The following is a 57,671-nucleotide window of genomic DNA, read 5'->3' on the forward strand; positions in this document are numbered from 1 at the left end:
CGATGCGCGCCGAGGCGAACACCACGGGCACCCCGCTGCGCTCGCGCAGGTTGCGGCAGAGGGCGTAGCCGTCGTCGCCCGGCAGGTTCACGTCCACCATCAGGCAATCGAAGACGGCGCTGGTCAGAAGGTCGTACGCCTCCTCGGCACTTCCAGCGATATCGGCCGCAATGCCGTCCGCTTCGAACGCACGACGCATCAGCTGCGCCAGCTCCCGCTCGTCCTCGACAATCAACACCTTTTTCATGATATCGCCCACGTGTCCTCCTGCGGCTCTTTGGGACAATGCGCAGCAGTGGCAGCCTTAATTGCGTTGACCATCGTGCGAAGAGATGCGAGCGTATCTTGCCAACTGACAGACTCAGCGAAGGAATTGGCCGCCTGATACCGGCTCCAGTGCCCCTCCATCATCTCGCTTCCCTCTAGCAGGACGATTATCTCATCGCTCCGATCAAGCGACGCCGTGCTCGCGCGCACTGCCATGGTCGCATCAAGGGCATCCCCCAGGAGCCTGAAATCGATATTGCGGCCCGATTCCATGAGGGCATAGATGTCGTAGAAGTCGCGCATCCGCGTGGTCTGGGTTGCGAGCGAGAGGATGGTCTCCAGCTTTTCAGCGAGCGCCGTCTCGGTGTTGTACGAGCGCAGCGCGACTGATCTGTCCTCGAACAGGAGCTTATACTCGTACTCAATCGCATCCGGAGTGATAGCGTCTCCTGTGGAGATGTCGATTTTGAAAGCCGTCTTCGTCTTCTCGATGGACGCACTCACGCCAATGCGCATGCCGCCGTACTCGGAGTCCTCCATAATCTTCTGTGGCTCCCCGAGCTCGAAGGTGAAGCCGTCTCCGATGTCGATGGAAGCGACCTCGGCAAGGATGCGAGAGACATTATCCAAGCTCATGTCGTGCCCGCGCATCGTGGCGTCGATGTCTCGCGTGGAACGCTCGTCCACGCCGACGAGGGATGCCACGAGCATACCTCCCTTGATGACGAAGTCATCGCGATAATCGGACACGGACAGCCTCTCAAGCAGGCGCTCCATGGCGTAATGCCGAAGCAGCATCTGCGACTTGGCGCCGTCTCCTTTGGCGTGGTTCCTGATGAGGTCTTTGATTCTCCGGGCTCCCGTGATCACAGTGCCACCTCCATTACCTCATAAACGCGGGATTCTATGTTCATCGCGCGCGCATAGTCAGACAGGCGCGCAAGATTCTTATCCCTTGAACGCGCGTAATCGCGGATTGCCTGTCGGAACACTGCCGGGTCGAAAGCGGCGCGCTTGCGGATGAGGTCGCAGATGGTGCGCTCCTTGTCGTAGGCCATCACTTTGGCACCGCTCGGCGTTTCGACCTCCGCGAGCCCCATCTCGTACCACTCCGGCTTCGTGTAGTAGATGCGCACGCCTTGGGCCTTCAGGGGGCCGGCGTTGTAGCCCGAGTCAACCGTGACCGAGACTGGAATCGGCTCGCGGTCGGTCAGGTCATGCAGGTAGAGCGCCGATTCATGGGAGAACGCGGCTTTAGGGAAGCGCTTCTGGAGGAGCGCCATTTCGTCTGGGAATACATCAGGATCAATGTAGACCCCACGCGATGTTCGCTCAAGGCCGTGTCTGCGGACGTAGTCGGAGAACGCCGGGCGCGTAGCCCCTGCCTCTTGCGCCTCGGCAGAGGTTATGATCCCCGCGTTGGCTTCGAGGATAGAATTCAGTGTCTTGTCGTATTTGGTAATCATTTTACAATCACGCTGATATTCTAACGCATATTCAGCGTGATTGTAAACTATAGCCTAGTGGCAAACTGGTAGGCAAGCCCGGTTCTTTTTCGTCCAGAAGATCTTACTGCGCTGATGCTTTCGGCCCGGCCGTCGCAAAATCGCGTTACAAGAGCGGCAGTCAACCGTCGGTTGATTTAACGGCGGGCAAAGTCAATCGGCTCTCGCTTGCTGCGATTTCTTAGTGCGGAGATAATTGAAGGTGTCGAAAGGACAACCGATGAACCGTTCCCTTTTATCCGAGCGCATCCTAGAAGAGCGCATCCGCAACCATCTTACGCAGGAGGAACTTGCCTGCCGACTCGGCGTGTCGAAAGCGGCCGTATCGAAATGGGAATGCGGCCAGAGCTTGCCCGACATCGCCCTTGTACCCCAGATAGCCTCCCTATTCTCTGTAACCTTGGACGACTTGTTCGGGTACGAACCCCTGGCAAGCGAGGAAAAGCGGGAAGAGGTCACGGAGTGGCTGCAAGCGCTGCTTGCGGAGGATCCTGCCCAGGCTGCCACGTATGCCGAGCGACAGTCTGCCCGATACTGGTCCGATCCTGAGCTCCTCAAGGCTGTCGGCCTCGCGCTCTATGTGAAAGCGATAGAGCCGAGCATCTCAGACGAGGCGAATTGCCCCGAACCCACATCGCGCGTGGCCGATCTCGCTGAGAGGATCTTGCGCCGCGTGCTGCAGCTCGATCCAGACGGCCCCTCCACAGACTTCGTCTTGCAAGCGCTCTGCATATTGCTCGCGTCCGAGGGGAGGGAGGGCCAGGCAGACGAACTCATCGAAAAGATGGTTCCCGCCAAGCCGAACATGGCCGCAATCATTCTCGCAGGCATTGCCATAAGAGCAGGGAACCCGAAGAGGGCCGAGATCGCGCTCAAGCGCCAGCTCCTCTTCTCGCTCCTCGAAGTTGCCAGCTGCGCGCAGGCTTTGGCCGGGGTCGAGGGTGTAAGCGCCGAGGAACTCGAAGATATCCTTGTTCTCGCGGCGGCCATTCAAGCGCCGGATGGGTTTGCGGCGCTCTCCCCAACGCTTGTCCCAATCATTCGGATCGCGTTGGCGACGCAGCTCGTGGAATCGGGGGATAGCGACCGCGCGCTGGCCGAGCTGGAACGGTTCGTCGAAGACCTGGAGCGCTGCTGCGAGACGTTTGAGAACCCGCAGAACCCGCCTTTCTTCAAGCCTGTCGACGAGTTTTTGTGGCGGAACGGAGACGAGAAGGCGGATGAGGCGCGAGGAGAGGCTGCGGCATCGCTACGCTCGTCCTTCGTGAGCAGCATCACATCGAACGAGAGCTGGGGCGCGCTTCGCGGCAACCCAAGGTTTGATGCAGTCATGCGCCGCCTGGGGGAGGAGGTCTCCGTATGAGCGCCATCGATTTGGTCTTGAGGTACGTGATCATCTCGGTTGCCTTCCAGCTCGCTTGCGCCTGGGCGCATACCTTCCAGTCGCCCTGGCCCCTGGTCGACGCCTTCGAGCTTGCGCCAACCGCAGAGGATCAGCTGTTCAAGTCGCTGGGCATTCGCTTCGATCCCTCAACGATTGGCGCGTATCAAGTTACGGCGCCTCATTCCGCAGCCTCTTTAATCGCGGCGGCGAACGCCTTTGGGTCGTCAACGCTCACGCCGATGGCGCGCACGTGCTTCGTGCCCAGAAGCGTCCGAACTTCAACGGAGCTCTGCATCACCAACCATGCATCCGGGCGATAGAACGTGCCGTAGTTGAGCCTGTCTGACTCTTCGATATGCCCAATTTCGTTATCCGAAAGTGCGACCATCTCGATATTGGAGGCGGGAATGACGGTCTCCATCTGAATGCCGCATTCCAGGCGAACGGAGCCTTCCCCGACCACGATGGGGCGCAGTATGCGTGCGCGCGCGTCGCCCACGAGCCAAATAGCCGCATAGACGGAAAGCGCCGTAACGACGATAGCGGCCGAAACGCTCCACTGTGACACCAGGAGGTGCACCGCGACGATCTCCACGGGGAATGCGAGCGCGAGTCCGAGCATCATGTTCATGTAGCCGCCGGCGTTATGGTAGCTGAACGCCCGCTCGCCTGACAGTATGTAGGGCTTCTTTCGCCACGAAAGCAGCGCGTAGTACCAAACGCTCAGCTCGGCTGCCGTCATGTGAGCGGCGATGTCTTTGCGGACGAGGTAGAACATCGTCTCCCTGAACCAGGCCATGGGATCAGGGCTCTTCGCCTTGGCGGTTTTGAAAGTGTGGGCGATCTTCAGGCATTCCCGCGCGGCGATGGCGAGCTCCACGGGAATCAACGCGGAGAGCAGGGCCGGCAGGATACCTGCATCTGGCGCCCCGAGTGCGAGCGCGCTCAGCGCATAGCCGATCCAAATAACGGGAATGACCGAGAGCAGCGTGAGCCTTCTTGGCCGAGCCACAAGAAGGTAGAAGCCAAGCGGTATCCCCACCATGAAATCAAGCGGCAGGGCGATGCCTTCGATGTGGCTTGGTATGCGCGGCGCGGAGGCGATGCCATAAACGTAGAGGGTCAGGCACAGCGCGCAGAAGGCAATCAGGCCTATTCGTCGACTTCTGGCTACGCTCATCTTCCTCCCCTTCCGAACAGATTAGACTCCCTTAAGTATAACCATCGCGCAAGGATATGTCCTTTGGAGCGCGATGCCCAGGGTTTCTTCTGCATGCTTTGCAATGTTAAACTATGCTGCCGGTTCGGGCGCGATGCGTGGTCGCGGCCAGCCAATACTCGCACGGGATATGAGAGGACGTGCCTTCTCCTGCCCGGTAACCTGGATGCGAAAGGAGGCGTGGATGAGCCAGCTTGAGAACTTGAACCGAGCCATGGGCTACGTTGAGGAGCACCTGGACGGGACGCTTGACCTGGAGGAGCTCTCCCGCATCGCCGGATGCTCCCAGTACCAGCTCCAGCGGATGTTCCCCTACCTGGCGGGTGTGACGCTTTCGGAGTACGTCAGGCGCCGGGCGATGACGAGCGCCGCATACGACCTTGCGTCAACCGATGCGAAGGTGATAGACGTGGCCCTGAGATACGGGTACGACTCTCCGACGTCGTTCAGCAGGGCGTTTCGAAGCGTGCACGGCGCGTCGCCGAGCGAGGCGCGCCTGCCCGGCACCAAGCTCAAACTCCACCCACGCCTCGCGTTCACACTATCCGTGAAGGGAGAAGAGGCAATGGACTACAAGATCATCGAGCAGCCGTCTTTCCGCGTGGTCGGGATACCGTCCGACAACGGGACATGGGACGTCGAGAGCGCCGGGGCGAAGGCCACCGAGTACTGGGCTAAGATCGGGGCGGACGTCCACAAGGTGCTGGACCTGATGGACGGCAGCGAGCCTGCGGGCCTGCTGGGCGTCCAGTTCTGCGACGACGGCGAGTTCGACTGCTACATGGCCTGCGTGGCCACAGGTCAGCCGTGCCCCGAGGGCATGGGGGAGCGCGTCGTCGAGGCGGCCACCTACGCGGTCTTCGAGTGCGTCGGGCCGATGCCCGATGCCATGAACGAGCTGTGGCATCGCATCCTCGCCGAGTGGCTGCCGGCCTCTGGGTACCAGTGGGCCTCGGGCACCGACGTCGAGAGATACTTCACGCCGGCCATGACCGCGCCGGACAGCAGGAGCGAGGTCTGGCTTCCCGTGGTCAAGGCCTAAGGCCCCTGGCCGCGTTCGCCGACGGCGAGCTGATAGCCAGCAGCAACCATCACGTAAGGAGCGAGGAACCCCATGCCGTTCGACTACAAGAAAGAGTACAAGGACATCTATCAGCCGTCGAAGAAGCCGGCTCTCATAGAGATGCCGCCGATCAACTATGTGGCGGTGCGCGGTAAAGGGGATCCGAACGAAGAAGACGGCGAATACCAGCGTGCCCTCCAGATGCTCTACGGCATCTCCTTCACCATCAAGATGTCACCCAAGTCGGGTTACGACATCGAGGGGTATACGCCCTACGTCGTTCCGCCGCTCGAGGGCTTCTGGACTTTTCCCGAGCCTATCGAGCGATTGGATCCGCAGCGCAAGGCCGAACTCGAGTGGATGAGCTGCATCCGGCTGCCCGAGTTCGTGACGCCCGGCGTGTTCGACTGGGCAGTGCAGGAGGCCACGCGCAAGAAGAAGGCCGACTTCTCGAAGACGGAGATGATCACGGTGGACGAGGGGCTCTGCGTGCAGTGCATGCACACCGGGTCCTACGACGACGAGCCCGCGACGATCGACGCGCTGAAAAGCTATGCCGAGTCGGAGGGCCTGCGGTTCGACCAAAGCGAGAAGCGCCTCCACCACGAGATCTACCTCTCGGATCCGCGACGGGTTGCCCCCGAACGCCTGAAAACGGTTCTCCGCATCCCCGTAAAGCCCGCCTAGGGCAAGCGTGCCGTAAGCCGCATATCTGACCAGAAGAAAAGGCCTGCCGAGCGTAAAACGGCAGGCCTTGCTATGGTTGTGCCGCCGCGGGCGACAGATGCGGTACTGGGTCATTGCTGCGACCCTATTGTGCTGTCGGGTGATCTGTGCCCGTAGCTCCGCATCGAAGCCCCATTCGCCCTCAATCGGCAGTATTGGCATGAACATACACATGAACCGAGTTCGTGTGTATGTTCGTGCTGTGGCCGCAGCAGGTGTCAAGATAGAAAGCGTTTCGAAGGGGCCGAATGGGTTTCCGACAGATTCTGGGTCTATGGCGGCGGCAAGACAACCAAAGGTCGAAGGGCTTGGTGGATGAAGCGGGCTACCATTCAAGAGTATCGCCACCAAATCTTCAAGCGCTTGTGCTAGTATAAGCAACAGCAAACCCGGCCGGCCTCTCAACGATGCACACTGCCGGGTCTTCTTGTATTCTCGCCTAGGAGGGTCCTTGGAGTACGAAAAGCCATGGTTGTCTTACGAGCAGCAAGCAGATCTGCTTATAGATGAGCGTGGCTTGAGCGCCAACCGAGAGAACCTGATTCGACATCTTCAGGAGGTCGGCTATTATCGTCTGAGTGGGTATTGGTATATTTTCAAACGCTCTAACATCTCAGATTCCAAAGGTACTCACGATGAGCGCTTCATCGAGGGAACAACGTTTGATGAAATCTGGAGCCTCTATACATTCGACCGGCAATTGCGTTTATTGACTCTCGACGCTATAGAGCGTATTGAGGTTTATTTTAGGTCTCAGCTTGCATATGAACTCGCGAAAGAAACTGGTCCATTTGGATATCTGGAACCAGAAAATCTGCCACGTTTAGATGAAGAAGAATATAGCGAATTTCTGGAGCGCTGCGAAACCCAGTATCTGCGTTCTAGTGAACCGTTTGTGCGACACTTCAAAGAGAAGTATGGCGATAGTAAAGAGCTGCCCCCGTATTGGATCATGGTTAATCTCATGGAATTCGGGACGATGCTGCGCCTCTATAAAGGTGCGTCGTCGGAAATTCGAAATGAACTCGCAGGCAAGCTCGGTGTAACCACGCGTGTGTTGAAATCCTGGCTTGTTGCATTAAATACCACGCGCAACATATGTGCTCATCATGCACGACTCTGGAATAAAGGTATTGGTACAAGACCGGTTATTCCAACCAAAGCAAAGAATCCCGAGTGGTATGAACCTTTTCAGATTCGCGCCGACAGAACCTGCGGAATTCTCACTATCCTCAGCTACCTGCTCGAAAGAGTGGCTCCTGACACGTCTTGGCGGTCAAAACTATTTAGCCTTCTGGAGACCAGGTCGGCAGACGAGCTCAATCGTATGGGGTTTACTGATGGTTGGAAAGAAAGTCCTCTGTGGAAATCCTGGGTTAAAACCGAAAGCGAATAATCTAGCGGTTAGCGGTCTTTTGTTTGCGCAATCGTCCGTGAGCACTGAATGAGTGCAAGTTCGACGTAACGCTCATGCTTTTAGAAGATGTGTGAGTACAAAACTGACTGGATCCGCATAATACAAGCTCAAGCGCATTATATCGAGACGCAAGGATTTCATGCTTCAGCTTCATAGGTTTGAAGGGGGCGGGCCAACTAAAAAATGCTCCTTCGGAATCAACCGAGGGAGCATTTCTAGAAACTATGGTCCAACTGGCTTGGAGATAACTATGGGCTTCGCTAGTTTGCCAAATTGCACCAAAATGTACCCGGTTCAAACCTCACGTGATGTGCGCGCCTATTCCCACTCGACCGTGCCTACGGGCTTGGGGGTGAGGTCGTAGGCCACGCGGCAGATGCCGGGTACTTCGTGGGTGATGCGGTCGGTCATGCGCTTCAAGAGCGCCCAATCCAGCTCCGGCACCTCGGCGGTCATCACGTCCACGGTGTTGATGGCGCGGATGATGGCCGGCCACTCGTAGGCGCGCACGCCGTCGCGCACGCCGGTGGCGCGTATGTCGGGTACCACGGCGAAGTACTGCCAAGCGCCCACGTTCGCCGCTTCCATCTCCTCGCGCACGATGGCGTCGGCCTCGCGCAGCGCCTCCAGGCGGTCGCGGGTGATGGCGCCCAGGCAGCGCACACCCAGGCCCGGGCCGGGGAAGGGCTGGCGCTCCACCATGTTCTCCGGCAGGCCCAGCTCGCGGCCGACCACGCGCACCTCGTCCTTGAACAGCAGCTTCACGGGCTCCACCAGGTCGAACTGCAAATCGTCGGGCAGGCCGCCCACGTTGTGATGGGCCTTCACGCCGTCCTGGGATTCCAGAATGTCGGGCCAGATGGTGCCCTGGGCGAGGAAATCAACCTCGTCGCCCACCTTGCGGGCCTCTTCCTCGAACACGCGGATGAACTCGCCGCCGATGATCTTGCGCTTGGTTTCCGGCTCGTCTACGCCGGCCAGCAAATCCAGGAAGCGGTCGGTGGCGTCCACGTACACCAGATTCGCGTCCATCTGGTTCTGGAACACGTCGATGACCTGCTCGGACTCGCCCTTGCGCATAAGGCCGTGGTTCACGTGCACGCACACGAGGTTCTTCCCGATGGCCTTGATCAGCAGCGCCGCCACCACGCTGGAGTCCACGCCGCCGGACAGGGCCAGCAGCACCTTCTTGTCGCCGACCTGCTCTCGAATGGCGGCCACCTGCTCGTCGATGAAAGCCTGGGCCAGCTCGGGCGTGCTGATGCGCTCCATGTCGTCGGGGCGAACGTTCTGATCCATAGGGACCTCCTCGCAAATTCGGGCCGTGATTCTCTCTGGGACGATTATAGCGAAGGCCAGGTCTGGGTGCGCTCTTCCTGGGGGAACTTCTCGAGGTTTCAGGCGAGCGCCCTCAGTAACTCAGCCCGAAGGCCCACAGGGGGATGACGTTGCCGTGGCCGTATTCGATGTCGTCCTTTACGATGAACCCCTGCGCCGCATCGCGAATCTGCTTCGCACCCTTGCTTTTGCCGCCTACCTCGAAGGTGGCGCCGTCGATTTGAAAGTCAGAGATCGGTGAGCTGAAGACCTTCTGGTTGACACGCATCTGATTGAAGAAGAACGTCTCGCGAACCGTGCCGACATCCGGGGCTCCGTCGCTTAAGTTGTGAAGGATGTTCGTGTTGTCCAGGTAGACTTTCTCGACCTTGCCCAGGGCATTAATGCTCGACGAGGGCTCACGCAGCTGGGCTGTCATGCCTGCTTTCTCGATGAACAAAAGGTAGTCCTCCAGGTTGTTGCGGCTGGCTCCAATCTGCGAGGCTAGTTTTGCCATGCTGGGTTTGAAGGGGGCAAGCGTGCTGGCAAGGGCCATGAGCTTGCGCAGCTTGCGACCTGTCGAGGCGTTCATGTTCGCGAACTGGGGAATGTCCACTTCGAGCGTGCGGTTGATGACCTGAGCGAGCTCGATGGAGAAGTCGGGGTCTTGCCCGAAGGGGTAATAGCCGCTGATGAGGTATTCCCGAAAGTAGGGGAGGGGGTGGGTTACCCCGGGAATGGAGGCCCGGTGCTCGATGATGTCCTCCAGGGAGAAGGCCGGCGTCTCTATTCCGTGGCGCATGGCGAGGAACTCGCGGAAGGAAAGGCCCTGCAGGTGGTACTTCGGTGCCCGACGACTCAGATCCGCCTCGCCGCGCTCGATGTCGAGGATCGACGAGCCCGTGAAGTACACGTGCATATCGGGGAACGAGTCGTAGATGGCCTTCAGCTCGCGGGACCATCCCTCATATTTATGAATCTCATCGAGATAGAGGAATGCGCCGCCGCTTTTGCTGAAAGCCTCTGCCGTATCAAAGAGCGTGTGGTCCGAGAAGTACAAGTTGTCGGCCGAGGCGAAGAGTGCCCGGTCGGTCTGGTTGGCATGCTTGATATGCTGCAAGAAGAGTGTGGTTTTGCCGACGCCTCGCGGTCCGACGAGGCCGAGCATGCGATTGTCCCAGTTGATGCGGTCGTAGATGTACCGGTGAAATTCGCTCGTCGTGTTCTCGAGCAGGCGGTACATGGTTTCGTAGAGGCGTTCCATGGCTGATCCTTCAATGAATGCACTTATTGAGTGCAGAAATTGTACCATAAGTGCACTCATTGAATGCTATATCTAGGAAAAACCTGCACTTATTGAGTGCATGTTTGGAACAGCTGGGCTGGGGCGTGGGGTGATGCCAGGTTGTGGATGGGCGGCCTAAAGGCCGCCCCTGCGGGTGAGCAGTGCATGGTGGTGACAGGCTGGGGAAGGGGGCGGGTTGCTGCAAGCGAGCCGTCGGCACGGGGGCAGTCGGTTGGCTGTTCGGCTCCCCTAGGCATCCAACGCGCGTACCGACTTCGGCAGGTACAGCACGAGCCCCAGCGCCAGGCAGGCGAGGCCGTCGACGAGGAAGAACGGCGCAATGCCGATCTGCTCGGCCAGCACGCCGCCGATGGCCACGCCTACCGGTGTGGCAAGACCCATGGCCGCCGTGAGCAGGCCCATGGCGCGGCCCATCTTCTCGTCGGGCACGTGGCGCTGAGTGAGCGTGAGCAACGGCCCGTTGAACCAGGCGCAAGCCACGGCCATGGTGCCCATCATCAGCACGAACACGGGGAAGCCGTCGGGCGGCAAAAGCCCGCAGACCGCGGTGCACACGCCCACGATGACTGCGGCCACAGCGATGAGCCCTGCCAGGCGCCGGCCGCCGCCCCAGGCCATGAGGATCCCTGACCCTACGAGCATACCCACGCCGAAGGCGGCTTCACCGATGGAGGCGTCGTAGCCGTTGCCGCCGAAGTGGTTGTAGGTCATCAAGGGACACATGGCCGACAGCGGGCCGAAGATCATCATGCCCACAGTCACGCCGCCGATGAGCAGCAGAAGCCCGCGGGTCTTCGCAACGGCGCGCCAGCCGTCGCGCAGGTTTGCCAGCACGTGCTGACGCTCGGCCGACGGGTCTATGACGGTGGGCACCTTCGCCAGCAGAAGCCCCGCCACGGCGATGCAGGCGCCGGCGAAATCGAGGAACATCACCGATGAGAAACCGAGGGTGGTGTACAGGAAGATGCCGAAGGCCGGCGCCCCGATGGAGGCGACGGCGGCCAGTAGCTGATCCAAGGTGTTGATGCGCAGCAGGTGCTTGTCGGGCACGAGCATGGGCATGGCGGCCATCATGGCCGGCGTGTGGAAGGCCTGGCCTACCGCGCGGGCCACGCACACGGCTAGAAGCAGCGGGATAGACACGTCTCCGGCCAGGATGAGCAGACCCGCTGTGAGCGAGATTACGCCCACGGCCCCGTCGGCGGCGATCATGATGAGCTTGCGGTTGTGCTTGTCGGCCACGATGCCGCCGAAGGGCGAGAGCAGGCCGATGGGCAGCATGGCAGCGATGTTCATGAAGGCTAGCACGAGCGCGCTGCCGGTGGATTCGGTCACGTACCACACCACCGCGTAGCCGGCGGCGAAGCTGGTGATCATGGAGGCGGCCTGCCCGGCCCAGATAAATGCGATAATGGCCAGCCAGTTCTTAGCCAAGGGGAGGCCGGCCGCACTCAGGGGCACGGTGGCGCTAGGGGCGGCGGCCTCGGCTGCGGCAACGTCGCGGGTGGTGTCGTGTCTGGGAGCGGCGGGAGCGCTGGAAGCGGTCGGGGTGCCGTCGCCGGCGTTCGCGGAGGGGTCGTCAGCGATCTCGGGGGAATGCGGGGAACGTTCGGTCATGGAAATCTCCTTGCGGGATAGGGCTGAGTGCGGCGAAATGATCCGAGTAGTACTCAGCATGGGGTTGCGGAAGGGGTTGCGCCACCTACTTCAGGTGGCGAAGGCATCGCAACGAGAAGTTGCGGAAGGCGAAGCGGCGGCTGGGCATCATGCTTAGAGACCCCGGCCACTGCGTCCCGTGGATGGGGTTGCGATGCTGCCGCTGTGTCACCACGGCTTCGCTGCCGAGCTATTAGATTACGAACCTTCCGGCCATCAAAACACCCACCTCGATAGATTCCAAAGTCCGCCCAGTGTACGGGAGTGTTTGCCGTCTGTCAAACCGTTTACGGCCATGGCTCACGCCGCAACGTGGGGGCGACGGTGGCCCGGTGAATGGCGCCACGTTCTCTTTTAAGGGAACTATGGCAGACGGTAGTGCTATCATACAAGGACATCCCGTGCCGCAATCGCTGCAATTTCGACGGAGGCACGAAGGCCGAGGACGAGGGAGTTCGCATGGTTTCTTTCCACCACATCTTCCATCATGGGAAAGAACGTGACGACGCTGAGAGGCGCTTGGAGATCGCCGAGGCCCATCAGGCCGCAGAGGCCGCCGAGGCCAAGGCCGATGTGGCCACGGCCGAAGCCCAGGTATCCCAGGAATTCCTCGATCGTTTTCCCGGCGGCATGTTCCGCTATCCCGCCGAGGGGAACGACACCCTCGACTGCGCCAATGCCGGCCTGCTGCACCTGTTCGGCTGCGAAGACGTTGCGGCCTTCGAGGCGCTGACGGGCAACACGTTCTCGGGGCTCGTTTATGAGGAGGATCGCGATCGCGTGCAGCGCGAGATTGTGGAGCAGACCTCGGCAAGCAACGAAGACCACGTGCGCTACCGCATCCGCCGCGCCGATGGGACCCTGCGCTGGGTTGAGGACTGGGGCCAGCTTGTGGAAGACGCTGAAGGACGGCGCTGGTTCTACGTGACGGTGATGGACATTACCGACCAGGTGAACGACGAGGAGCAGCTGTGCCGGGCCAACGAGCGGCTCGAGATCATCACGGCCCTTTCCAACGACGTGCTCTTCGACATCGAGTGCGCCACGGGGGAGGCCCATGTCTACGGCGATTTTGAGGGCCGCTTCGGCCGCACTCCCGAGCAGGGCGATTTCGTCGTGCATCGTCGGTGCCAGAAGCCCTGCCAGCTGGCCATCACGGCCCACGATCTCTCGCCGCTCATGGAGCAGATCGGCGAGAACTCCCTCGTAGATTTCGAGACCTCGACGCCCGGCCCCCATGATGAGCCGGTGTGGTACCGCTATCAATCCGTGGTGCTCTACAACGAGGACGGCAGTCCCCAGCGCCATGTGGGGCGGCTGCTTGACACCAACGAGGCAGCGCTGCGCGAGAGCCAGTTCCGCCGCAAGGCCGAGCGCGACGGACTCACGGGGCTCTACAATCGCGCGGCGGCCCTCGATCGCATCGAGACGGCCCTGGCCAACGAGAACCGCCCCTGCACCCTCATCGTGGTGGATGTGGACGATTTCAAGGAAGTGAACGACACCTACGGCCACCTCGAGGGCGATGCCGTGCTGAAGGAGCTGGCCCAGTTCCTGAGCCAGGTGATGCGCAAAGAGGACATCGTGGCCCGCATCGGAGGCGACGAGTTCCTCATCTTTGCGCCCGGCCTGGCCTCGGGCCCGGCTACCGATCGGGTGCTGGAGCACTTGGCCCGCGGTCCCTTTGCGGCCCAGCGGGCCACCGACGAGCCGGTGCGGGCTGCCCGGGCCTCCCAGTGCCACGCAGCGCCTACCATCAGCATCGGGGCCGCCTGCTGCCTCACGCCGCCCATGCCCTTCGAAGCGCTCTTTGCCGTGGCCGACAGCACGCTCTACCAGGCCAAGGAGGCGGGGAAGGCTCGCTACCGCCTCACGGTCGTCGGCTAGCTCCCCCTAGCCCGCCTTCTGCAGCAGCAGGGGGCCGTCGCAGCGCTCAAGGGGGCGCTCGTCAGAGGTGGCCAGAAGATGTGCCAACGCCTCCACCGATCGGGGGAAATGGCAGCGATCCAGATCGCACTGATCGAAGAAGCGGTGCTCGACCATCGACTGCAAAAATGCGTGGAGCGGGTCGTAGAACCCGTCGATGTTCAGCAGGAAGCACTCGTGGGGTCCCATATCCAGGCGCACGCGGGTGAAGATCTCTGCGATTTCCTCCAAGGTGCCCACGCCGCCGGGTAGCGCCACGAATGCGTCGCCCAGCTCGATCATCTTCGCTTTGCGCTCGCCCATGGTGTCGCACACGATAAGCTCGGTCAGGTCGTGCTGGGCCACGCCGGCCTCGATGAAGAATGCTGGCTCCACGCCGATAACGGGTGCACCGCCTTCGATGGCGGCCTGGGACACGGTGCCCATGAGGCCCACGGAGCTGCCCCCGTAGACCAGGGTGTGCCCGGCGCGGGCGATGAGGGCGCCCAGGTCGCGGGCGGCTTCTTCAAAATGCGGGTTGTCGCCGAAGTTGGAACCGCAGTATACGGTAATGTTCATGGAACTCTCCTCCTCGGTGTGTTTGGGCTGGTCGGAGAATCCAGAAGCATAGCACCGTTGGCCGATCGGGGCAAACGGGCTGTTGTAAGGCGCGGGTGCGAGGGGTTGTCCGGGGCGGACGGCCGCTGCATCGTTTCAGTGCCGGCGAGCGAATCTGGTTCGCTTCGTTTGGAGGTAAGCGGCGGTGCCCCTTACGGCTTCCGATCACTTCGCTTACTTTGCCGTCACCTTTGCTGCGCGTCCGCGGCGGTCGCGCTATGCTGGCATCCTCGCCAAGGGAGAGACGGGATGAGAAAGGGAGGACCATGGGCGCCGTCAAGCATTTTCTGGGAAACTACAGCGAGAACTTTGCCGCAGCTCTAATTCTGTGGCCTCTGGCTTCGCTTGCGCTTACCCTGCCCATTCTGGCCTACCTGTACCATCGGGATGGTCGGCTGCGTTTCGGTTCGGTTGCGGGCACCTATCTTACCGTGCTCTACGTTGTCGGCATCGGCTGCTTCACGCTGTACCCGTTGCCCTCGGGTGATGCGGGCCCGGGCATAACCTGGGGCGTGGCGCCTAACTTCAATCCGCTGAACTTTGCGAACGACATCGCCAAGGATGGCTTGCGGGCCGTGTTCCAGCTTGTCTTCAACGTCGTGTTCTTCATGCCCCTGGGGTTCATCGGCGGCCGTCTGCTGCGGTTGCGCTTCGCCACGACGGTGCTGCTCGGCCTGGCCGCATCGGTGCTCGTGGAAACGGCCCAGTTGACGGGGCTCTTTGGCCTGTACCCCTATGCTTACCGCTGCTGCGATGTGGATGACGTTCTCACGAACACCCTCGGCGCGGCCCTCGGCTGGCTGTGCGCGGCGCTGCTCGGACGGGTGGTGCCGCCGGGGAAGCTCGCCGAGGCCGAGCCGACCGATCGGCCGGGGTTTGTGCGCCGCTGTGTGGCGCTCTGGCTCGATCTGGTTATCGTGTGGCTTGCGGCCGTGGTGCCTTACGGCGTGGTGGCGCTGGGGCTGGAGGCGGCTGGCGCATCGGTCCTGCAGCTGCCTGGGCTCACAGCGGCTCAAACGGTAGACGCGGTCATGGGCGCCTGCACCGTAGTGGCCTTCGTGCTCGTAGAGCTCATCATCCCCTGGACCCACGACGGCTCCACCCCGGGCGGCGCCTTCGTGCGCATGACCTTCGAGACGCACCCGCGCACTATGGGCTACCGTGCGCTGTTCTACCTCGTGCGCACGGCCACCCTGGTCGCAACCCTTTTCGTGTGGCCGTGGCTCGTGCTCCCGCTGCTTCTGTTCTATCTGGTGAAGCGAGAGATGCCCTACGACCTCATCCCCTGAGGCGGCCGTTTGGGCAAAAGCGACCGTTTCCCGCAGTGCAGCCTGCGCGATGAGGGGAATCGCGAAGGGCGCACCTGGGAACAGAGCGCGCTGGAGCCGGGCGGGCTTCGGGCAATCTACGAGAAGCGGTTGTTTTTGGCCAATTCTCGCGAGGGAGGCTGTTTTGTGCAGTCGCTCAGCAGCTTGCGGGGCGTTTTGGCCCCTCGCGGAGGTGAAACGGGGTGGTAACGGAAGCCGTGCCATAATAGGCGAGGTCGGCTCGCGGAGCGGCCGCGCCGGCAGCCACGCAGCGCGCGTAGCGGGGCGCGCGACGCACGGGGCGGGCGGACCTGCCTGTTCGCCGCGATGATGCGAGGTTTGCCAATGAGCGATACCAAGACCGTGCCCACCATGGGCGCCGACGATGCCCCCGACGCCGTCTACGATGCCCGCACCTTGGGTGCGCCGAAGATGACCATCTTCGGCATCCAGCACATGTTCGCCATGTTCGGCGCCACTATTCTGGTGCCCACCCTCACAGGGCTTTCCGTGTCGGCGACCCTTCTGTTTGCCGGCTTGGGCACGCTGCTGTTCCATTTCCTGGCCAAGGGGAAGGTACCGGCGTTTCTCGGCTCCTCCTTCGCGTTCATCGCCGGCTACGCGGCCATCGCGCCGAACGGCGAGGCGGCGCTTTTGCCCTACGCGTGCCTCGGCGTGGCCTGCGCGGGCCTTCTGTACCTCATCGTCTCGGCGCTGTTCAAGGTGTTCGGGCCCCAGCGCATCATGCGGTTCTTCCCACCCGTGGTCACCGGTCCTATCGTCATCTGCATCGGGCTTATTCTGGCCCCCTCGGCCATCGCGAACTGCGAAACGAACTGGCCCGTGGCCCTCGTAGCCATTGCCATCATCGTCATCAGCAACATCTGGGGCCGCGGCATGATCCGCATCATCCCCATTCTGCTCGGCGTGATCGGCTCCTACGTGGCAGCCGCCTTCGCCGGCGTCGTGGACTTTGCGCCCGTGGCCGATGCCGCCTGGATCGGCCTGCCGGTGCTGTGGGACAACACGGTGTTCGCCCTGTTTGGCCCCAATTTCGATGCGGGCCTGGCCATTACCGCCATCATCACCATCATGCCCCTGGCCTTCGCCACCATCATCGAGCACATCGGCGACATGTCGGCCATCAGCTCCACCTGCAACCGCAACTTCATCGCCGAGCCGGGCCTGCACCGCACGCTGCTCGGCGACGGCCTGGCTACTATTGCGGCGTCGCTGTTCGGCGCTCCGGCCAATACCACCTACGGCGAGAACACCGGCGTGCTGGCCCTGACCCGCGTGTTCGACCCGCGGGTGGTGCGCATCGCCGCCTGCTTCGCCATCCTGTTCTCGTTCTGCCCGAAGTTCGCGGCGGTCATCTCCTGCATGCCGGCCTGCGTGATCGGCGGCGTGTCCCTCGTGCTCTACGGCATGATCTCGGCAGTGGGCATCCGCAACCTGGTGGAGAATCACGTGGACTTCATGATGAGCCGCAACGTGCTTATCACGGCGCTCATTTTAGTGCTGTCCCTCGGCATTGCCTCCAGTGCCGCCGGGGCCATCGTTTTCGAGGTGGGCGGCGTGACCGTGGCCCTGTCGGGCCTGGCCGTGGGCTCCGTGGTGGGCATTCTGCTGAACATCATCCTGCCGGGGAAGGAAGAGGGTTGGGACGGCGGTCTGGCTGCCGAGGCCGAGGCCGAGGCCGACGATGTGCCCCTGCCTCTGGAAGCCGAGGTCACGAACCTGCCTATTGCGGACTAACGCGGCGAATTCCAATCGACTGAGCGCGTGCGGGCCATTCTCGCGCGCGCTTACTTGTTTCGGGCGGCGCTTTATCTGGCGGATGATGGGGAGCGCCCCGCGATTTTATCGCAGTGCTCTGGGGGCTCCCGGGCTCGATCTGACTCTCGTCTTCGGAAAACAGGCATCGCAAGGATGCGCCCGCTTTTTCTGGGGTGGGGAATCTTCGCGCGGCGGTCTTTCCCAGGGCGCGCTGCGTTAGTCGCTGTGGGGCGCCCCTAGGCGTGCTTGGGAAGCCACTGGGCCAGGACGACGGCCTCGTTCTCCTGTTCGTTGCGGGCGGCGTACAGCAGGGTGACGCGCGGATATGCTGCCATTTCGGGACCGGAGAGCTTCTTCGCGAAGGCGAGCGCCTCGGGATTGGCATCTAGCTCTTCCACGTACTTTGCCTGGAACATGTCCCACTTCGCCGGGTCGTGGCCGAAGGCCTTCCGCAACTCGGTGGAAGGGGCCAGAAACTTCGCCCACTCGTTGTAGTGCACGCGGGCCCGGGTCAGGCCGCGAGGCCAGAGTCGATCGACGAGCACCCGGTAGCCGTCGCTTTCTTCGTAGGGCTCGTATACACGTTTGATCTGGATTTTCATCGAGGATGCCTCCTTGAGATGCTGGTGAGTCAACTCCGATTATCGCGCATGCCCCGGTTTCGCGGCGTCGCTCTGCGGGTCCTGTAAGCAAACCGCCCTTCTCTTGTTATGGAAGGGGCAGGCGAGCACTCCTGCATTTTCTGGACAAAAAGTCGTCGAATGAGCTCTTCGATGGGGGCTGGGCGTTGTTTGTCTTCAGAATGAGCTAGAAATTAACGAATTTCGTTTACTGAGGCCTGCGATATTACCTCTAAGGGTCTCAGAACAACTCACTCGAAGCCTTTTTGTCCAAAAAATCGGAAAGTGCTCTCGGCAAGTAGGGCTTCAAAACAAGAGGCGCGGCGGAATCGGCTCGAAAACCGATCCACCGCGCCTCGCTCGGCGACGTTGCGTGACGGTGCCCTACAGGGCCAGGCGGTAGATTTCCGCGGCGTCCTCTAGGGTGAGTTTCTTGAAGCTGCCGAAGGGAACGCCCTTGTTCTGGGCCAGGGTGGGCAGCATCTTCTCGATATCGTTCTCCTCCACGCCCAGCTCGGCCAAGGTGGTGGGCATTCCCAGGCTCGCGAAGAAGCTGCGGGTTTCGTCGATAGCCGACAGGGCGTCGGCGTTCGCGTCGCCGGTGGGGGTGAGCCCGAAGACCGCCTGGCCGTAGAAGGCGAAGCGGGCCGGGTTCTCGCCGTGCACGTACTCCATCCAAGCGGGGAACATGACCGCCAGGCCCGCGCCGTGGGTGATGGCCGGGTCCAAGGCCGACAACTCGTGCTCGAGCCCGTGAGTGGCCCAGTCCTCGTGGCGCCCCACGCCGGCGAGTCCCTGGTGGCAGAGCATGCCCGTCCACATGATGTTCGCGCGGGCATCGTAGTTCTCGGGATCGGCCAGCACCCGGGGCGCCTCGGCGCGGATGGTGTTCATGAGCGACAGGTTCAGGTTGTCGGTCACGGGCACCGCGCCGTAGTCGTCGAAAAATCGCTCCAGCAGGTGGCAGTACATGTCGGTAAGGCCCGCGGCCGTTTGGAAGGGCGGCAGAGTGAAGGTGAGCTCCGGGTTCATGAAGGCGAACTTCGGACGTTGGGCGTTGTTGGCGTAGCCGGTCTTGCGACCCAGCTCGTCATTGGAGATCACGGTGTTCTTGGAGGCCTCGCTGCCGGCGGCCGGAATGGTGAGCACCACGGCGATGGGCAGCACGTCGTGATCGAGGGCCTTCGTCTCGAAGAGCTCCCATACATCACTTTCGACGCAGGCGCCGTTGGCGATGGCCTTGGCCGAGTCGATGACCGAGCCGCCGCCCACGGCCAGAATCCAGTCGACGTCGCCCTCCTTGCACAGCCGCACGCCCTCGCGCACCAGGGTGATCTCGGGGTTCGGGCGCACGCCGCCCAGCTCCAAATGCTCGATGCCCGCCGCGTCCAGCGAAGCGCTCACACGGTCGATAAGGCCGCTGCGCCGGGCGCTCTCGCCGCCGAAATGCACCAGGACGCGCTTCGCGCCGACCGCTGCCAGCTTGGCGCCCACCTCGTTTTCCACGCCGCGACCGAACACAAAATGAGTGGGGGAAACGAATTCGAAGTTCTCCATGAGGATCCTTTCCGTCAAAGAGCGCCCCGCACCGGCCGCTAAGGTGCAGCCCCACGTGCGAGACGTCTAGGGCCCAGTATAGTGCTCAGGCCGCAGACGGGCACCTTGATCCAGGAAGAATTCGCGCACGGCTGCCCGATCCGCCGAACAGCGGGTCGGGCAGCGGGTCGGGACGGGCGGGCTGGTCCTGGGGACGGCCCGCCCGTCTTGCAGGGTGCGGCCCGCCGAACGAGCGGGCCGCACCAAGAGGGGAGGGGCGACTCAGAGGAGGGAGGGATGCTCCGAGCCGCCCCTCTCAGGGAGGCTTAGGCCTCGGTGGATTGGGCGTAGGCGCAGGCCACTTCGCCGGAGAGGCGGCCGAGCACCGAGTAGCCGCTCATGACGCACCAGTAGTCGCCGTTCATGATGCCGCCGGCGGCACCGGGCACCGCGTACAGACCGGCGATGGGCTGGGCGTTCGTGCCCATGACCTGGGTATCGGTGTTGATCTTCAGGCCGCCGAAGGTGGCCATGATGCCGCCGACCACGGGGATGGCGTAGAAGGGGGCCGTGGTCAGCGCCATGGCCGGCACCGTGCCGAGGTGGGGCACTTCCAGCTGGTCTGCCGTACCTGCAGCCGCGGCCTCGTTGTAGGCGTTCACCGTCTCCACCATGTTTCGGGCGTTGAAGCTCACGCCATCGGCGGTCTCGGCCACGATCTTCGCGCCCAGCTCATCCAGGCTGTCCGCCTGCACGACGGTCATGCCGCGCTCGATCATGGCATCAATGCGGTCCCCGCCGATGACGGCGGCATTGCAGAAGGGGGTCTCGCGAATGAGATTGCGCACGCCCTCGTCCAGGATGAGGTAGGCGCGGGCCATGGGCTGCTGCATGACCTCCTGGTTCACGAGGGACGAACCGAGCCCCTCGTTGACGAAGCGCTTGCCGCTCACGTTCACGTACACGCCCATGCCCTGGATGGAGTGCTCGGTGGTGCCGTAGTAGAGCACGTGGGCGTCATCGATGTTGGTGAGGGCCTCGTAGCCCTCGGGGGTGTCGATGCCGTTCAGGTAGGTGGTCGGCCAGGGCTGGGGATGGCCGTAGAAGGAGCCGAAGCTGCGGGAGAGCTGGGCGCCGGCCTTCACGGCCATCTTGATGCCCGCGCCGTCCAGGTAGGGGACGCACTGGGCCTGGCCCAGGTCGGCGTGGCGGCCGATGTAGTGGGTGCACATTTCCTTGTCGCACTGCCAGCCGCCCGTGGCCAGAATCACGGCCTTGGCCGCAATGGTGAAGGGACCCTCGGCGTCCTCGGCCACCAGGCCCGTGACTGTGCCGGCCTCGTCCACGATCAGGTCGACGGCGCGGGTGCCGAGCAGGGTCGTGCCGCCCTTGGCCGTGAAGATCTCGCCGAACTGCTGGAGGTACTCGTCGGTATAGCTCTTCGACCCCTCCTCGGCGGGGCGCTTGCCGCCCATCCACACATAAGGGCTGCCCGGTGCCAGCTCCTCGGTGGCTAGGCCCAGGCCCCCGATCCACTCCAGGTACGGGGCCCAGTTGTCGCAGACGAGCTTGCCCAGCTCGGGATCGGACATGGGGGCCTTGGCGTAGGCCTCTTCCCAGGCGGCGCCGAAGCGCGGGCCGAAGGCGCCCGCCGCGAAGCGGCTCGTGCCGCCCACGGCCTGGGAGGCCTCCACGAGGATGACGTTCGCGCCCTGCTCGGCCGCGCTGACGGCGGCGGCCAGGCCACCGATGCCCGCGCCGGCGATAACCACGTCGCAGGTGTGCTTTGCCTCGGTGGCTCCCGTGTCGGCCAGCTCCTGGGTGCTGCAGCCCGAGAGGCTGGTCATGCCAGCCAGGGCGGCGGCCCCGGCTGCGACGATACTGGCGCCCTTGATGAAATCGCGGCGTGTCTGTTCCATGATGGTTCCCTTCCTTCTGTTGGTGTATGGCAGCGCATCGGTGGATGCGTCAGGCCCTGGATCGGTGCCCCGGCGAGGGGCTTGGCGCGGGAAGCGCCTAGTGGCAGGTGTTGCACTCGTAGACGCCGGCGTGGTGGCAGCCCACGCAGGTGTCGGCCGCGACGGTTTCCCGATGCATGCCGTGACAGTCGCTGCAGGCGATATCGCCGTGGCCGGCGGTAAGCCCCATGACCTCGTGGGGATTCACCGTGGTGCCCTTGGAATCGGTGAGGTCGGTGATATCGGCCGTCAGGGCGCCCAGCTCCTCGGCGCTCAGGTCGTGGCAGCCGGCTGCCTGGCAGGTCTGCGCTTCCACGGTGGTCTTGCGCAGCTTCTTGGGCATGGCGCCCGTGCCGTCGGCGCCCTGGTGCACGGTGGCGAGGGCCGCCTCGTCGTTGTGGCAGGTGGCGCAGTCGGTTCCGGCAGTCGTAGCGTGGACGCCCGCTCCCAAGGAGGCCTCGGTCGTCGTCGCGGCCTCGGCGCTGTGACAGGTGGCGCAGTCGGTGGCCAGGGACCAATCGGACGCCGGCTCTGCTGCGGCGGTTTGCTCGGCGGGGTTCGGTCCCTCGGTGGCTTTCGGTTCTCCCCCTTGCGGCGAGCATCCTGCCGCTATAATGATGGCCGCCACAACGGCGAGGGCCGCAAGGGGCTTGCGCAGACGCTTGATGGGCTTCATCCTTCCTCCTTCTTCGATGATCCGTTCGTTTCGCTTCCTCCGTAAACGATGGGCCGATGGTAGAGAAGGGGTGCCCTCGCTGTCATCGAAGCAAAGGCGTGAAATCGGGGGAAGCCGCCGGGAACCGTCGCTGTTCTGGGGCTTCTACGAGGGGTTTTCAAAAGATTGGAACCGTTCTCACTAGTTTCTAGTGAGGCGGGAGAGCAGGGAAGGGGAGCGGGTCGGGATGGAGAAGAAGGGCGTGTCGCTGCAATCGCGGTTCATGGCGGAGTTGAGCCGGGCCAATTTTCCCATGATGGTGGGGTTTGCGCTGTGCCAGGTATGGCTGAGCCTGTGCTTCTTCGCGCCGCAGCTGTTCCCTGAGAACTCGTCGGTGAGCGTCTACGAGATATCGCTCGTGGCCTGCGTGGTGTCGCTCGTGCCGGCACTGGCGTCCCCTAAGGCGAGCGAGGCCTGGCTCGAGCGGCCATGGAGCGTGCGGGCCGTGGCCCTCTGCGCGAGCGTGGGCACCCTGGCCATTCCGTTCTCGGCGGGAAGCACGGGGCTCGACGGGGCGCTCCAGGTGTTCGCCGGTCTTTTGACCGGCATTGCCTCGGGGTGGCTGTTCGTCGGCTGGTACCAGGCCTTCTGTAAGCTGGGGGATCTCATCGGCTTCGTGCTCGGCGTGGTGGCGAACAACCTTTTCATGTACGTGCTGACGGCGGTGGCCTATCTGCCGGAGGTGAGCCCGTGGATCATGGTGGCCGTCGCCTGCGCCCTGCCGCTCCTCTCGGCCCTCCTTCTCAACCGCCGACCGGAGACGGCCGATTTCGTGGGAGAGCCCACCCTTCCGCCGCGCCGGAGCCAGCCGCGGCGCGTTCTGGCGCTGCTGTGCGCCAGCATCTTCTTCGTCAGCTTTGTGGACGAGTTCATGCGCAACTACTATTTGGAAGGTACTGATCTGGCCTTTTACTCGGGAAGCCTCAATCTGGTGCTGCTGGTGGCCAAGGTGGCCTGCTCCACGGTGCTCGTGGTCATCATCGCCGACCGGAGCCGCAAGATGTCTTTGGTCTACCGCATCTCCTTCTTGCTGACCATGGCGGCGGTGCTGCTCATGCCCTACGGGGGCCATTGCCCCGATGTCATGTACGGCATCGCCAGCTTCGGGGCCTTCCTCTTCAAGATCATGATCATGATTCTGGCCTTCAACTTCTGCCAGCGCTATCGCACGTCGCCCTTGCTGGTCTATGCGCTGACGCGCATCACCTTCTCCCTCGACCTGCTGCTCGGCTTCGGGGGCTTCAACGTCTACCGAATGCTGGCGCCCGCAGTGCCCGACCTGCTGGGGCTCATCTCTGTGGCCCTTGGGCTGCTCGTGGTGGCCATCTACTCGTTCGTGTTCACCGATCGCTCCTACGCCCCCTCCTTCGTGGCCGCCGACGGGCCTGCGCCGAGCGGGGAGACGGTGGAGGAGCGCTGCGACCGCCTCGTGCGCGTGGGCAGTCTGTCGCGGCGCGAGTCCGACGTGTTGCGACTCGTGGCGAAGGGGCGCTCCGCTCCGCGCATCTGCGAGGAGCTGCACCTGGCCATGAACACGGTGAACACCCATACGAGCCACATCTATCAGAAGCTGAAGATCCATTCGCGCCAGGAGCTTCTCGACCTGTTGGAGAATATGGCTCCTGAAGAGGAGCGTCCTTCGGTTGGCGGCCGCTCGTGACTAAAACCAGTATACTGAGACTATTTCGACAGAAAGGAACCCCATGACCATACTGTTTGTGAATGCGTGCCTGCGTGGCGAGCAGTCTCGCACGCTCACGTTGTGCCGCGAGTACTTGGAGGGCGTCGGCGACGTGGAGGAGGTGAATCTCGCCGAGCTGCGCTTGGAACCCTACTACGGAGAGTCGGCGGCCTACCGCGCCCAGCTGGAGAAGGACGGCCAGTTCGATGACCCGATGTTCGATCTGGGCAGGCAGTTCGCCGCGGCCGATGAGATCGTCATCGGCGCGCCCTACTGGGATCTGTCGTTTCCCGCGGCGCTGAAAGTGTACATCGAGCACGTGGCCGTCATGGGTATGGTGTTCCACTACACCGCCGAGGGCCGCTGCGAGGGCCTGTGCCGCGCGAAGCACCTCACCTACATCACCACGGGCGGCGGCAACGTGGCCGCTGCGAACTTCGGCTATGAGTACCTGCGCGGCATCGCCGGCATGTTCGGCATTCCCGAGACCCGTTTCGCCGCTGCCGAGAACCTGGATGTGGTGGGTGCCGACATCGAAGCGAACCTGGATGCAGCCCGCGCCCGGCTCGCCGAGCTGAAAGCGACGCGCTAGGAAGCGGGTCGCGGCGTGGCGCGGGGCCCGTGGCGACTTGCGGGTCGCGCTGGCCCGCGGGTCGCTAGCCCTCCAGTTCGCGGGCCAGGTAGCGGCCGGTGATGCTTTTCGGGTTGGCGGCCACCTGGGTGGGCGTGCCCGTGGCGACGATACGGCCGCCAGCCTCGCCGCCGCCCGGACCCATGTCGATGAGGTAGTCGGCATTGGCGATCATGTCCAGGTCGTGCTCGATGACCACCACGGTAGCGCCCTGCTCCACGAGGCTCTGCAGCACGGCGATGAGCGTGGCCACGTCCAGCGGGTGCAGCCCGATGGTGGGCTCGTCGAAGATGAAGAGGGTGTCGCTCTGGTCGCGGCGCATCTCGCTGGCCAGCTTCAGGCGCTGGGCCTCGCCGCCGGAAAGCGCCGGGGTGGCCTCGCCCAAGGTGAGATAGCCCAGGCCCAGATCGCGCAGGGTTTCCAGTTTGGCGCGCACCTTCTTCTGGGGCGCGAGCGCTGCGGCGGCCTGGTCTACGGTGAGCGACAGCAGCTCGGGCAGCGACAGGGTGGCCACGGCGTGGAAGTCGTCGGCGCGGCTGGATGCGCCAGGGTTGGCGCTTTCCGTGGCGGGGGCGCCGGGAATTGCGTCGGATCCGCCTTCAGCACTGCTGCCCGGGTAGTCGTCAACAGCCATTTGGATGGCGTCGGCGGCTCGGCCGTAGCGGCTGCCGCGGCAGTCGGGGCAGGGGATGTCCACATCGGGAAGGAACTGCACATCCAGGGAGATCTGCCCCGTGCCGTCGCAGGTGGGGCAGCGCAGAGACCCGGTGTTGTAGGAGAAATCGCCGGCCTTGAGCCCCGCAGCCTGGGCCTCGGGCAGCTTCGCGAAAGCGCGGCGTAGGTCGTCCAGCACCCCGGAATAGGTGCCTACGGTGGAGCGCACGTTCACGCCGATGGGCGTGGCGTCAACCAGATCGACCCGGGCGATGCCGGGCGCTTCCACATCCAGCACATGACCGGGCAGGGGCTGTCCGGCCAGGGCCGCCTTCAGGGCCACAACAAGGCTCTCCAGCACCAGCGTGGTCTTCCCCGATCCGGATACGCCGGTGATGCAGGTGAGGCGTCCCTGGGGAATGGCCACTTCCAGGGGTTTCACCGTGTGAAGTCCGTCCATGATCAGGCGGATGGAGCCCTCGTCGAACAGGTGCGGAGCGGCCACGGGAGCGCGCACCCGCACCTTTGCGGTGCCGCTCAGGAAGGGCCCGATGCGACTGGCCGGGTTCGCCTCCACCGCGGCCACCGGCCCCTGGGCGATGATGCGGCCGCCGTCGGCTCCCGACCCGGGCCCGATCTCGATGAGGTGGCTCGCGTGGCGCAGCACGGCCACGTCGTGGTCCACCATCACGACGGAGTTCCCGTCGGCCAGCAGGTCGTCCATGACCCCCAGCAGCCCCTCTACGTTGGCCGGGTGCAGCCCGATGGAGGGCTCGTCCAGCACGTAGAGCACGCCGGTCGTGCGGCTGCGCACGGCGCGGGTGAGGGCCACGCGCTGGCGCTCGCCATTGGAAAGGGTCTCGCTGGCGCGGTCGAGGGTGAGATACCCCAGGCCCAGCTGCTCCAGCCTTTGCATGGGCTCGGCCATCTCACTGGTGATGGCATCGGCCATAGAACGCATATCGGCCGGCAGCCAGGGGGCCACCGTGGGCAGCCAGTCCCGCAGCTCATCCAGGGTGAAGGCCGTCACCTGGGCGAGGTTCAGTCCGTCGATCTGGCTTTCCCGGGCCTTCTCCGACAGGCGCGTGCCGTGGCAGGCGGGGCAAACCGACTCGCAGAGGAACTTCGCCACCCGCGCCATGCCCTTCTCGTCCTTGGCCTTGGCCAGGGCGTTCTTCACGGTGTTCACGGCGCTGTAGAAGGTGAAGTCCAGCTCGGTGGCGTGGTCCTTGTTCTTGGGCACGTAGAGGATATGGCGCTTCTCCATGGGACCGTGCAGCACCATGTCCTGCTCGGCGTCGGTGAGGTCTTGGAAGGGCACGTCGGTGCGCACGCCCATTTCGCGGGCCACCTGGGGCATGAGCGACCACATGAGCTGCCGCCACGGAGCCACGGCGCCCTCGTCTAGGCTGAGGGTGGGGTCGGGCACCAGGGTGCTCTCGTCAATGTCGCGCACTACGCCCGTGCCCCCGCAGGTGGGGCAGGCACCGCCGCTGTTGAAGGCCAGGTCCTCGGCAGAGGGACCGTGGAATTCCACGCCGCAGGTAGAGCAGGTGATGGGTTGCTCGGCCGCCACGTTCAGGGTCGGCGCGTTGCGGTGGCCGTTGGGGCAGCAATGGGCGCCGAGGCGCGAGACCATGAGCCGCAGGTAGTTCAACAACTCGGTGGAGGTGCCGAAGGTGGAATGCACGCCGGGCGTGCCCGGCCGCTGCCGTAGGGCCAGGGCGGCGGGTACGTGCAGCACCTCGTCCACCTCGGCGCGGCCCGCTTGGGCGATGCGCCGCCGCGTGTAGGTGGACAGCGCTTCAAGGTAGCGACGGCTGCCCTCGGCGTACAGCACGCCCAGGGCCAGCGAGCTCTTGCCCGACCCCGACACGCCCGCGATGGCCACGAGCTGTCGTAGCGGCACCTCAAGCGAGAGGTTCTTCAAGTTGTGCACCCGCGCCCCGCGCACCTCGATGCAATCGGGCTCGGTGAAGGTGGCGGGGACGGCAGACTCCGGGTTGGTCGGCGCAGTCACGGCAGGGGTAGCGGAATCGGTCATAGTGGCTCCTGGGAAAAGGTGCGGTGTCTCCCTGCTAGTGTAGCCCTTTGCCGCGGCGGAAAGGCGGTGAGTTCGTTTCAGTTCCCCGAACGACGCGTTCGCGTTTCCACTGACGGGCGGAGCGAGTCGTTGCGGGGACGACACGTACCAGGCCGTGCCGCATCGTGGAGCTCAAGAGCGCCTAATCGGGCCTATTGGCACACGATTGGCACACACGGCAAGTTTTTGGACGTTGAAAAGAGAACAGGCCGACAAGTTTTTCCTTGCCAGCCTGCGGAAATTCTGGAGCCAACGAGCGGATTCGAACCGCTGACCTACGCATTACGAGTGCGTTGCTCTACCAGCTGAGCCACGTTGGCAAAACGCTTCTTACGAAGCGACTGTCTAGTATAGCGAACAGGGCGCGTCTTCGCAAGCGGCGGAATAGGGAATTCTTCCTGCGGGTATCCACGGGGCTGGGGGGTTGGGTTGCAAAGCTAAAAACGCGCCGCCGGCGGGAGGAACCAGCGGCGCTGGGGGACAGGTATTGTGGGAGGGCCCACAGGCCGCGAGGGTAAGCACCGTGAAATCGGGGCGGAACCGCTTGCTCCTTAAGCCCAGTTCTCTAGGGTACTGGCGTGCTCAGCGGCCAAATAGGCGAACACCATGCCCGGGCCGTTGGTGCCGCCGGCACCGGTGTAGTACTTGCCCGGCGTGCCGCAGCCGGTGGCGTTGCCGCAGGCGTACAGTCGCGCGATGGGCTCGCCGCTCACGCTGAGCGCCTGGCCGTGCTCGTTGATCTGGATGCCGCCCTTGGTGCCCTGGTAGACGGGGATGATCTCGGCGGCGTAGAAGGGCGGTTTCACGAGGGCTCCCAGGGTGGGGCCGCCGTTCATCATGTTATAGGTCTCGAATTCCGACTCTCCGCGATGGAAGTCGCTGTCTACTCCCGCCTCCGCATCGGCGTTGTATTTGTCGACTTGGGCCTTCAGGGCCGCGGGATCGATGCCGATCTTCTCAGCCAACGCCTCGATGGTGTCAGCACTATAACCCCATTCGGGAAGATCCCCCTCCAGGCCGACGCCGAAGAAGATATCGCCTTTGGCGGGATCGGCCAAGGCTTCGCGAACGCTGTGATCGCAGATGTACCAGGCTGGCACATTGGTCAGCTCCATCTCGCCGGTAGTGGACTGCCCTTGGAAGCCGAACCACATGGAATCATAGTCGGAGGCCTCGTCGCAGAAGCGCTTGCCGTGGCGGTTGACGAAGATGGAGCCGGGTTTGGACTGATAGGCATAAAGAGATACGGTGGTCGAGCAGATGCCTGCTTCGAAGTTCTGCTCACTGAGTACTTTGAAGTTGATCTGCCCCCAGCCCCAGGGCATCATGGCGAGGTTGGCGCCCACGGCTTGGCCCATGAGAATGCCGTCGCCGGTGGATTCGGGAACGCACATACAGCCGCGCATCGGAATGTGATGGTAGGCATTCAGCATGGCTTCGTTGTAGGAGAAGCCGCCCGTGCCGACGAGAACGCCTCTGTTGGCTTTGATAGCGATTTCGTTGCCCTTGGCATCCTGGGCGATGACGCCGAGCACTTCCTGGGCGCCGTTATCGGTCGGGCGCGAGACGAGGCGCACCCCCGGCGTCTCAGTGAGAATGGTGCCGCCCATGCTCTGGATTGCCTCGGCTTCTGGCTGGGTGAAGTGGGCGCCGGAGCGTTTCCCGTCGATAACGCAGGACAGCGACCGCATGTCGCGGCTGGCTCCTTCCCACTGGGCATGGTAGTCGATGCGGGGGCTCACCGACCATTCGCAGCCCGTCTGCTCGGCAATGAAGTTGACCATTTCAGAGGCGCGGTCGATGTAGGCGTCGATAATGGCCTCGGTGGACAGGCCCGCAGCCACCTTGGTCATGTAGGTCTTTGCCAGGGCCGGGTCGTCCTTCTCCTGGGAATAGTCGTTGCAGGGCACCCATACCTGGCCGCCCGACAGGGCTGTGGTGCCGCCGACCTGCTTGGCCTTTTCCAATACGATGACCGATAGGCCGTCGGCTGCGGCCTTCAGGGCGCCAGTGAGTGCCGTGCCGCTGCCGAGCACGACGAAGTCGGCTTCCTGATCCCATGTTTGGGGAATGCCCGCCTCGGTTCCCGTTGAAGAAAGGGCGCCCTCCTCCTTCGGGGCGCAGCTGGCGAGCCCTGTGGCTCCTAGGGCTGCGGCGGATATGCCGGCGGCGGTGAGAAATTGTCGGCGATTCAATGTTTCCATAGGTTCCTCCTCTTAAGGGTTGCGACGAGGTTCGGCCGGGGAGCCGAACGGGGAATATCCTAGGAGCACGTCCTCCTCGCTCCATCGATCCAAAGGGCTCATCCCCTCATCCCTTTTGGTTGATATTGGCTTTGAATACCCTCGAAACCCGTGGCTGCGAGGGCATTTTTGCTACACTGGCGGTATGGAGGTGGGCTATGGCGCAAAGAGAAGACGAGAATCGCTCGGAATGGGAAAACGGGTCGATTGGGGGTTGTTGGAGGGCCGGTCTCGCTGCAGCTCCCGTATTCGCGTGGGTGTTCTCGGTGTTTCTGTCCGGAACTTTTTATCAGGGCAGCGATTCGGTCACGAACGCGACAGTGTTTGCGGCGGCCGCGGCTGTGGCGGCGGCGGTAGCGCTCCCCGCGGCCACAGCGATCATGCGGCGGTATCCGAAGGTCGCAGGGGGAAGGCCTGTGGCGCTGATGGGGCTGGGAGCTCTTGCGGGGGTTTCGGGAGCAGCCGGCATCGGATTGGCGTTGGCGATATCCGATGTCGCCTTTTCGGCGTCTCTGGGGGCCATCGCGGGGGCTGGTTGTGCTCTGGTGGCCGCAGCTGCCGTAGCCTGGGCCGCCGCCCGATCCCTTTGCGCCTGTTTTGTCTCATTGGCCGTTGCCTACGGGGTGGGTGCCCTATTGTTTTTGGGCCTCATGGCGTGGATTTCGGGTCCGTGGCTGGGCGTCGCTACTGCGGTGTTTCCCGTGACGTCGCTGCTCGTTGTCGGACTGCGGCCGCGCTGGGTGTCAATGCCTGCTTCCTGTTTTGCTGGCTCCGTGGGGCGCGGTTCGTTGCGCAGCGTGCTGGAGCCGCCGTCCTTCGCCACCTTCGCGGCTGTGAGCGGCGTGCTGTTCGGCTACTGCTACAACGTATACCCCAAATCAACGCGCTTTGCCGGGGTGCATGCGGACGCGCTCATCGGTCTGGTAACGCCGGCCGCAGTGGCATTTCTCGCTGCGGGGCTGGTCGTGGCCGTGTTGGTGGCGCTCATCTCCAAGATGGAGCGGGGGAAGCGCGTCTACGGGCTTGGCTGCATCTTGCTCGTGACTACGGCCACCCTGTATTTCAACCTGCCCACTATGCCGACGAGTCTCACGGTGTACGTTCTGGTGAACTGTCTGGCCTGTTGTGCCGAGGTGCTCGTGTGGGGTGGTTTGGTGCTCCGCTGGTCCCAAGGGGCATACGACGCGTTTCGCTCGTGCTTGCTCTGCCAGATGATCGGCGTAGCGGTTGGGGCGGTTGTGGGTGTTTTCTTCATTGAGCTGACGACGCCTTCGCCGTTGGTGACGATGCCCGTCGTATTGAGGGATTTCATGATCGTGGGTATGCCGACAGCAGGCTTCATTATTCTGGCGATGCTGCTCTTTCACCTTGCCCAAAAAGCGGTATTCCCGCCGAGGCCGGCAAGGCCCGAGACCCTCGGTCTGTCTGACTTGGCTCAGGCAACGGGCGAAATCGCGCGACGCTTCTCGCTGACCCCTCGTGAAGAGGAAATTCTGGGCATGCTCTTGCAGGGGCGCAGCGGCCCCTACATTGCCGAGGATCTCTATCTGTCGAAGAGTACCGTGAAGACCCATATACGGCACATTTATGACAAGATCGGCATATCGTCGCGCCAGCAGCTGATCGATAAGGCCCATGACGCGTGCCTGGGTCTCGAGAGCCGCGGTTAGGCGGCGTCGATGTGGGGGATGCGGGGAGGCCGTAGTGCGGCGCGGGTGGCAACGTTATACTAGGCGGGTATTGGCGAGATCGGGCGGTGTGCCGCCCTTCTACGATGGAGTGCATCTATGAGCTTGAGGTTTACGCTCGCGAAGGCGACTGGTGCGGTATCTACCTGGGGGTTGCGTCACGTGGCCCATCGCCCGGCGGCGAATCTGCCGGGGAAGATCGCGCTCAAGATGGACCCGCCGCTGCTGGGCGAGTTGCGCGGGAAGTGCGCCGAGGGCTCGGTCATCACCGTGGGCACCAACGGGAAGACTTCCACGAACAACCTGCTGGCCGATGCCTTCGAAGCGGCCGGGCGCACCATCATCTGCAACCGCACCGGGGCGAATCTGGCCGCGGGCATTGCCTCGGCGTTGCTCCAGCAGCCGGCGGCTCAGTGGGGCGTCTTCGAATGCGATGAGCTGTGGCTCGCCCATGTGCTCCCGCGCCTGCGCTCGAACTACGTGCTGTTGCTGAACCTGTTCCGCGATCAGCTGGACCGCTGCGGGGAGATCGACCGCATCCAAACCTCCATCGCCAGCGCCCTGACCGCCTCGCCCGATACCGTGCTCGTGTACAATGCCGACGACCCGCTGTGCGCCCGCATTGCGGCTGCGGTGGACAACCGCACTGTTGCCTTCGGCCTGGACGAGTCCATGGATCTGGCCCAGAACACCGTGGCCGACGCCCAGATGTGTCAGCAGTGCGATGGCATGATCCAGTACCGCTACCGCCAATACGGCCAGCTCGGCGACTATTTCTGCGAGCGCTGCGACTTCGCGCGGCCCGAGCTTGCCTACGCCGGCCGCGACATCAAGCTCGGTGCGGACGGTGTGTCCATGGAAATCTGCGGCCCTGCAGCCTGCGAGCGGGTGCGCACGCCTCAGGCCACGCCCTATGCCGCCTACAACCTGGTGGCGGCCTACGCCCTTTGCCGCGAGGTGGGCGTCCCGACTCCGGCCTTCCAGCGGGCCGTGGATGCTTTCAACCCGCGCAACGGGCGCTTGCAGCGCTATCGTCTTGGTGGCCGCGACGTGCTGCTGAATCTGGCGAAGAACCCCACGGGATTCAACCAGAACCTGAAGATCGTGGAGGCCGATGGTGGCCCTAAGATGGTGGCCTTCTTCATCAACGACCAGGTGGCCGACGGCCGCGACATCTCCTGGATTTGGGATATCGACTTCGAGGAGCTGGCCGGTCAGCCCGACACCGTGGTGTTCGCCGGCGGCTCCCGGGCCCATGACCTGGCTGTGCGCCTGAAGTACGCGGGCATCGAGGCCGCGGTGATCGAATCCATCGACGATGCCTTCGACCGCCTGGGTGCCCTTACGGCAGCGGGCCAGATGCCCACTGACGCGGCGGTCTACGCCATCGCGAACTACACGGCGCTGCCCCCCGTGCACGACGCCCTCGATGCCATGGAAGCAGCTGAGGGGACTCGTGCAGGAGCGGCTGGGGCTGCAAAGGCGACTGCGGGAACGGAAGAGCCCCGGGCGGTAAGCGGGGAGGAGACCGGGGCCGCGGCGGAGGCTGCCGAGGCTACCGAACCTGCCGAGGCTGCCGAGGCTGCTGGGGACGCGCCGTCCGAGCCTCCGGCCGAGGCGGCAGCCCCCGTGGTGATCGCGCACCTGCTGCCCGACCTGCTGAACCTCTACGGCGACGGGGGCAACGTGCGCATCTTGGAGCAGCGTCTGCGCTGGCGCGGCATTCCCGTGGAGGTGCGCCGGGTCGGTCATGGCGAATCGATCGATCTTTCCCAGGTCGATCTCGTGTTTTTGGGCGGCGGTCCCGACCGTGAGCAGAAGCTGGCGAGCGAGCAGCTGCTGGCCATGAAGGGGGACCTGGCCGCTTACGTGGAGAGCGACGGCCCCCTGCTGGCCATCTGCGGCGGCTACCAGATCTTAGGCCGCCAGTGGCTGTGGGGCGACGAGCTGGTGGAAGGCCTCGGCGTTCTCGATATGGAAACGCGGCGTCCTGGCACCTCGGCAGACCGCCTCATCGACAACATGGTGCTGGAATCGCCCCTGGCCAGCCATCCCGTCGTGGGCTACGAGAACCATGCCGGCCGCACCTACCTGGGCGAGGGCGTCGAGGGCTTTGGTCGCGTGGTCTCGTCCTGCGGTCGCGGCAACAACGATGACGACCGGGTCGAGGGGGCCCGCTACAAGAACGTGGTGGGCACCTACTCCCACGGCCCCCTCCTCTCGAAGAACCCCGAGGTGGCCGATTGGCTGCTAGCCCGCGCCCTCGAGCGCCGCGCAACTCGCATGGGGGAAGCCGTCCCGGCGCTCGCGCCCCTCGACGACCGCGCGGAGCTCGCCGCCAACGAGGTCATGACGAAGCGCCTTTCCTAGGGGATCGCGCCGGTCCATTCCCTACCTTCCCGCTCGTGGTTGGGGCGGTCAAAATGTGAATATACTGGCCGCTTCCTGTGGCTTTTCACTGCTAATGAAAGGCTCGCAGTTGCGCGGGGGGCCGCTTTTTACCAAAATGTTACCTCGATAACCAAGATGTCGAGGTCTATGGCGCCATGCCATGGCACCGGAAATACGAAAGCGAGACCGCCCCGGATGACCGAAACGTCAGGAAGCAATAATCCCCGTGCCCAGCACGCCTCCCAGCCGGTGGGCCAGACGAATAATCCCCGCCATTCCCAGCCGGTCGGGCAAACGAACAACCCGCGGCACTCCCAGCCGCTGAGCCAATCGCACAACCCCCGCCTTTCTCAGCCTGTGGCTCCCAAGCAGCAGGCTCTCGGCGGTGCCACCTTGGGCGCCACTCCCGGCCTGCCCGTGGGCGACAACCCCTATTCCCGCGGTGCGGCCGGCGACGACTACGCGCGGGACCGCCGCCGCAAGAAGCGCAACCGCATCCTCGTGGCCGTGCTGGCCATCGTGCTGGTGGGCGTCCTTGGAGTCGGCGGCGTGGCCTTCGCCACCTACGGCTACGTGAGCAAGCTCGACAACAACATGAACGAGGACGTCACTCCTGAGGTGAAGGAGGCGCTCCAGCCGGTGCCCTCCTACGAGGGCGGCACCTTCTACATGCTGCTGCTCGGTACCGACAAGTCCGAGGCACGGTCGGAATCCACCCAGTATGCGGGTGACACCTTCCGCTCCGACTCCATGATTCTCGCTCGGGTCGATCCCCAGAACAAGAAGGTCACCATGGTGTCGCTCCATCGCGATACTGAGGTGGAGATCGAGGGCAATGGCGTGCAGAAGCTGAACGCTGCCTACGCCATTGGCGGGCCGGCCCTGGCCATCAAGACTGTGTCCCAGATGGCCGGCGTGCCCATTTCCCACTATGCCGAGATCAACTTCGACGGCTTCGAAGAAGTGGTGGATGCTCTTGGCGGCGTGACCGTGGATGTGCCCATGGAGATCGACGACGACGAGGCGGGCGGCTACGTGCCGGCCGGCGAGCAGAATCTCACGGGTGAGCAGGCGCTCATCCTGTGCCGCAGCCGCCATTCCTACGACGAGTACGGCGACGGCGACCGCTACCGTGCGGCGAACCAGCGCTTGGTGCTCGGTGCCATTGCCAAGAAGGTGCTCTCCTCCGATATCGGCACTATCACCAAGTCGGTGGAGACCCTGTCCCAGTATGTGACCACCGACTTCACCGTGTCCGATATCATCGCCTTGGCTGGGTCTATGCAGGGTATCGATCCGAGCACCGACATCTATTCCGCCATGGAGCCGACGGAAAGCGAGTACCGCAACGACACTTGGTACGAGAAGCTGGACACGGCCGCTTGGCAGAAGATGATGAACCGCGTGCGCGAGGGCCTGCCCCCCACGGAGGAAGATGAGATTGACGAGCTGAACGGCACCGTGCTCGCCAGCGTGGGCGACGGCACTCCCGCTTCCAGCGACAGCGAGGGCGTCCAGGGCGTCGATGGCACCCGTAAGACCTTCGGCGAGAGCCGCACGGGCATCGTCACCATCAAGAACGGCAACGGCATCAACGGCGTGGGCGCCGAGGCCTTGGAGCGTATTAAGCCCTTGGGCTACACGGCCGATGCCAGCAACGCCAACTCCTTCAGCTACGAGGAGACCGTCGTGGTCTTCGACACGCCGGACCAGCGCGTCTACGCCGAGGAGCTCATCGACGCCCTGGGCTGCGGCCGCGCCGTGCAGAACACCAACGGCGAGTATATGTACGAGGGCGATTTCCTCATCCTCATCGGTTCGGACTGGCAGTAGGGATATTCCGTCCGCTCGAGTATCATGAAAGGCCCCGGAGAGCCCGGGGCCTTTTGCAGTAAAGGAGACCCATGCGATTCGTTTCGTGGAACGTGAACGGCATCCGCGCCGTGCTGAAGAAGAATTTCCTGGAAGTGTTCGATGCCTTCGACGCCGACATCTTCGCCCTGCAGGAAACCAAGTGCCAGGTAGGCCAGGTGGAGCTGGATCTGCCCGGCTACCACCAGTATTGGAGCGCCGCCGAGAAGAAGGGCTATTCGGGCACCGTGGTGTTCACCCGCGAGGAGCCCCTGCGCGTGCTGCACGGCCTGGGCAACGACTACCTGGATGCCGAGGGGCGCATTGTGGCCTGCGAGTTCCCCGGTTTCTGGTTCGTGGACGTGTACACGCCGAACTCTCAGAACGAGCTGGCCCGCATCGATCACCGCATGGAATGGGACGACGCCTTCCGCGACTTCTGCAAAGGGCTTGAGGCGGGCATCCTGCCGAGCGGCGAGGCGAGCGAGCCGAAGCCCGTGGTGATGTGCGGCGATTTCAACGTGGCCCATCAGGAGATCGATCTGAAGAACCCCGGTCCCAACCGCGGGGCCTCGGGCTTTTCCGACGAGGAGCGCGGGAAGTTCACCGAGCTTTTGGATGCGGGCTTCACCGACACGTTCCGCCTGCTGCATCCCGAGGAGACGGGGCGCTACACCTGGTGGAGCTATCGGTTCCGTGCCCGTTCCACCAACGCGGGATGGCGCATCGACTACTTCCTCGTGAGCGACGCCCTGCGTGACGCGGTGGTGGCCGCGAGCATTTACGACGACGTAGAGGGCTCCGACCACTGCCCCGTTGGCCTCGACCTGGACCTTGCGTAAGGGCGTCTGCGTCTCTCGCGGCTTCAGAGGGAGGGTCGGGCGCTCGTCGCGCCCTCTCGGCTGCGCCCTATCCCGACTGCGCCCTCGTGGTCCCGTAGGGGGCGGCCTTCAGCCCGCCCACCTGCCCCCCCGTCCGTCCGCCAAGCCGCACCCTCTTCCCGTAGGGACGGCCTGAGGGCCACCCGCCGAGCTCGCGGTAGCCGGCCGCGCCCTGTTCCGGCCGCGCGGAACCTCGTTTGAAAGGACCGTCATGTTGCGCATTACCGTTATTGCCGTGGGCAAGCTGAAGGAGAAGTTCTGGACGGCGGCCTGCGACGAGTATCTGAAGCGGCTGCGGCCCTATGCCAAGGTGGCCGTGGCCGAGATCGCGGATGTGGATCCGGCCCGGGCTGGGGGCGTGGAGGCGGCCCGCGACCGCGAGGGCGAGGGCATCCTGGCCGTGGTCCCGGAAGGGGCGCGGGTCATTCTCATGGCCATAGAGGGGAAGCAGCGCTCCAGCGTGGGTTTCTCTCAGCACCTGGACGAGCTGGCCTTGCGCGGGGACAGCGACCTGGCCTTCGTCATCGGCGGCTCGGACGGTGTGAGCGAGGCTGTGCGCGCCCGGGCCGACGAGACCTTCTCCTTCGGTCCCATCACGCTGCCCCACAACCTGGCCCGGGTAGTGCTGCTCGAGCAGATCTACCGCGCCTTCAAGATCTCCCGCGGCGAGCCCTACCACAAGTAGGCACGTATCCCACGCGGTATCCATCTGGCGTGCTGCCCCAAAATGACGATGCGCTCAGTCGCATCGCTCGTTCGGGGCAGCATAAGAGCTTGGATGCCCTTGAAAAGGGGGCGCAGTGGCTCAAATGCACGATGCGCACGGTCGCATCGTCATTTTGGGGCGCGAAAGGCTTGCGGAGGGGGCTGTCTGGCGGCAAAGAAGCCCCGAATGCACGATGCGCGCGGTCGTACCGTGCATTCGGGGCAGTGTCGCGTTGCGAGCCCGTCACTTCGCCACGACCTCCACGGTCACCGCGGCAGGAGCGGGCAGCTCGGCAGTGCAGTGGGGGCAGCGGGTGGCGCCCACGTTGATCTCCTCCAGGCAGAAGGGGCAGGTGGGAGCGTGCTCGATGACTTCCTCGCCCTTGGCGTTCTTGAGGAAGGGCAGCTTCGCCGTGCCGTCTTTCATCTTGTTGAAGGCCTTCACGATCATGAACACCACCCAGGCCACAATGAGGAAGTTGATGATGGCGCTGATGAAGGCCCCGAAGTCGATGCCGTTGGCGGTACCTGCCACGGGGATGGTGAGGCCGGCCACGTCGGTGCCATTGCCCCCGGTGATGAGCTTGATGAGCGGGTTGATGATGTCCTCGGTCAGCGACGTGACGATGGCGGTGAACGCCGCGCCGATGATGATGCCGACGGCCATATCGATCACGTTGCCGCGGTTGATGAATTCCTTGAACTCGGCGAGGAGGCCTTTCATGGGCAGTCCCTTCTCGTGTGATGCCTTCCGTCTTGGTATTATCCCGCTCTTTCGCCGCGCGTCTATAGCGTCGTGATAACATGGCCCCAACCGTTTACAAGGAGTTACGACAACCGTGGATACAGCGAAGATTGAAGCAGGCGTGCGCCTGATTTTGGAAGGTATCGGGGAAGACCCCAACCGCGAGGGTCTGCTGGAAACGCCCGCGCGCGTGGCCCGTATGTACGAGGAAGTGCTCGGGGGCCTGGAAGAAGACCCGTCGCGCCATTTCGACGTGACCTTCGACGAGGGCCACAGCGAGATCGTGCTGGTGGGCGACATCCCCTTCTACAGCATGTGCGAGCACCACTTGGCGCCGTTCTTCGGGCGGGCGCACGTGGCCTACATCCCCGGCGAGGACGGCCGCATCTGCGGCATCTCGAAGCTGGCCCGGCTCGTGGACGGCTTCGCCAAGCGCCCCCAGGTGCAGGAGCGCCTGACCGGCCAGATCGCCGACACCCTGGTGGAGGCGCTCAACCCCGCCGGCGTCATTGTGGTCATCGAGGCGGAGCATTTGTGCATGTCCATGCGCGGCGTGAAGAAGCCCGGCGCGAAGACGACGACCCGCGCCGTCCGCGGCTGCTTTGCGACCGACGCCGACGCCCGTTCCGAGGCCCTGGCGCTTATCTTCCGCTAGGGGTGAAGGGCGCGGGCCGCAGGGCGCGGAGCGCCTCAGGGGAGTGCTTGTCGCCTCTGTCCCCGAGGTGATCTTGCGGGCGTTTCGGATGCCCCGCAGGGCAAGAGCCGGGCCCTTGCCGCCCACGAAGGTAATCGCGCGGCCCTCGGGCCGCCTGAAAGAGAGGAACCATTATGAAGTGCGTCATCTCCGTTCTGGGCAAGGACCGCTCCGGCGTCGTTGCCGCCATCGCCACCGTGCTGGCTGACTGCGGCGCCAACATCGACGACATCTCCCAAACCATCCTCGGCGAGGGCCGCATGTTCTCCATGACCATGATGGTGTCGCTGGATGTGGCCACCGCCGACTTCAATACCGTGCAGGAGCGCCTCACCGTCACCGGCGAGAGCCTCGGCATGCAGGTCCTCATCCAGCGCGAGGACGTCTTCCAAGCCATGTACCAGATCTAGGGCGGGGAGGGCCGTTTCGGCCGCGGACCGCTCCGGTCACGCTTGACGCATCGTGTAGAATAAATATCCAGCGAAAGGAGGAGCTTTATGGCGTCCATCACCGATGTGGCAACGTACATTCTCGAAAACCTCGGAAGCGTTTCTACCATGAAGCTCCAGAAGCTGGCCTTCTACAGCCAGGCCTATCACCTCGTGAATGACGGAGCCCCCCTTTTCCCTGAGGAATTCGAGGCTTGGGCCAATGGGCCTGTGGCGCCGGATCTGTTCCGGAAGCACCGGGGCGAATTCGTCATTTCGAGGGGGTTTTTCGGCCCCCTGGATAGCGGTGCCCTCTCGGAGGCCGAAAAGGCCACCATCGATCACGTACTGAGCCGCCTGAAGGACTGGACGGGCGCCCAGTTGAGCAACCTGACCCACAGCGAAGCGCCGTGGCAGGAGGCTCGCGCAGGGTTGGCGCCCAATGCTCGGTCGACCAGGCCCATCACGAACCATCGCATCAGAACGTTTTACGAGACGAGGCCGCAGGGCAACCCGGTGTTCGCATGGACGGTGTAAGATACTCCAAGATGCAAGTGGGAAGGGCGGGGAAGACGTTGGTTTCCCCGCCCTCTTCATTTGAGGAACAAGCGAGCGCTCTCGCAACGGTCAATTATTGGCGTGAGATTCACGCCGAAGCACTTCAGCGAGCACTTGAGGACATAGAATGTCTCGACAACGTTGATTCGGATGTGCTCGTTGCCGGTCGCATCAAGAAGCTCGCGACCATTATCGACAAACTCAATCGACCAGGTACTCCTTCCGACCTTCAAACGATGTACGATATTGCCGGATGCCGCCTGGTCGTGCCGGATATGGCGGCGCTTGATAGGGTATACAAGGACCTCTCCGGTCTTCCGGCCTTCGATGCCCCCAAGACAAGCCGTCATGACTACATAGCGCATCCAAAGCCCAGCGGTTATCGCGGTCGGCATGTCATTCTGCATTACTGCGATTTGGAATGCGGCCACAAATTATTCGTCGAGGTTCAGTTGCGCACGGCGCTCCAACATGGGTGGGCTACGGCTGTGGAGATGCACGATGTGGCCGTGAAGAGCCGCCTCAAGTTCAACGAAGTGGGTAATCCCGCGGGCCGGTTTTTCAAGAAAGCTGCGCTGTTGATCGCTCAGCTAGAGCAATGGGGAGAAGTTGATGCGGGCGCCATCCGAGAGGTGTCTGCGGGAAGGCCGGAGTTGCCTTTTGCCTTGTCGACGATACAAACGTTGAAAGCAGCTTACAATGCCGTCTGTTTTCTGCCCGATGATTCGGGCGGGGGCGTTTTCGATTACTATCTTGTCGACTTTACCATTGACGAGCAGACGCTTGAACTTACCAAACTTGATTCGGTGGCGGCTCTCGTAACGTACTTTGAGGAAGAGGGCTCCGCTCGCGGTGAGAGTCACGATCTGGTTCTCACGAGGGGGAGCTCTGAGGAGCGCCTCGCCAAGCTGTACCCGAATTACTTTGGCGATATTTCCGAGTTTGTTGGACTGATCGAGAAGCATCTGGATGTTTTTGCGTGATGCGGGGATCTCTATAGTTTTGTCAACTCTGTTTAACTCGTCTTGCGCAAGGGCACCGAGGCGCACAAGAAGCTGGCGAACCGGCCTGCAAATTGGCATCTCGAATCACAGCCGCTCTCTCCGATGCTCATTGGCGTGGCGTTTTGGTTTTTCCCACGATGGTAGAATGTCCGTCATGGTACGAAGTGCCGCTGAGGCAAGCGAGGTATTTGAAGCATGACGCGAATCTATACGTGCAACACCCCCATAGAGGCCGATCTGATGGATGCATTCTGCTGGCTGCAGAAAGGGTTTACCGATCAGTTCGTGTACTACGACAAGGAGCGGGCCTGCCGGTACATGGGGCTCGGGCGCTGCATCGCCTTGGCGAGTATGCGGGATGTGGAATACGAGTACGGCACCGGTGCCGGATCGCAGCCGTATTTCGAGGCGGCGAAGCCGAATGCCCTCGATCCGGCTATCAGGCGCATGGGGGAGTTTCTCGATGCGGCCTTCTCGGGAGTGCATTCCCGCGCGGGCCATGCCGACGAGCAGCCGCCGGTGTTCTTCTCGTTCAACCGCTTCGACGGCACCAACCCCGCACCGGCCGACGACCTCATGGCCTCCTTTCCGCAGCTGCGGTTCATGCTGCCGGAAATCGTGCTCATCGAGAACGAGCGCGGCCGGTTTCTCCAGGTGAACTCCTTGGGGCCGGTGTACCCCGGTCGCGTGGCCCGCTTCCAGCGCCTCGTGGCCGCTGCGCCCCGCCGCGAGGCCGCATTCGTTCCCGTGACGGTGGAGTCCGATTCCCGCGCAACCTGGCAGAGCGAGATGGACGCGGCGCTGGCCGCCATCGCCGAGGGCCGCGTGTCGAAGGTGGTGCTCTCGCGGCGCCAGCGCGTCGTGGCCGCGTGCCCCTTCTCGTCGAAGGACCTGCTCGTGAATCTCATCGACGGCGACGCTCGCGGCACGGTGCTGCTGTATCGCTACGCCGACGTGTTCTTCTGCGGTTGCACGCCCGAGCTGCTCGTTCGCAAGCAGGGCGACCACGTGGAATCCATGTGCCTGGCCGGCACCTGCCCGGTCGGTGCCACGCCCGAAGAATCGCAGGTCCTGGCCGAGGAGCTGATGGCCGATTCCAAGAACCGCGCCGAGCACGATTACGTGGTGCAGCTCATCCGCAACGTACTCGATCGCGTCTGCTACGCCGTGGACGTGCCCGCCACGCCCGAAATTATGCGCTTGGCTCACGTGCAGCACCTGTTCACGCCGGCCCGGGCCCGGGTGCTCGCCGGCGTGACCCTGGCCGATCTCATGGAGGACTTGCATCCCACCCCGGCCGTGGCCGGTGCGCCGGTGGGCGAGGCGCGCATGCTGCTGCGGGAGATCGAGCCCTATAACCGCGGCTTTTTCGCCGGCGCCTGCGGCTTCGTGGATGGGGAAGGCGACGGCGAGTTCTCCGTGGCCCTGCGCACCGGCGTCTTCGACGGTGAAATGGGCTGGGTTTACGGTGGTTGCGGCATCGTGGCCGAAAGCGATGCCGAGGCGGAGTATCATGAGATCGACCTCAAGCTGCGCACCATCCTGTCGGCCTTCGGAAAGGATGCCCTGTGACCCCGACCCACCAGACCGATACCGCCCTGTTCGTGGCGGCCTTCTTCGACGAGATGACCCGTTGGGGCGTGCGCGACGTGGTGGTGAGTCCCGGATCGCGCTCGACGGCCCTGGCCATGGCGGCCTACGAGCTGTCCTGCCGCCGCCCCCACGACCTGCGGCTTTTCGTGGATATCGACGAGCGCGGCGCCTCCTTCCTCGCTTTGGGTATGGCGAAGGCGAGCGGGCGGCCCGTGGCCCTCGTGTGCACGTCGGGCACGGCCCTGGCGAACTACTACCCGGCCGTGATCGAGGCCTCTACCTCCCGCGTGCCCCTCATTGTGCTGTCGGCCGATCGGCCGCCGCAGCTGCAAGGGCTCGGCGCCCCCCAGACCACCGATCAGCTGAAAGCCTACGGCGATCAGGTGCGCGCCTTCCGCGCCATGCCCCTGCCGGCCGGCCGCGACCGCGATATCGCCTTCGCCCGCCAGGCGGCCCGCGAGGCGGTGCTGGCGGCCCTTGGCCCCTCGGCCACCGTGGCCGACGACCTGGCCGTGGGCGGCCTGCGCCCGGGCTTCGACAACTTCGGCGAGCTGGCGAACTACGATCCGAACCTCCAGGTGGCCGCGCGGGCCTCAGGTCACTATGCCGGTCCCGTGCACCTGAACTTCCCCCTGGCCGCACCCTTGAAGCCCGATTTCCCCGGCGCTGACATGCAGGCGGCGCTGCGCGGGGCCCGCGACTGCTTCTCGTTGGGGGCCCGGGCGGTCATGCCCGCGCGCCGCAAGGGCGGCGACGCAACGGCACTGACCGTAGGGCCGCTGCTCGGATCCACGGGCCAGCTGTCTGCTGCGGGGGTGGCCGCCATTGAAGAGGCCTTGCGCAAGCGTCCCACCCTCGTGCTCGTGGGCGAGGGGGCCTGCGAGACCCTGGCCGAGGCCGAGGAGATCGTGGCCTGGGCGCGCCGCTGGTCGTTCCCGCTTTTGGCCGACCCGCTCTCGGGCCTGCGCTCGCTCGACGAGCCTCTCGTCATCGACAACTACGACAACCTCTGCCGCCACGGTGCCTGCCCGCGCCCCGAGGTGGTCATCCGCTTCGGCCGCTATCCGGTGTCGAAGGCGACCACGGCCTTCCTCGAGAAGGTGCGTCCGCTCTCCATCGTGGTGGACGTGGCCGAGACGCGCGACTTCAGCCTGGCCACCGATGTGTTCGTGGGCACCACGCCCCTCGGCTTCGTGCGCAGTCCCTGGCACGGCGAGGGCCGCAAGGCGCAGCGGAATTTCGCCGACGCCTGGGTGGCCGCCAACGACGAGGCGCGCCTGCGGGTGCTCGCGGTGGAGAAGGCCGGCGAGGTGGAGGGCGCCTACGTGCGCGCCCTGCTGGAGCTGATTCCCGAGGGATCGTGCCTGTTCTCGGCCAACTCCATGCCCATTCGCGCCCTGGATACGTTCTATCTGAAGGACGGGAAGCCCATCGCGGTAATGGCGAATCGGGGTCAGAACGGCATCGACGGCGTGGTGTCCACGGCTTTGGGCGCGGCCCAGCACTTCGCCCAGACCACGTTCCTCACCGGCGACTTCACCCTGCTGCACGATTTGAACGCCCTAGCTTTGCAGCGGGAGATCAAGCATGTCCACGGGCACCCCGGGGAAGGGGAGGCCACTGGGTCGGCAGCCCTCGCTGCGGCCGGGATGACAGGGGCCGACGAGGTGAGCGAGAGGGCGGCGGCCGCTCCCGCCTCGCGCCGGGGAGCCCATGCTGCCCCGCGCGATCCCGATGCCACGGTGGCCTTCGACCCCATCACCGATGGCGCGCTGGTCGGCGACGGCGCTGGAGACGCCCTGGCCGTTGCCGCCGGGGATGCGGCGGCCCTGGGCGACGGCGAGTCTGAGCCGGCCGCACCTTCCACCGTCATCGTGCTTCTGAACAACAACGGCGGGGCTATCTTCGATATGCTGCCCCAGGCCTCCGACGACCCCTACTTCGAGCGCCTGTTCCTGGCGCCCCAGGACGTGGACTTCCAGGCGGCGGCCGATGCCTTCATGGTGCCCTCGGCCCGCGTGGGCTCCGTGGAGGAGTTTCGCGAGGCCTACGCCGGCTTCCTGGGACACCCGGGCATCAGCCTCATCGAGGTGCAGCTGCCCTTGCGCGGCATCCGCGACCGTTACGCTCCCTACCAGGCCTAGGCGGCCGCACGGTGCGAGGGGAGGAGAGCGCGGCGCCGGAAGAGCGGCGGAAGGCTCCGGCAGCTGGACTGGGCTGGCGGAAGGAGTCGGTCGCGGGGCGGCCGGAGAAGGCCCCGATCATCCTGCTGCACGGATTCGCCCAAACCCCCGCATCGTGGGATGGGGTGGCCCGGATTTTGCAAGGGCAGGGTTGGCGCACCTATGCCCCGAACCTGTTTGAGCCGGAGAGCGGCCTTGCCCTTCGTGCATGCGACTGCGGGGAAGAGTTGACGGCGCTTGGCGACGCGGCTCACGACCGAGCCGGCGGCCCAACGGGCGATCTGGCCGGCGACCCGGCTCGTGACGTCGCCGACAGTCCGACCGGCGATCCGATCAACCATCCGATCGCAGACAAGCCGACCAGCGATCCGGTTAGCCGCCCGACCAGCGATCCGGTTAGCCGCCCGACTAGCCACTCGATCGCCGATCCCCTCGCTTCTATGGGGGCGGTGTGCGACCGTGTGGCCGCTATTGTGCGCCTGGTGGCCGCGGCCGAGGGTGCCCCGGTGCTCGCCGGCTACTCCATGGGCGGCCGCATCGCCGCCGAGACGATGGTGCGCCACCCCGGCCTTCCCCTGGCAGGGCTCGTGCTGGAAAGCGCCGGGCTCGGTCCGGCCGACGATGCGGCCCGCGCGGCGCTGGCACGGCGCAACGGTGAATGGGCCGCACGGCTGCGCGAGGGAGGCGTGGCGGCCTTCATGGACTGGTGGGAGACGCTGCCCCTGTTCGCCACCCAGCGGGAGCTGCCCCCGGCCACCCGCGTTGCCATCCGCGCCGATCGCGAGGCCCATGGTGCCGAGACTCTCGCTCGTTCCCTGGAGGCTTGGGGTGCGCACCACCAGGCGGCGGAAAGCGAGACTGTGGCCGCTCTCGCCCAAATGCAAGTGGCCGGTCGTCCAGTTCTCTATTTGGCGGGGTCTCGCGACGAGAAATACGCTGCCCTCGCCGTCCGCGTTCGCGCTGCCGGTCTTCCTGCCAGGCTCGTGGAGGGTGCTGGTCACAACGTTCACTTGGAAAAGCCCGAGGTATTCTCAAGGGCCGTTGCGCAGCTTGCGGGGGCACCCCCTTCGGGTCCTTCGCCCTCGTAGTGCGCGACGCTGGCGGGACTGGAGCTGTTTTCTGGCTTGGAATTCACGACCTTGGTCCCAAAACGGAGCAAAAGGACACACGTTGTAAGACACGTACAGGGGAAATGCCCCTGCTGTAATACAGCAGAGCTGTTTTTGGCTGTTTTTCTGCTGCCGAAGGGGCCAAGGTCGTCAATTCCAAGCCAGAAAGCGCAGGGGGAGCCCTTCGCTGAAATAATGACCCGCAAACCTTCTTTATTGTGCTAAAGTAGCGGCCATGAATTTCGTGCAGGGACATAAAGGCGGCATGGACGACGCGGCGTTGGCCGTGGCCAGCCAGCATATTGCCCAGCAGTCGTGCGGCGTGGTGGCCTGCGCTCTCATGAGCGCGCACAAGGCCGCCCAGTGCATCGCCGAGGCTGCCCGCGCTGTGGCCAGCCAGCACTTGGCCCAGCAGTCCCCGCGCGAGGTCTCCCCACAATTTGAGTTCCGATACCAATAGCACACGGGTTTTCGCCCGTGGCTATTTTTTTGTAGCCGGGGGCGAAAAGTCGTGTGCGCCTTGCGTGTCGGCCTCGCATAGAGGGGTCGCGGGCGGCCGGGGCACTTGGCCGCCGCATCGGGTCGCGTACCTGCGGGGACAGGCGGGTGACCGGCAATATTCGCGCGTTTGAGAAAGAGGAGAGACATGATCGCGAAAATCCTTTTGGTCGTGGCCTTCGTGGCCGTGGCCGTGGCGGTGGGCATCTACTGTCGCAGGCACACCGGTACAGTGGACGGATTCATTCTGGGCGGCCGCAACGTGGGCCCGTGGATGAGCGCCTTCGCCTACGGTACCAGCTACTTCTCGGCTGTGGTGTTCGTGGGCTACGCGGGCCAGTTCGGCTTCAAGTACGGCATCTCGGCCACCTGGGCCGGCATCGGCAACGCTCTTTTGGGCTCGCTGCTCGCCTGGTGGATCTTGGGTCCCCGCACCCGCGAGATCACGCACCGGCTGGGCGCGTCCACCATGCCCGAGTTCTTCGGCAAGCGCTACGATTCCCGGGCCCTGCGCATTGCGGCGGCAGCTATCATCTTCGTGTTTCTCATTCCCTATACCGCGAGCGTCTACAACGGCCTATCGCGCCTGTTCGGCATGGCCTTCGCGCTGCCCTACGACGCCTGCGTCATTGGCATGGCGGTGGTCACCTGCATCTACGTGGTGCTCGGCGGCTACATGGCCACGGTCATGAACGACTTCATCCAGGGCATCGTCATGCTGCTCGGCATCATCGCCGTCATCGTGGCGGTCATCCTGAACAACGGCGGCTTCTCCGAGGCCATCGTGTCCCTCTCCCAGATTCCCGCCGAGGGAAGCGCCATGCAGGGGCCCTTCGTCAGCTTCTTCGGACCCGACCTGTTCAACCTGCTCGGCGTGGTCATCCTCACGTCGCTCGGTACCTGGGGCCTGCCCCAGATGGTGCAGAAGTTCTACGCCATCAAGACCGGTCCCGCCATCAAGCAGGGCGCCATCATCTCCACCCTGTTCGCCTTCGTGGTGGCCGGCGGCTCCTACTTCCTCGGCGGCTTCGGGCGCCTCTACGAGGACCAGATCGAGTACGCGGCCAACGGCACGCCGGTGTACGACTCCATCATTCCCACCATGCTGTCCACCTTGCCCGACGTGCTCATCGGCCTGGTGATCGTGCTCGTGCTGTCGGCGTCCATGTCCACGCTGTCGTCGCTTGTGCTTACGTCGTCGTCCACCCTGACCATCGACTTCATCAAGGGCAACCTCATCAAGGACATGTCCGAGAAGCGGCAGCTGACCTGGATGCGCGGGCTGCTCGTGGTGTTCATCGCCATCTCGGCGGTCATCGCCCTGTTCCAGTACCATTCCAGCGTGGTGTTCATCGCTCAGCTCATGGGCTACTCCTGGGGCGCTCTGGCCGGCTCGTTCCTCGGTCCTTTCCTGTGGGGTCTGTACTCGGGGCGCATCTCCAAGGCGAGTGTGTGGTGCTCCTTCGCCGTGGGCGTGGGGCTCACGGCCGTGAACATGGGCCTGGCGCTGTCGGGCGGCGTGCCCCTCATCGCGAGCCCCATCAACTGCGGCGCCCTGTGCATGCTTATCTCTCTGGCCATCGTGCCGCTGGTGAGCCTTGTCACGCCGGCGGTGCCCTTCCAGATCAAGCCGCCTACGGCCGAAGGCGCTACCGACCGCGAGTTCGAGCGCGAGCTCGCGCAGGAGGAGCTCGCCAGCGCTAACGCCGGAGCCGCTGCCGACGTGTAAGAGCGGCGTGCGGAAATATCTTCTCGTGGGGAACGCCGGGTCTGCGGATTCGGTGTTCCTGTTGTCGGCGGCCGCCGCGGGAGGGGAAGCGCCCGGGGCGGCGACCCTGCGCGAGCGGGGCCTGCAAGCCAGAAGGTGCGCGAGCAGGGGGGTGCCGGGCGAACGGCTTGCCGCCCCCGCTCGCACACGTACATGCTCTCAGCGCTGTTTGCGGAAAGAGCGCGTCGGGCCAGTTGGACTCGGCGCGCCGCTATATCTCGTTCGTCATGGCGCAGGGAGGCACGATCATGGGTATGAAGTCGGGCTTCGTGTTCCAGTACACATCGACGAGCACCTCGTCGGCTGGCTCGGTCATGCCGCTGGCGCACCAATCCATGAATAGGTTCGTGCAGCTGTACACGTAAGCGTCGATGAATGCCTTGCGCGGGTCGTCGGCAGGGGGCTCGTCGGTGTGGAACACGAGCTTGTAGTAGCCGCTCTTCAACATGCGGACATGGGTTTCATGGAAGTTGTTCTGGCCCCGATGATGGGGCAGCTGGCTGAAGAACGCCTTATGTTCGCGGGCGAAATCGAGAGATTTGAACGACCCCTCTCGCGTGTTGAAGATGTCGTAGTTCTCCTCAAAGTGGTACACGAACACGAAGGCGATAAGGTCGTTGATGTCGCGGAAGTTGTTGTAGAAGGTCTGGCGTGCCGTATGTGTTTCCCGAAGGATGTCGGTGACGGTAATCTTGTTGATGGATTTCGTCTCGCACAGTTTGAAAAGCGCCTTCACATAGCGCCTCTTTGCCGATGTGGCCCCTTGCTCCTCCACGGGCATCCTGCCTCCCGGTTCCCTTTTTCCCTCTCGCTAAAGTATAGAGTAAGCTGGTCTTATGCCATGCAGGCAAATGGGGCTGCTCTCTAGACAATTGGGGATGAACTGTCTATTGATGCCCGCATTTTCGGGTGCGTACAATGCGGCTATCGCGCCCGGCGAACAAGGGGAGGGCGCCTGTGGAGGAAAAGGAGGAACCCCATGAACAAGGAAGAACTGGAGGCTCTGAACGACGAGATCATGCCCAACGGCGTGCGCCGTCGCGATTTCCTGAAGGGAGTGGCCGCGGTGGGCATGGGAGCGTTTCCGCTGGCCATGCTTCTCGCGGGGTGCAACAGCAACCAGGGCGCCTCGGCCGGCGGCACCCCCGAGGCCGACGCGCTAGCTGGAACCGGTACGCCGGAGGCTGCGCAGGAGGGCCTGTCGTCGTCCTTCGGCAACTGGGTCGACCCTTCCAAGAGCGATAGCCTCATGGAGCAAGTCATGGCCGAGACCGAGGAGGTGTCCGATGCCATCTGCCCCGACGGCACCGTCATCCCCGCTGTGTTCGTGAAGCTGCGCAACCGCATCAACCGCATCGGCCAGGGCATCGGCTCCATTCCGGATGAGACCGGCTACCAGATGATCATGTACCTGTGGTCCGAGGAGGATGCCGAGAACTACCTGAAGATGCCGTTGCACCGCATGTTCACCACGGGCGACTACAAGGCGCTCACCGGCTGGGATGAGGAGAAGTGCCAGCAGATTCTCGACGACCAGGCCGACCGCAACCTCATTTGGCGCACCAACCGCGGTGGGCTGCCCCACTACGCGCTTATTCCCTATATCAACGGGTTCTGGGAGTTCAACGAGCTGAAGGCCTACTATTCCGGTATCGAGGGGGCGGTGACCGAGTTCGATATCCAAGGCATCCGCGGCATGGATCCCAACGGCGAGAGCGGCAGCACCTTCCCGCTGTTCCGCACGTATCCCATCAGCGTCGATGTGGTGGCCGAGGATGAGCTGCAGCCCTATCAGGACTGGCGTGCGCTCATCAAGCGCAACAAGAACATCACGGTGTCCCCCTGCCAATGCCGCACGCAGTGGGATGCCCTGGGCGTTCCGCATCCCGACGAGCACCCGCACCGCACGTGCCTGTCGCTGGGCGATATGGCCGAGTACTTCATGGAGACGGGCATCGGCGAGCAGATCACCCAGGAGGAGGCCATCGAGATCGTCGAGGACGTCATCGACAAGGGCATGGTGGTGGAATCCATTTGCGCGAAGAACGCCGACATCATTTGCTGCTGCCACTCTGAGAGCTGCGGTAACCTCATGGCGTGGCGCGGCCAGAATGGCGCGGGCGACCAGCGCAAGTATTTCAGCGCCTACACTCTCAACTACAACGGCGATGTCTGCATCAAGTGCGGCAAGTGCATTGAGCGCTGCCCCATGCACTCCATCACCTTCGGCGACGACGGGCTGTGCGCGATGGACGACGCCTGCGTCCGCTGCGGTCAGTGCGTGCCCGTTTGCCCGGCCGAGGCGCGCATCCTCTCGGCCACGGAAGGCTATCCCGATCTGCCCGAGGATTACGTGGACTGCAACCGCTACTTCGCTAAGGACCGCGTCGCACGTGGCCAGTTGGTCGACTTCACCGGTGGCGAGTTGGCGGCTGCTCCGGCGCCCGAGGCCTAAGCGGCCGGGGCGGCTGAAATTCTGGAGTAGCGGCCTTTCGAGGCGTCTATCATGGCGGGGCGTCGCGTCGTCGGCGCCCCCGCTGACGTTTCCGCGGGCACTTTAACCGGGCCGCTGCAGCAGGCGAGGGGGGACTATGCACGAGATGGCGCTGGTGCGCAATATCATGGAAGTGGTGGTTGAGGAGGCCGAAGCCGCCGGGGCGGCCGAGGTGACGGCGGTCCATCTCGATGTGGGCGAAGGCCGCGACATCGTGATCGAGCTGTTCGAGAGCCTCTTCCAGTTCCTCGCTCGCGGCACGGTGGCCGAGAATGCGCGGGTCGTCATCAACGCGACGCCCTATCGGGTGCGTTGCAACCAGTGCGGTGAGGAGTTCCACCTCGACTTCAAGGATCGCCTCTCCCAGACCTGCCTTGGCTGCGGGGCCGACCGCGACTATACGCTCATCAGCGGAAACGAGCTCTGCATCAACAAGATAGAGGCTATTCCGCGAACGTAACGGCCGCCTGTTTTGCCCTCCCTGAAAGCGCCGAGCCCGCGGGCCCGGCGCTTTTTGTGTGCCCTGCGGTGTGCGAAGTGGACAAAAAGGCATAGTTCTCGTAGTTTTCGACGCCTCTGCTGTCAGGCCGGACGAATTTCACCTGGAAAACGTCTCACGTGCACGGAAGGGGGCCGACTTGGGCTACGAGAACCGTGCCTTTTTGTCCCTCGGAAGTTGCGTCTCAGGGAGCGTTTGCGCTACCGCTTTGCCGTCGATGTGCCGAAACTCGGCTCCGAGTCTCGAACGGGTCCCTCAGGGGCCAGGGCGGTCTGGGCCAGCTCCTCCAGGGCCCGCTTGCCCGACACGCCGAGCTTCTCGTAGATGTGAGAGGCGTGGGACTTCGCCGTGCCCTCGGAAATGGTGAGCTTTGCCGCGATGCCGCGCATGCTCTCGCCCTCCGCGATGAGGCCGAGCACCTCCTCCTCGCGCGGCGATAGGCGATGCTGGGTTGCCATGGTTTGAATCCACGCGCGGCGCCTCTCCTTGCCGGCGAGGTCTTCCGCGAGGGCGCCGGCCTCGGCGAAGGAGACGCCCCAATGTTGCGCCAGGCCCCGGCGGTTGAGGAGCAGGGCCGCCGCCGCGAGGGAGATGACCACGAGGGCGATATTGAGGGCAATGTGGAAGGCGGGGAGCGATCCGAATGGGGAGGCGACGAGGGCCGCTCCTGCGGTAGAGCCGACGAATTCGGCGCCCATGCTGGTGCATTCGGTGATAGAGAACAACCACACGGCCGATATGCCGAAGCGACGCGAGATGTCGCAAAGCGTCGCATCCACGAAAAAGTACGACAGCAGGACGGCAGCGCTGAGGCACACGCCCATGACGAGCGGCCCCATGAGCGAGGAGAGCGAGACGAGGGCGAGGCTCGCCACCATGAGGGCCGGCGGCAGCTTCTGCACGGCTCCGAAGGAGATGCGATCGCTCAGGCCGAGCAGCCCGACCCAGAGGATCCCTGCGACCACGAAGGTGGTGAGGCTCGAGTTGACCCCGACTATCTCGGACATGTGCATACCCGAAAGACCCGAGGCGAACCCGTAGAGCGTCATGACCGCCACCACCCGCCAGGGAACCGTGCGGCGTCCCGTGGCCCGCAGGGGCGCGAGCATGACGTGGGCCTGGGCCCGACATAGACAGGCGATGCTGGCGAAGGGCAGCAGCACGAGGGCCGCAGCCTGGTAGGCCGGATACAAGCCGTTGAGCAGGAACACCAGCACTGGGGCGGCGGCGTAGGAGCCCGTGAGGCCGATGAGCACCTTGAAGGGGGTGAGCCCCGCGTACAACTCGCTCCACATGAGGACCATCAGGGTGGCTCCCAGGGCCGCAGCGGCCGTCAGAGGGCCGCTGGCCGCGGTCAGGTCGGGCATGGCCAAGGAAGCGGCGCTCGCCAGGGCATAGGCCCCCATGAGCACTGGGCACAATCGCTGGGCCCAGCGCCGAGGGCAGAGGGGCGAAAGGCGGCCGGCAAGGGGGATAACGAAGGCGAAGGCGGCAAGCATGACCAGATCGAACAGCCGGTGATCGGTCGTCGCCGAGAAGGGAACGGCTCCGTTGGGGGCGACGAACGACAGGTTCATCCATGCGCGCCACAGGGCCAACCCGAAGAATGGCAGGGGGAGTGTGCTCTTGACGCGCTGCGCCCACCAGTGCCCGCGCGATAGGATTCTCATATGTTTCCCCTGTTCAGTGAAAAGGTTGAGGCAAGGTTGATAAGGTTCAACCTCTGTTTCTCCCAAGATTATAGACCGTCGAATCGTCCCTTGGCAAAATGCGGGCCATCGGTGATGAGGGTTGCCGATGGGGCGCATGGAGACGCCCGGCGACCGAGTCTCGGTCGCATTCGCCAAAGAATCTGGAAAGGGAGGACGGGCTATGACTACGAACATGAATCGTCGATCGTTCTTGAAGGGCGGCGCGCTGCTGGGCGGTGCACTGGCCGCTGCCGGGCTCGCGGGATGCGCCCCGCAGGAGAAGGGGCCTGAGGCCGCCAGCGGTGCGGCTCTCGGTGCCACGGGGGACGCCACGCCCCGCTTTATGATCGCCCCCGAGCCCATCACCGAGTTTGCTAACACCTACGATCACGGCATCGTCGTGGTGGGCGGCGGCGTGGCCGGCGTGTCGGCCGTCATGGCGGCGGCCGAGGACGGGGCCGACGTGGCGCTCGTTCAGAAGCAGGCGACTCCCGAGTCGTCGGGCAACATGGCTGCCAGCGTCACCCCCGAGGTGCCCGAGGCGGCGAAGTCCGCTCTGGTGAGCTTCCTCATCGAGCGCAGCAACCACCGCTCCAAGCGCGAGCTCGTGCAGGCCTGGGCCGATAACTCCTACGATGCCATCACCTGGTTCGCCGAGAAGACCTCCGCGGCCGGCATTGAGGTGAACGAGGGCGAGCCCGAGGCCGAGCGCGACATCACCGTGAACGGTTACGAGGTGCATCTGCATGCCAACACCTACTTCGGCATTGGCCACGACGAGGTGGTAAAGGCCCTGGCCGACGCCATGGAGACCCTGGGCGCCCAGTGCTTCTACAATAGTCCCGCCGTGCAGCTTGTTCAGGATGAGAGCGGCCGTATCACCGGCGTGGTAGCTCAGAACGCCGAGGGCGGCTACGACCTGCACAATGCCTCGGTGGGTGTGGTGCTGGCCTGTGGAGCCTATGAGACCGATGAGGAGATGGTGGCATACTACAGCCCCGACTCCGTAGTGCTCGGCACGGGTATGCCCGGCCGCGATGGCGACGGCCACAAGATGGCGCTGTGGGTGGGCGGCCAGATGGAGCCCGCGCCCCACGCCATGATGGTGCATGATTGGCGCGTCTGCCGCGCCGACGCCCCCTTCCTCATGGTGAACTGCGCCGGCGAGCGCTTTATGGCCGAGGGTCCGAAACAGGGCTACATCAACAAGTACCTGCGCCCCTTCATCAAGCAGTACGGCGATGTGGCGCACACCGCCTACACCTTGGTGGATGCCAAGTGGCAGGACCAGTGGAAGGCCTGGCACGAGGAAGACCCCACCATCGACGCCCATAATGTAGCGTGGTACTTCGAGGGCAACACCTGGGCCGAGTGCGTGGAGGCCATGCACGCCGACCCCGACGCCGAGGGCTGGGATGTGGATCCCGCGGCGCTGGAGAAGACCGTGGCTCGCTACAACGAGCTGGCCGCCAAGGGCGCCGATGACGATTTCGGCAAGAACCCCAAGTACCTCCAGGCCTTGGACACTCCGCCCTTCGCCATCATCCCCCGCAGCTTCGACGGCTCCCTGCCCATGGGCGGCATCATCGTGAACGCCGACAACATGGTGCTCGACGCGAATGACGAGCCTATCGAGGGCCTCTATGCGGTGGGCAACAATGCCGGCCCCTTCTACGGCGGCACCGACTACCCCATGGACGTGCTCGGTCTGTCCATCGGCCGAGCCATCACCAACGGCTACTGCGCCGGCAAGTTCCTGGCGGAGAAGTAGCGGCCCCTTACCCTCCCCTGAAAGCGCCGAGCCCGCGGGCTCGGCGCTTTTGCGCATTCCGTGGCCCTTTTCCCTTACCAACTCGGATATACTTATGTCCATCTGTCATACCGAGCGTCCGGGGGATTGCGGGGAAGGGCGCCAGCGGAAGGAGAGTTATGGAAGGATTCGATCTCATCGCCACGGGGCTGTGGTCCATCGTGCCGCCGATTCTGGCACTGGTCCTGGCTCTTATCACCAAGGAGGTGTACTCCTCGCTGACCGTGGGCGTCTTTACGGGCATGGTGATCTACCAGTTCACGCTGAACGGCGCCGGTGGCGAGCAGCTGGTGGCCTCGTTCACCATGGTGCCCCAGATGATGGCCGAGCAAATTGCCGGCAACGGGGCGCTGTTGCTGTTCCTTGCGCTTTTGGGGGCGCTCACCGTGGTCATCGCCACGGCCGGCGGTTCCCGGGCTTACGCGGAATGGGTGACCACCCACGTGAAGAACGCCCGGGCTGCCTCCATCCTCACGGCGCTTCTGGGCATCATCATCTTCGTGGACGACTACTTCAACTGCCTCACCGTGGGTGCCGTCATGCGCCCGGTGACCGACAAGTTCAAGGTCAGCCATGAGAAGCTCGCCTGGATCATCGACTCCACGGCGGCCCCGGTCTGCATCATCGCGCCGGTGTCCTCGTGGGCCGTGGCCGTGGGCGGCTACATGGGCGAGGACGGCTTCAACACCTTTGTGGCCTCCATCCCCTACAACTTCTACGCGCTGCTCACCATCTTCTTCGTGTTCTTCATGCTGTTCATCCAGAAGGACTTCGGCCCCATGGCGGCTGCTCAGGCCGCGGCCGACGATCGCATTCCGGCGGCCGGCTCGAAGCTGGAGGCCGTATCCTTGGCCCGCATCGCCGATAAGGCCCAGGTCGATCTGGAGGGCGCTCCCAATATCCCCACGGTGGTGACCGAGGAGGGCGACATCGACGATGCGGCCGCCGGCGCCATCGAGGAGTACAAGGGCCTCAACATCTCCGATCGCGGCACCATTTGGGACCTCATCGTGCCCATTCTCGTGCTCATCGTGTTCTCCATCCTGGGCATGATGTACATGGGTGGCTTCTTCAGCGGCGTCGACTTCGCCACGGCTGTGGGCGAGAACCCGGTCATGGGCCTGTGCATCGGCGCGGTGGTGGCCCTGTGCGTGGCGGCTGCCATGTTCCTGCCGCGCAAGCTCATGAACCTCGGCGGCTTCGTGGAGGCCATGTCCGAGGGCGTGCGCTCTATGATCGGCGCCATCATGATCCTCGTGCTGGCCTGGTCCCTCGGCGGCTGCTGCCGCTACCTGCTGGGCACCGGTGAGTTCGTGTCCGGCTTCCTGAACGGCCTGGGTGTGGGCCTCGATCTTCTGCCCGCGGTCATCTTCCTCGTGGCGGCGTTCATCGGGTTCGCCATGGGCACCAGCTGGGGCACTATCGCGCTCATCCTGCCCATCATCATCGGCGTGTTCGATGCAAGCGACCCGCTGTTCCTCGTGGCTGTGGGCTCGGCTCTGGCCGGCGCGGTGTACGGCGACCACATCTCGCCCATCTCCGACACTACCATCCTGTCCTCGGCCGGTGCCAAGTGCAACCACCTGCGCCACGTGGCCACGCAGATTCCCTATGCCACTCTGGTCATGGTCATCTGCTTCGTGGGCTACATCATCGCCGGTATCACCAAGACGCCGTGGATCTCCCTGGGTCTGGGCCTCGTGCTCATCGTGGTGGCCGTGCTCGTGCTCACCAAGATGGAGGCGAAGCGGGCTGCTGCCGAGAAGTAGGCTGCCTGGCGGGTTTCCTCGTTTCCCGCGAACGCGAAAAAGGCTCCCTGCGGGGAGCCTTTTTCGTGGAGTGATTCGGACTGAGCTGGGGGCGGCCGCGGGCGGCCCCGCGGGCGGCCTGCGTTCCCGACACTGACCCAAATCATGAAAAAGCCCCTGTTTGGGGGCTTTTTCTGTGGGTGATTACGGAAGCGGCGCGGTCCTAGGCCGCGGCAGCGGCCTCGGCGAGCAGGCGCTGGCTCTCGGCGATGAGGCGCCCGGCCAGGAATTCCTTGCCCATCTTCTCGTCGCGGGAGCAGTCGAGCAGCATCTCCAAGGTGATGCTGTCGAAGTAGGCGTCGTAGCCGTCGAGCACCAGGTCGTAGGCGCGCTTGATGCCCTGGACCATGGGAGCGCCGGCGCGATCCTTGCGGCGGGCGCGCGTGGTGTCCTTGGCGTCGTCGTCCAGGGCGTTCACCACTTGCAGCAGCGTGATCTTCGAGGGTTCCTTTGCCAGACGGTAGCCGCCGTGCTTGCCCGGGCGCGCCTCGATGATGCCGGCGTTGCGCAGCAGCTGCGCGAGCTGAATGAGATAGTCGCGGGGGATGGACATATCCTGGGCGATATCCTTCGACGAGCAGGTTTGGCCCTGCGCGGCCAGATACAAAACGGCACGCAGTCCATAATCGGTTGATGCTTTGAGTTGCACTGCAGCCTCCTAACGGGTCGACACCTCGGGGCTTGCAGCGTGCGCCGCATCGACGGCCGCATCCGACGAACCGCCGGTGCGCGTCACCCCAGGTGTGTCGGAGGGCGGTCTTCTTGCCTTCCGACACTTGCAGTATGCGATGGGCGGCCCGCTAATACAAGGGATGTACCAAACGATGAGCGCACCGATTCGCATACGTTGCCGCCACGTTGAAATCGCTGCCGATTTCGCAGGCAGAGGGAGTTCGCGCCGGCACGATGCCGCGGGAGGGGCGCCGTGCCGGGGTTCGCGCCAAGAAGGGGGTGCTTTGCTGCGCCCGCGCTCCGTCAGGCAGGCGCTAGGCCAGACCCATCACCTGCATGACCAAGAGCACCGCAGTCAGCGCCGCCACCACACCCACGGTGGCCCACAGCAGCACCTTCGACACGCGGCGTGAGCGGTACGCGCCCATGATGCGCTTGTCGGCCGAGATGATGGCCATAAACGCCAGCAGGATGGGCAAAATGACGCCGTTGACGAACTGAGCCGTCAGCATCATGGCCAAGAGGTTCACATCGGGCAGGAGCACCACGATGGCCGAGAATGCGATCACGAAGGTGAAGATGGATTTGAACGTGGGGGCCTCGCGCCACTTGAACGACACGCCGGCTTCCCAGCCGAAGGCCTCGCAGATGACGAAGGCCGTGGTCAGCGGCAGCACGCAGGCCGCCAGAAACGATGCGGCGATGAGGCCCACCGCGAACAGGGCCTCGGCGTAGGGGCCGGCGAAGGGGGCCAGGGCCGCGGCGGCGTCGGCGGCCGAGTCGATGGAGATGCCCGCGGGGAAGAGCACCGCGCCTGTGGTCACGATGATGAACCAGGCCACGATGCAAGCGGCGATAGTGCCCGAGACGGCATCCACCCGCTGGGAGAACAGATCCTTGGTCGTGAGGCCCTTCTCCACCACATTGCTCTGGGTGAAGAACATCATCCAGGGGGCGATGGTGGTGCCGATCATGGCGATGACGAGCGAGATGAATCCCACATCGCCCACC

At 64.0% G+C, this 57,671-nt stretch carries 46 protein-coding genes and 1 tRNA gene (2 of these 47 cut by a window edge); 27 read left to right on the forward strand and 20 right to left on the reverse strand.

The annotated features are described in order from the left end of the window. The 3 genes in view from AAK988_RS09025 to AAK988_RS09035 are tightly spaced (each overlapping or abutting the next) and all read right to left on the reverse strand, a layout consistent with a single transcriptional unit that may run on beyond the window. Positions 1-259: the beginning of a response regulator transcription factor gene (locus AAK988_RS09025; RefSeq protein ID WP_369873605.1), read on the reverse strand. 449 nt of this gene lie to the left of the window's left edge; the window shows 259 of its 708 coding nt (coding positions 1-259); it begins with the start codon at positions 257-259; the stop codon falls past the left edge of the window. Further along, complete coding sequence (locus AAK988_RS09030; protein ID WP_369873606.1) at positions 244-1,137, reverse strand: nucleotidyl transferase AbiEii/AbiGii toxin family protein; 894 nt, start codon at positions 1,135-1,137, stop codon at positions 244-246. Before AAK988_RS09030 ends, AAK988_RS09025 begins: the two co-directional genes overlap by 16 nt. Further along, positions 1,134-1,733 carry a type IV toxin-antitoxin system AbiEi family antitoxin domain-containing protein gene (locus tag AAK988_RS09035; RefSeq protein ID WP_262998425.1) on the reverse strand — a complete coding sequence of 200 codons (600 nt, stop codon included), beginning with the start codon at positions 1,731-1,733 and terminating at the stop codon, positions 1,134-1,136. Before AAK988_RS09035 ends, AAK988_RS09030 begins: the two co-directional genes overlap by 4 nt. 259 nt (positions 1,734-1,992) lie before the next feature. Here AAK988_RS09035 and AAK988_RS09040 point away from each other — a divergent pair, with 259 nt between their 5' ends. Further along, the gene (locus AAK988_RS09040; protein ID WP_257482710.1) at positions 1,993-3,135 is read left to right on the forward strand and encodes a helix-turn-helix transcriptional regulator; all 1,143 of its coding nucleotides are present in this window, start codon (positions 1,993-1,995) and stop codon (positions 3,133-3,135) included. Positions 3,136-3,334: 199 nt separating this feature from the next. On the opposite strand, the gene AAK988_RS09045 is transcribed toward AAK988_RS09040, so the two are convergent. After that, positions 3,335-4,336: a hypothetical protein gene (locus AAK988_RS09045; RefSeq protein WP_369873607.1), complete on the reverse strand. Its 1,002-nt coding sequence runs from the start codon at positions 4,334-4,336 to the stop codon at positions 3,335-3,337. Positions 4,337-4,505: 169 nt separating this feature from the next. Here AAK988_RS09045 and AAK988_RS09050 point away from each other — a divergent pair, with 169 nt between their 5' ends. From AAK988_RS09050 to AAK988_RS09060, 3 genes are all read left to right on the forward strand, one after another. Continuing rightward, on the forward strand, positions 4,506-5,417 hold the full coding sequence (locus AAK988_RS09050) for an AraC family transcriptional regulator (protein ID WP_369880640.1): 912 nt from the start codon (positions 4,506-4,508) through the stop codon (positions 5,415-5,417). A 72-nt stretch (positions 5,418-5,489) separates the two neighbouring features. Beyond that, positions 5,490-6,125 carry a GyrI-like domain-containing protein gene (locus AAK988_RS09055; RefSeq protein WP_369880641.1) on the forward strand — a complete coding sequence of 212 codons (636 nt, stop codon included), beginning with the start codon at positions 5,490-5,492 and terminating at the stop codon, positions 6,123-6,125. A gap of 490 nt (positions 6,126-6,615) precedes the next feature. Further along, positions 6,616-7,560, forward strand: a complete 945-nt coding sequence (locus AAK988_RS09060) for an Abi family protein (protein WP_369873609.1) — start codon at positions 6,616-6,618, stop codon at positions 7,558-7,560. Between the two features lie 339 nt (positions 7,561-7,899). On the opposite strand, the gene guaA is transcribed toward AAK988_RS09060, so the two are convergent. The 3 genes from guaA to AAK988_RS09075 all read right to left on the reverse strand — a co-directional run bounded on the left by guaA (position 7,900) and on the right by AAK988_RS09075 (position 11,821). Further along, positions 7,900-8,880, reverse strand: a complete 981-nt coding sequence (gene guaA, locus AAK988_RS09065) for a glutamine-hydrolyzing GMP synthase (protein ID WP_369873610.1) — start codon at positions 8,878-8,880, stop codon at positions 7,900-7,902. Positions 8,881-8,992: 112 nt separating this feature from the next. Further along, the gene (locus AAK988_RS09070) at positions 8,993-10,162 is read right to left on the reverse strand and encodes an ATP-binding protein (protein WP_369880642.1); all 1,170 of its coding nucleotides are present in this window, start codon (positions 10,160-10,162) and stop codon (positions 8,993-8,995) included. A 270-nt stretch (positions 10,163-10,432) separates the two neighbouring features. Beyond that, positions 10,433-11,821, reverse strand: a complete 1,389-nt coding sequence (locus AAK988_RS09075) for an MFS transporter (RefSeq protein ID WP_369880643.1) — start codon at positions 11,819-11,821, stop codon at positions 10,433-10,435. Between the two features lie 498 nt (positions 11,822-12,319). Here AAK988_RS09075 and AAK988_RS09080 point away from each other — a divergent pair, with 498 nt between their 5' ends. Further along, positions 12,320-13,747: a GGDEF domain-containing protein gene (locus AAK988_RS09080; RefSeq protein WP_369873613.1), complete on the forward strand. Its 1,428-nt coding sequence runs from the start codon at positions 12,320-12,322 to the stop codon at positions 13,745-13,747. Between the two features lie 6 nt (positions 13,748-13,753). Here AAK988_RS09080 and AAK988_RS09085 read toward each other — a convergent pair whose 3' ends face one another. Further along, positions 13,754-14,344 carry an LOG family protein gene (locus AAK988_RS09085; RefSeq protein WP_170272707.1) on the reverse strand — a complete coding sequence of 197 codons (591 nt, stop codon included), beginning with the start codon at positions 14,342-14,344 and terminating at the stop codon, positions 13,754-13,756. Between the two features lie 305 nt (positions 14,345-14,649). Between AAK988_RS09085 and AAK988_RS09090 the strand changes: the two genes are divergently transcribed. Both AAK988_RS09090 and AAK988_RS09095 read left to right on the forward strand, forming a co-directional pair. Next, complete coding sequence (locus tag AAK988_RS09090; protein ID WP_369880644.1) at positions 14,650-15,672, forward strand: VanZ family protein; 1,023 nt, start codon at positions 14,650-14,652, stop codon at positions 15,670-15,672. A gap of 363 nt (positions 15,673-16,035) precedes the next feature. Further along, positions 16,036-17,448: a uracil-xanthine permease family protein gene (locus tag AAK988_RS09095; protein ID WP_369880645.1), complete on the forward strand. Its 1,413-nt coding sequence runs from the start codon at positions 16,036-16,038 to the stop codon at positions 17,446-17,448. A gap of 257 nt (positions 17,449-17,705) precedes the next feature. Here the strand turns inward: AAK988_RS09095 and AAK988_RS09100 are convergent, their stop codons facing one another. From AAK988_RS09100 to AAK988_RS09115, 4 genes are all read right to left on the reverse strand, one after another. Continuing rightward, the gene (locus AAK988_RS09100; RefSeq protein WP_242369307.1) at positions 17,706-18,071 is read right to left on the reverse strand and encodes a DUF488 domain-containing protein; all 366 of its coding nucleotides are present in this window, start codon (positions 18,069-18,071) and stop codon (positions 17,706-17,708) included. A gap of 402 nt (positions 18,072-18,473) precedes the next feature. Further along, entirely contained in the window at positions 18,474-19,646 is a 1,173-nt protein-coding gene (locus AAK988_RS09105; protein ID WP_369873616.1) for an iron-containing alcohol dehydrogenase, read from the reverse strand. Between the two features lie 305 nt (positions 19,647-19,951). Further along, on the reverse strand, positions 19,952-21,544 hold the full coding sequence (locus tag AAK988_RS09110) for an FAD-dependent oxidoreductase (RefSeq protein WP_369873617.1): 1,593 nt from the start codon (positions 21,542-21,544) through the stop codon (positions 19,952-19,954). Positions 21,545-21,641: 97 nt separating this feature from the next. Continuing rightward, positions 21,642-22,259, reverse strand: coding sequence for a cytochrome c3 family protein (locus tag AAK988_RS09115; RefSeq protein WP_135969911.1), 618 nt, complete (start codon positions 22,257-22,259; stop codon positions 21,642-21,644). A 226-nt stretch (positions 22,260-22,485) separates the two neighbouring features. On the opposite strand from AAK988_RS09115, the gene AAK988_RS09120 reads away from it, so the two are divergent. Then, positions 22,486-23,958: a LuxR C-terminal-related transcriptional regulator gene (locus tag AAK988_RS09120; protein WP_369873618.1), complete on the forward strand. Its 1,473-nt coding sequence runs from the start codon at positions 22,486-22,488 to the stop codon at positions 23,956-23,958. Between the two features lie 43 nt (positions 23,959-24,001). Further along, positions 24,002-24,571, forward strand: a complete 570-nt coding sequence (locus AAK988_RS09125; RefSeq protein ID WP_369873619.1) for an NAD(P)H-dependent oxidoreductase — start codon at positions 24,002-24,004, stop codon at positions 24,569-24,571. A 64-nt stretch (positions 24,572-24,635) separates the two neighbouring features. On the opposite strand, the gene AAK988_RS09130 is transcribed toward AAK988_RS09125, so the two are convergent. The 3 genes from AAK988_RS09130 to AAK988_RS09140 all read right to left on the reverse strand — a co-directional run bounded on the left by AAK988_RS09130 (position 24,636) and on the right by AAK988_RS09140 (position 29,551). Then, positions 24,636-27,308, reverse strand: coding sequence for an excinuclease ABC subunit UvrA (locus AAK988_RS09130; protein ID WP_369873620.1), 2,673 nt, complete (start codon positions 27,306-27,308; stop codon positions 24,636-24,638). A gap of 283 nt (positions 27,309-27,591) precedes the next feature. After that, positions 27,592-27,667 (reverse strand) — tRNA-Thr (locus tag AAK988_RS09135). A 231-nt stretch (positions 27,668-27,898) separates the two neighbouring features. Beyond that, positions 27,899-29,551, reverse strand: coding sequence for an FAD-dependent oxidoreductase (locus AAK988_RS09140; RefSeq protein WP_369873621.1), 1,653 nt, complete (start codon positions 29,549-29,551; stop codon positions 27,899-27,901). Positions 29,552-29,748: 197 nt separating this feature from the next. Here AAK988_RS09140 and AAK988_RS09145 point away from each other — a divergent pair, with 197 nt between their 5' ends. The 5 genes from AAK988_RS09145 (at position 29,749) to rlmH (ending at position 37,086) form a co-directional block, all read left to right on the forward strand. Continuing rightward, positions 29,749-31,260: a response regulator transcription factor gene (locus tag AAK988_RS09145; protein WP_369873622.1), complete on the forward strand. Its 1,512-nt coding sequence runs from the start codon at positions 29,749-29,751 to the stop codon at positions 31,258-31,260. A 117-nt stretch (positions 31,261-31,377) separates the two neighbouring features. Then, the gene (locus AAK988_RS09150) at positions 31,378-33,648 is read left to right on the forward strand and encodes a MurT ligase domain-containing protein (protein WP_369873623.1); all 2,271 of its coding nucleotides are present in this window, start codon (positions 31,378-31,380) and stop codon (positions 33,646-33,648) included. A gap of 216 nt (positions 33,649-33,864) precedes the next feature. After that, positions 33,865-35,502 carry an LCP family protein gene (locus AAK988_RS09155; RefSeq protein ID WP_151430330.1) on the forward strand — a complete coding sequence of 546 codons (1,638 nt, stop codon included), beginning with the start codon at positions 33,865-33,867 and terminating at the stop codon, positions 35,500-35,502. Between the two features lie 71 nt (positions 35,503-35,573). Then, positions 35,574-36,362 carry an exodeoxyribonuclease III gene (locus tag AAK988_RS09160; RefSeq protein ID WP_369880646.1) on the forward strand — a complete coding sequence of 263 codons (789 nt, stop codon included), beginning with the start codon at positions 35,574-35,576 and terminating at the stop codon, positions 36,360-36,362. Between the two features lie 250 nt (positions 36,363-36,612). Beyond that, positions 36,613-37,086 carry a 23S rRNA (pseudouridine(1915)-N(3))-methyltransferase RlmH gene (gene rlmH, locus AAK988_RS09165; protein ID WP_369873624.1) on the forward strand — a complete coding sequence of 158 codons (474 nt, stop codon included), beginning with the start codon at positions 36,613-36,615 and terminating at the stop codon, positions 37,084-37,086. A 264-nt stretch (positions 37,087-37,350) separates the two neighbouring features. Here rlmH and mscL read toward each other — a convergent pair whose 3' ends face one another. Then, on the reverse strand, positions 37,351-37,830 hold the full coding sequence (mscL, locus tag AAK988_RS09170) for a large conductance mechanosensitive channel protein MscL (RefSeq protein WP_028026051.1): 480 nt from the start codon (positions 37,828-37,830) through the stop codon (positions 37,351-37,353). A 115-nt stretch (positions 37,831-37,945) separates the two neighbouring features. Between mscL and folE the strand changes: the two genes are divergently transcribed. The 9 genes from folE (at position 37,946) to AAK988_RS09215 (ending at position 47,647) form a co-directional block, all read left to right on the forward strand. Then, positions 37,946-38,506: a GTP cyclohydrolase I FolE gene (gene folE, locus AAK988_RS09175; protein ID WP_135970548.1), complete on the forward strand. Its 561-nt coding sequence runs from the start codon at positions 37,946-37,948 to the stop codon at positions 38,504-38,506. A 173-nt stretch (positions 38,507-38,679) separates the two neighbouring features. After that, positions 38,680-38,955, forward strand: coding sequence for an ACT domain-containing protein (locus tag AAK988_RS09180; protein WP_135970547.1), 276 nt, complete (start codon positions 38,680-38,682; stop codon positions 38,953-38,955). A gap of 87 nt (positions 38,956-39,042) precedes the next feature. Beyond that, the gene (locus tag AAK988_RS09185; RefSeq protein WP_369873625.1) at positions 39,043-39,510 is read left to right on the forward strand and encodes a Panacea domain-containing protein; all 468 of its coding nucleotides are present in this window, start codon (positions 39,043-39,045) and stop codon (positions 39,508-39,510) included. Between the two features lie 11 nt (positions 39,511-39,521). Beyond that, positions 39,522-40,514: a RelA/SpoT domain-containing protein gene (locus tag AAK988_RS09190; protein WP_369873626.1), complete on the forward strand. Its 993-nt coding sequence runs from the start codon at positions 39,522-39,524 to the stop codon at positions 40,512-40,514. Between the two features lie 216 nt (positions 40,515-40,730). Further along, entirely contained in the window at positions 40,731-42,107 is a 1,377-nt protein-coding gene (locus AAK988_RS09195) for an isochorismate synthase (protein WP_369873627.1), read from the forward strand. Next, a complete protein-coding gene (menD, locus tag AAK988_RS09200; RefSeq protein ID WP_369880647.1) occupies positions 42,104-44,272 on the forward strand; it encodes a 2-succinyl-5-enolpyruvyl-6-hydroxy-3-cyclohexene-1-carboxylate synthase in 2,169 nt (722 codons plus the stop codon). Before AAK988_RS09195 ends, menD begins: the two co-directional genes overlap by 4 nt. A gap of 11 nt (positions 44,273-44,283) precedes the next feature. After that, positions 44,284-45,399 carry an alpha/beta fold hydrolase gene (locus AAK988_RS09205; RefSeq protein ID WP_369873629.1) on the forward strand — a complete coding sequence of 372 codons (1,116 nt, stop codon included), beginning with the start codon at positions 44,284-44,286 and terminating at the stop codon, positions 45,397-45,399. Positions 45,400-45,655: 256 nt separating this feature from the next. Further along, a complete protein-coding gene (locus tag AAK988_RS09210; protein WP_289636057.1) occupies positions 45,656-45,880 on the forward strand; it encodes a hypothetical protein in 225 nt (74 codons plus the stop codon). A gap of 186 nt (positions 45,881-46,066) precedes the next feature. Continuing rightward, entirely contained in the window at positions 46,067-47,647 is a 1,581-nt protein-coding gene (locus tag AAK988_RS09215; protein WP_369873630.1) for a sodium:solute symporter family protein, read from the forward strand. A 250-nt stretch (positions 47,648-47,897) separates the two neighbouring features. On the opposite strand, the gene AAK988_RS09220 is transcribed toward AAK988_RS09215, so the two are convergent. Further along, complete coding sequence (locus AAK988_RS09220) at positions 47,898-48,422, reverse strand: TetR/AcrR family transcriptional regulator C-terminal domain-containing protein (protein WP_136436033.1); 525 nt, start codon at positions 48,420-48,422, stop codon at positions 47,898-47,900. 243 nt (positions 48,423-48,665) lie between these two features. Between AAK988_RS09220 and AAK988_RS09225 the strand changes: the two genes are divergently transcribed. Both AAK988_RS09225 and AAK988_RS09230 read left to right on the forward strand, forming a co-directional pair. Further along, the gene (locus tag AAK988_RS09225; protein ID WP_369880648.1) at positions 48,666-50,141 is read left to right on the forward strand and encodes a 4Fe-4S binding protein; all 1,476 of its coding nucleotides are present in this window, start codon (positions 48,666-48,668) and stop codon (positions 50,139-50,141) included. A gap of 136 nt (positions 50,142-50,277) precedes the next feature. Beyond that, entirely contained in the window at positions 50,278-50,640 is a 363-nt protein-coding gene (locus tag AAK988_RS09230) for a hydrogenase maturation nickel metallochaperone HypA (protein ID WP_150840300.1), read from the forward strand. Between the two features lie 239 nt (positions 50,641-50,879). On the opposite strand, the gene AAK988_RS09235 is transcribed toward AAK988_RS09230, so the two are convergent. Then, positions 50,880-52,256, reverse strand: coding sequence for a helix-turn-helix transcriptional regulator (locus AAK988_RS09235; protein WP_369880649.1), 1,377 nt, complete (start codon positions 52,254-52,256; stop codon positions 50,880-50,882). 295 nt (positions 52,257-52,551) lie between these two features. On the opposite strand from AAK988_RS09235, the gene AAK988_RS09240 reads away from it, so the two are divergent. Then, on the forward strand, positions 52,552-54,141 hold the full coding sequence (locus tag AAK988_RS09240) for an FAD-dependent oxidoreductase (protein WP_369880650.1): 1,590 nt from the start codon (positions 52,552-52,554) through the stop codon (positions 54,139-54,141). A gap of 158 nt (positions 54,142-54,299) precedes the next feature. Further along, the gene (locus tag AAK988_RS09245; RefSeq protein ID WP_016309866.1) at positions 54,300-55,949 is read left to right on the forward strand and encodes a Na+/H+ antiporter NhaC family protein; all 1,650 of its coding nucleotides are present in this window, start codon (positions 54,300-54,302) and stop codon (positions 55,947-55,949) included. A gap of 202 nt (positions 55,950-56,151) precedes the next feature. Here AAK988_RS09245 and AAK988_RS09250 read toward each other — a convergent pair whose 3' ends face one another. Together AAK988_RS09250 and AAK988_RS09255 are read right to left on the reverse strand one after the other, a co-directional pair. Next, positions 56,152-56,637, reverse strand: coding sequence for an Rrf2 family transcriptional regulator (locus tag AAK988_RS09250; RefSeq protein ID WP_016309865.1), 486 nt, complete (start codon positions 56,635-56,637; stop codon positions 56,152-56,154). Positions 56,638-56,974: 337 nt separating this feature from the next. Further along, positions 56,975-57,671: the 3' portion of an NRAMP family divalent metal transporter gene (locus AAK988_RS09255; RefSeq protein WP_369873631.1), read on the reverse strand. It continues 674 nt past the right edge of the window; 697 of the gene's 1,371 nt are visible here — the last part of the coding sequence; the start codon falls outside the window, past its right edge; the stop codon is at positions 56,975-56,977.

The sequence above is a fragment of the Adlercreutzia muris genome (assembly GCF_041223505.1).
Lineage (GTDB): Bacteria > Actinomycetota > Coriobacteriia > Coriobacteriales > Eggerthellaceae > Adlercreutzia > Adlercreutzia muris.

Coding starts and splice junctions, on each gene's coding strand:
- AAK988_RS09090 (WP_369880644.1), top strand. CDS start 14,650: ATGGGCGCCGTCAAGCATTTTCTGGGAAACTACAGCGAGAACTTTGCC.
- AAK988_RS09045 (WP_369873607.1), bottom strand. CDS start 4,336: ATGAGCGTAGCCAGAAGTCGACGAATAGGCCTGATTGCCTTCTGCGCG.
- AAK988_RS09085 (WP_170272707.1), bottom strand. CDS start 14,344: ATGAACATTACCGTATACTGCGGTTCCAACTTCGGCGACAACCCGCAT.
- guaA (WP_369873610.1), bottom strand. CDS start 8,880: ATGGATCAGAACGTTCGCCCCGACGACATGGAGCGCATCAGCACGCCC.
- AAK988_RS09140 (WP_369873621.1), bottom strand. CDS start 29,551: ATGGAAACATTGAATCGCCGACAATTTCTCACCGCCGCCGGCATATCC.
- AAK988_RS09145 (WP_369873622.1), top strand. CDS start 29,749: ATGGCGCAAAGAGAAGACGAGAATCGCTCGGAATGGGAAAACGGGTCG.
- AAK988_RS09120 (WP_369873618.1), top strand. CDS start 22,486: ATGGAGAAGAAGGGCGTGTCGCTGCAATCGCGGTTCATGGCGGAGTTG.
- AAK988_RS09195 (WP_369873627.1), top strand. CDS start 40,731: ATGACGCGAATCTATACGTGCAACACCCCCATAGAGGCCGATCTGATG.
- AAK988_RS09235 (WP_369880649.1), bottom strand. CDS start 52,256: ATGAACCTGTCGTTCGTCGCCCCCAACGGAGCCGTTCCCTTCTCGGCG.
- AAK988_RS09055 (WP_369880641.1), top strand. CDS start 5,490: ATGCCGTTCGACTACAAGAAAGAGTACAAGGACATCTATCAGCCGTCG.
- AAK988_RS09040 (WP_257482710.1), top strand. CDS start 1,993: ATGAACCGTTCCCTTTTATCCGAGCGCATCCTAGAAGAGCGCATCCGC.
- AAK988_RS09110 (WP_369873617.1), bottom strand. CDS start 21,544: ATGGAACAGACACGCCGCGATTTCATCAAGGGCGCCAGTATCGTCGCA.
- AAK988_RS09240 (WP_369880650.1), top strand. CDS start 52,552: ATGACTACGAACATGAATCGTCGATCGTTCTTGAAGGGCGGCGCGCTG.
- AAK988_RS09035 (WP_262998425.1), bottom strand. CDS start 1,733: ATGATTACCAAATACGACAAGACACTGAATTCTATCCTCGAAGCCAAC.
- AAK988_RS09095 (WP_369880645.1), top strand. CDS start 16,036: ATGAGCGATACCAAGACCGTGCCCACCATGGGCGCCGACGATGCCCCC.
- AAK988_RS09150 (WP_369873623.1), top strand. CDS start 31,378: ATGAGCTTGAGGTTTACGCTCGCGAAGGCGACTGGTGCGGTATCTACC.
- AAK988_RS09245 (WP_016309866.1), top strand. CDS start 54,300: ATGGAAGGATTCGATCTCATCGCCACGGGGCTGTGGTCCATCGTGCCG.
- AAK988_RS09215 (WP_369873630.1), top strand. CDS start 46,067: ATGATCGCGAAAATCCTTTTGGTCGTGGCCTTCGTGGCCGTGGCCGTG.
- AAK988_RS09075 (WP_369880643.1), bottom strand. CDS start 11,821: ATGACCGAACGTTCCCCGCATTCCCCCGAGATCGCTGACGACCCCTCC.
- AAK988_RS09125 (WP_369873619.1), top strand. CDS start 24,002: ATGACCATACTGTTTGTGAATGCGTGCCTGCGTGGCGAGCAGTCTCGC.
- mscL (WP_028026051.1), bottom strand. CDS start 37,830: ATGAAAGGCCTCCTCGCCGAGTTCAAGGAATTCATCAACCGCGGCAAC.
- AAK988_RS09130 (WP_369873620.1), bottom strand. CDS start 27,308: ATGACCGATTCCGCTACCCCTGCCGTGACTGCGCCGACCAACCCGGAG.
- AAK988_RS09160 (WP_369880646.1), top strand. CDS start 35,574: ATGCGATTCGTTTCGTGGAACGTGAACGGCATCCGCGCCGTGCTGAAG.
- AAK988_RS09155 (WP_151430330.1), top strand. CDS start 33,865: ATGACCGAAACGTCAGGAAGCAATAATCCCCGTGCCCAGCACGCCTCC.
- AAK988_RS09105 (WP_369873616.1), bottom strand. CDS start 19,646: ATGGAGAACTTCGAATTCGTTTCCCCCACTCATTTTGTGTTCGGTCGC.
- AAK988_RS09070 (WP_369880642.1), bottom strand. CDS start 10,162: ATGGAACGCCTCTACGAAACCATGTACCGCCTGCTCGAGAACACGACG.
- rlmH (WP_369873624.1), top strand. CDS start 36,613: ATGTTGCGCATTACCGTTATTGCCGTGGGCAAGCTGAAGGAGAAGTTC.
- AAK988_RS09225 (WP_369880648.1), top strand. CDS start 48,666: ATGAACAAGGAAGAACTGGAGGCTCTGAACGACGAGATCATGCCCAAC.
- AAK988_RS09185 (WP_369873625.1), top strand. CDS start 39,043: ATGGCGTCCATCACCGATGTGGCAACGTACATTCTCGAAAACCTCGGA.
- AAK988_RS09115 (WP_135969911.1), bottom strand. CDS start 22,259: ATGAAGCCCATCAAGCGTCTGCGCAAGCCCCTTGCGGCCCTCGCCGTT.
- AAK988_RS09210 (WP_289636057.1), top strand. CDS start 45,656: ATGAATTTCGTGCAGGGACATAAAGGCGGCATGGACGACGCGGCGTTG.
- AAK988_RS09100 (WP_242369307.1), bottom strand. CDS start 18,071: ATGAAAATCCAGATCAAACGTGTATACGAGCCCTACGAAGAAAGCGAC.
- AAK988_RS09230 (WP_150840300.1), top strand. CDS start 50,278: ATGCACGAGATGGCGCTGGTGCGCAATATCATGGAAGTGGTGGTTGAG.
- AAK988_RS09180 (WP_135970547.1), top strand. CDS start 38,680: ATGAAGTGCGTCATCTCCGTTCTGGGCAAGGACCGCTCCGGCGTCGTT.
- AAK988_RS09080 (WP_369873613.1), top strand. CDS start 12,320: ATGGTTTCTTTCCACCACATCTTCCATCATGGGAAAGAACGTGACGAC.
- AAK988_RS09050 (WP_369880640.1), top strand. CDS start 4,506: ATGAGAGGACGTGCCTTCTCCTGCCCGGTAACCTGGATGCGAAAGGAG.
- AAK988_RS09190 (WP_369873626.1), top strand. CDS start 39,522: ATGCAAGTGGGAAGGGCGGGGAAGACGTTGGTTTCCCCGCCCTCTTCA.